Below are 57,671 nucleotides of genomic sequence, written 5' to 3'. Positions count from 1 at the left end.
ACGAGGTGGTCGAGGCGCTGGAGAAGCACCGGGCCTGGCTGGAGGAGCACGGCGAGCTCGCCGCGCGGCGCCGCCGCCGGGCCGCCGAGGAGATCGAGGCGATCGCCCTGGCCGAACTGCGCGCCCGGATCGGCGACCTGCGCGGGGACCGGCGCCTGGCGGTCCTGGCCGAACGGGTGGCGGAGGGCGCGCTGGACCCGTACGGCGCGGCCGACGAGCTGGTCGCCGGCCTGACCGCGAGCTGAGACGCAGTCCGCCCCGCCGCGACGGTGGTCGTGGCGGGGCGGAGTGGTGCGGGGGCGGCGCTACGGCTTGCCGCGCAGGCCGCGGAGGTGTTCGGCGATGGGGGCGAGGGCCTGGTACATGTCGTCGAGCTGCTCCGGGGTGAAGCGGTCGATGAAGTGGGCGCGGACGCTGCGCACGTGGTCCGGGGCGACCCGCTGCATGGTCTCCCAGCCGTGTTCGGTGAGGTGGGCGTAGAGGCCGCGGCGGTCGCCGGGGCACTCCTGGCGCAGGACCAGGCCGGCGTTCTCCATCCGGGTGATCTGGTGGGAGAGACGGCTCTTGGACTGGAGGGTGGCGGTCGCGAGGTCGGTCATCCGCATCCGGCGGTCCGGTGCCTCGGAGAGCACCACCAGGATCTCGTAGTCGTTGATCGCGAGGTTGTGCGGCTGGAGTTCGCGGCTGAGCTGGTAGTCCAGCAGCTTGGCGACCTCCAGATGGGCGCGCCACATCCGCTGCTCCCTGGCGGTCAGCCAGGGAGTCTCCTCCTCGGGCTGCGGCGGAGGGGTGTCCGCAGTGTCGATCGTGTGCGTATCCATGCTCTCAAGCATAGCCGATTTAGTTCAATCTTGTACAAGTTTACAGGCCGAAACGTCGGCCGAGGTCGCCCAGGTTACCGAGCCCGGGGATGTTGGGATTCCCGCCGCCGTGCCCGGCCGTGCCCGGCTGGGACGGCACGCCGCCCATCGGCACGCCCGCCTCGGCCCCGACCGCGCCGACCGACCGCTCGGCCAGGAGTTTTTCACTCGATTGCAGCAGCACCTGGCCGGCGCCGATGAACTCGAACTGGTGCTCCTCGCCGGAGGCCCCGCCGAAGCCGGTCAGCCGGCGCAGGCCGCCGATCAGCCCGTGCATGTAGTCGTGGTCGTAGTGGTGGCACGGCGCCGGGCAGTCCGCCCAGCCGACCAGCGCCTGCGGGTCGACCCGGATCGGCGGCTCGACGAAGTGCACCGGCCCGTTGGAGGCGGCGACGAAGCGGCCGGTGCCGATCAGGGTCAGGAAGCCCGGGATGATCGACTGCTTGAGCCGCAGTGTCGGGTCGAAGGCCAGCAGGTTGCCGGAGCGGACGGTCAGGTTGCCCTCGTCCAGGTCGTACGAGTTGAGGTCGAACGCCCGGTCGGCCAGCAGCAGCTTGCCCCGGCCTTCGGCGACCACCCAGTCCGCCGCGTGCATCGGCGAGTTGAAGTGCTGCCCGAGCATCCGGTCGACCGCCCCGGCGCCGACGCCCTTGAAGGTGATGTCGCCGTAGTAGGCGACCATCTTGCCCTTCTGGAGGAAGTACGAGCCGTTCAGGTCGACCGAGAAGGCGTACGGGTTGACGTTGTCGCCGGCCGGCAGGCTGTGGGCGTCCCACACCACCGGCCCGGTGCTGCCGTGGCCGGTCGGCAGCGGGGCCACCGGTCCGCCGAACTGCTCCTGGGCGTACGGCTGTTGCTGCTGGTACGGCTGCTGGTGCGGCGGCGGGGCCTGCTGGGCGTACGGCTGCTGCGGCGGCGGGGGGTAGCCGCCGGGCGGGGGCGGCGGGTAGCCCTGCGGCGGGCCGTAGTTCGGCGGGGGCGGCGGGACCGCGAAGCCGGGCTGGGTCGGCTGGTTGTGCGGGGAGCCGTACGGGGGCTGCGGCGGGTGGGACATCAGAGCTTCTCCTCGCTCGCCTGGACGTACACCGCGCCCTGCCCGGACAGTTCCAGCTGGAACGCCTCGCCCGAGCCGCGGCCGATCATGTCGCGCCAGCCCAGTGCTGTGGACAGCTTGTTGCGCACGTCGCCGCGGTGCGCCACGTACGCCTGGGGGTCGACGTGCACCGACTGGCCGGGGACGATCGGCAGCTCGAAGACGCCGCCGTGGGCCATCACCGCGACCGAGCCCTGGCCCTCCAGCTTGGTGGTGAACAGGCCCTGCCCGGTGACCTGGCCGCGGACCATGCCCATCACCCCGCCCTGCGAGCCCATGAACATGGTGGACTGCCGCAGCGTGCCCTCGAAGGCGAGCAGCCGGTCCGCCTCGACGTAGAGGGTGTCGCCGAACAGGTCGATCACGTGGACGTGGTGGCCGCCGTGGCCGAACATCACCCGGCCCTGGCCCTCGACGGTCATCAGCGGGGTGTCCTCGTTGGCCACCCGGCGGCCGATCATCGACATCACGCCGCCCTGCCCGCCGGTGATGTTCGGCGTGAAGCGGACGTCGCCGCTGTACGCGAGCATCGCGCCGCGCTGGCTGAACAGCCGCTGCCCGGGTAGGACCTGGGCCTCGACCATCTTGCCGTTGATCTTCGTGAAGCCCATCAGACGTCGCCCCCGATGGTGACCTTCTCGGAGGGCTGGACGTACACCAGGCCCTCGCCGGTGAACTCGATCTGGACGGCCTCGCCGCCGCCCTCGCCGATGATCGTCGTCCAGCCCGCGCCCGACTTCAGGCTGCGCTGCAGGGTGCCGGTGTGCGCGACGTACGCGCCCGGGTCCACCCGCAGCGGCATGCTCTTGTCGACCCGCAGGATGACGGCCGGCCCGTTGGAGGTGACGGCCGCCCAGCCGTGGCCCTCCACCTTGGTGGTGAACAGGCCGTTGCCGGAGGACATGCCGTTGAGCCCGGTGAAGCTGGTGCCGGTGTGCAGGGTCGACTCGGTGCAGAGCAGGTTGTCCGATTCGACGTACAGCGTCTCGCCGTTCAGCCGGACCAGATTGATCTCGGTGGCCTTGTCGGCGAAGTAGCAGGTGCCCTGTCCCTTCACCTCCATGACCGTCATCTTCTCGCCGGTCAGCCGGCGGGTGACCATGCCGCGCAGGCCGTCCCCGCCGCCGGTCAGTTTCTTGAAGGCCATCTGCCCGGTGTAGGCGACCATCGAACCGTTTCGCGCCTTGACGGCGTCCCCGCCCAATTCGACGGCGAGCACGCGCGATCCCTGGAGTCTGAACTGTGCCACGGCCGCAATCTAGCCGCTGCGGCCGTGGTCCGGGGAGGGTGCGCGGGCCAACTGGTACCGGCCTGCGACAAACGCGCCGGTCAGGCCGGGGCGCGCGCCCCGCTCAGGCTCGGGCGTGCGCCCCCTGTCCGGGGCGCGGAACGGTGCCGGCCGCCTGCTCGACCTCCAGCAGCGAGGCCGAGTGGCGCTCCGCCTCGAAGGCCACCACGCCGCCGCGCAGTCCGAACAGGCGCTTGGAGAGCATGATCCAGAGCACTGCCGCGATGTTCAGCACCAGGGTGCAGACCTTGAGCGCGCTGACGTGGTGGCTCAGCTCGTAGCCCTCCAGGGGGAGGAAGGCCGCGGTGGCGACCACCGTCAGGTACTCGGCCCAGCGCTTGTTCAGCCACAGGCCGACCGCTTCGACGATCTCGATCACCGCGTAGGCGATCAGGGCGCCCGCGACGATCAGCAGGGTGCTCTTCTTGAAGTCGAAGGTCTTGCGGATGGTCTCGACGATCGGGGCGTGTTCGAGGTCCCAGTGGAAGTGGTCGGTGACCGGCCTGAAGACCGTGAGGTTCTCGTCGAACACCCGGTGCACCGCGTCCTGGCTGTTGGAGAACTTCCACACGGCCCAGGCGACGACGATGATCAGCAGCCCGCGCAGCACCCGTTCGACGGCCAGGAAGCGCAGGATGAACAGGTCCCGCAGCGCCTTGCCGCGCGGCACCAGCGGCGCGTCCTCGGCCGGGCCGGAGCCGTGCGGGTCGCCCAGCGCGAAGTCGCCGCAGCGCAGGCAGCGCCAGGCGTCGCCGAGGGCGGTGGAGGCGTGCAGCCGGGAGGCCAGTTCGGGTTCCGTCGGCGCGTAGGTGGTGTGACCGCGCCTGGCGCAGGTCCTGCGGTCCCAGTCGAGCTTGAGCATGTGGCGACTACCCCCGTGTGCGATGCGTCGGCGCCCGGATCGGTGGGCGCGCGGGCAGCAGGATAGGGGTTCCCGGTGACGGGCGGTCGCGCTCGGAGGCGTTCCGGCACACAGCTGTGACAGGGCGGGCGGGCGCTGTGAGATCGGGCACGGTGGCCACCCCCGGCCGGGGGTCCGTCCGTGTGCTCGGCGATAATGGCCGGAATGCTTGTGAGTTGCTTCACAAGCGCGCCCGCGCCGCCGACCCCCGTATTGAGGTATCCATCGTGAACAGCAGCGCCGTCCACCGCCTGCGCCTGGTCTCCGGCCCCGAAGGGGTCTCCTTCATCCTGCTGCTGATCTGCTCGGTGCTGAAGCGGACCACCTCGTTCGACGCCGTCCCGGTGATGGGCATGGTCCACGGCGTCCTGTTCATCCTCTACGCGGTCTTCTGGATCCAGGCCTGGCAGGCGCAGAAGTGGGACGCCAAGCGCGGCGTCCTGATGTTCGTGCTCGCGGTGCTGCCCACCGGCGGCTTCTTCGCCGAGCGGATGCTCGCCCGCGAGGAGCGGGGCGAGCCGAAGCCCGCCACCGCCTGAGCCCCGGCGTCATCGTGGACGGTCGACAGGCTGCCGCGGCCTCCTCTCCCAAAGGGCCGCGGCAGCCTGTCGCCGTTTCTTACCGGGGGTGGCTCGGGCCGGTCCTGCCGGCGGCTCGCGCCGGGGCCGGTCGGGGCGTGCCGGGCACGCCCTAGTTGACGTTCACCGCGCTCCAGGCCGCGGCGACCGTGTTGTACTCGGTGCTGCTCGCGCCGTACAGGTCGGTGGCGGCCTTCAGGGTCGCGGTGCGGGCGGCCTTGTAGTTGGTGGTGGAGGTCATGTAGACGGTCAGGGCGCGGTACCAGATCGCGGCCGCCTTGGTCCGGCCGATGCCGGTCACCGTCGAGCCGTTGGAGGTCGGGCTGTTGTAGCTGACCCCGTTGATGACCTTCGCGCCGCTGCCCTCGGCGAGCAGGAAGAAGAAGTGGTTGGCGACGCCCGAGGAGTAGTGGACGTCCTTGTTGCCGACGGTGGAGGACCAGTTGTCGGCCGAGGCGCCGTCCTTGGAGGGCTTGTCCATGTAGCGCAGCGGGGTGCCGTTGCCGTTGATGTTGAGCTTCTCGCCGATGAGGTAGTCCGGCGGGTCGGCCGGGAGGTTGGCGGACCACTCGACCATGGTGCCGAAGATGTCCGAGGTGGCCTCGTTGAGGCCGCCGGACTCGCCGGAGTAGATCAGGCCGGCGGTGGCGGAGGTGACGCCGTGGCTCATCTCGTGGCCGGAGACGTCGATGGCGGTCAGCGGGTGGGTGTTGCTCGCGCCGTCGCCGTACGTCATGCAGAAGCAGGAGTCGTCCCAGAACGCGTTGACGTAGTTGGTGCTGTAGTGGACGCGGCTCGCGGCGCCGACGCCGTTGTTCTTGATGCCGTTGCGGCCGAAGGTGTTCTTGTAGTAGTCCCAGGTCGCCGCGGCGCCGTACTGGGCGTCGACCGCGGCGGACTCGCGGTTGGAGGGCGTGCCGTTGCCGAAGCTGTTGGTGGTGTTGCTGAAGAGCGTTCCGCTGCCCGAGGTGCCGCCCTTCAGGTCGGTGGTGGACTGGTTGCCCCGGGAGGCGTCCTTGAGCTGGTAGTTCGAACCGCTCTGGGTGGTGGTCAGCGTGACGGTGCCGACGTTGACGCCCTTGCCGGTGCCGGTGGCGGTCTGCACCTTCTCGTCGCTGGCGAGCACCTGGCCGGTGGCGGCGTCGGTGATCACTTCCTGGCGGCTCGGGGTGCCGTCCGAGCGCTGGCCCGAGACCACCGTGCGGTGGGCCAGTCGCGGGGTGCCGTCGGCGGCCCAGACGACCAGCTCGGGAGCGCCGGCGCCGTCGACCCGGCTGAGCGCCGCCCCGTCCGCGTCGGCGGTGATGCCGACGGTCGCCCGCACCGCGGCGGTGGCCGCCTCGGCGGCCTGCGGCGCGGCGAGGCCCGGGGTGAGGCTGGGAACCGACAACCGGCCGGCGAAGGCCTGGTCGACGGACTTCACCGAGCCGTCGGCCTTCTGGTGGACGACCAGGTCGCCGCCGATGACCGGCAGGCCCGCGTAGGTCCGGTCGTACCGCAGGTGGCGGGTGCCGTCCTTGTCCACCACGACGTCCTTGGGCACCAGCTTCTCCTGGCCGCCGAGGGCGAGGGCCTGGGCGACCGGGGCGCTCTGCCCGGAGGCCAGCGCCAGCAGCGCGGACTGCTGCTGGGCCGGCGAGGGGGCGGCGGCCTGGGCGGGGGCGGCGGCGATCTGGATGACGCCGGCCAGCAGGGCGGTGGCGGAGAGTACGGCTCCGACAGTCAGCTTTCGCTTCACGTGCGGGGGTTCCTTCCACGAGACCCGCGGGTGCGTGCGGGTGCGCCGCGTACCGGGGCGCCGGGGTTGGCGCCTTGGGGCGGTAGGGCGCGGACGTGCCGGTCCCGTGCGGTTCCTGACGCTCCGCCGGGTGTGGGTGGGGGCGGCGGAGGGTCGGACGGGACTTGGTCAGAAGCATGACAATCGTTGGCAGGGATGGACAGGGTGCCTCCGGGGATTGGCCAGGAACCGCCAATCCCGGTACGGATGGTTCGGTTGCCGCCCGCTGCCCGGTTTCGGTGGTTCGTCCCCCTGGCGGGACTCCGCCAGCCGCCCGGCCTTGACAGCCCTCCGCAACGGCCGGACGCCCGGGCCCTCCCGATGGAGGTCCCGGGCGTCCGGTGCGCCTGTGCGGTGCGTCAGTTGACGTTGACACCGCTCCAGGTGGCGGCGACGGCGCTGTACTCGGCGCTGCTCGCGCCGTACAGGTCGGCGGCGGCCTTGAGGGTGCCGGTGCGGGCGCCCGCGTAGTTGGTGGTGGAGGTGAAGTAGGTGGTCAGCGCGCGGTACCAGATCTGCGCGGCCTTGTCCCGGCCGATGCCGGCGAGGGTCGAGCCGTTGGAGGTCGGGCTGTTGTAGCTGACGCCGTTGATCGTCTTGGCGCCGCTGCCCTCGGACAGCAGGTAGAAGAAGTGGTTGGCGACGCCGGACGAGTAGTGGACGTCCTTGTTGCCGACGGTGGAGGACCAGTAGTCGGCCGAGGCACCGTCCTTGGACGGCTTGTCCATGTAGCGCAGCGGGGTGCCGTCGCCGTTGATGTTGATCAGCTCGCCGATGAGGTAGTCCGGGTTGTCGGCGGGCAGGTTGGCGTAGAACTCGACCATGGTGCCGAAGATGTCCGAGGTGGCCTCGTTGAGGCCGCCGGACTCGCCCGAGTAGTTGAGGTTGGCGGTGGCGGAGGTGACGCCGTGGCTCATCTCGTGGCCGGCCACGTCCAGCTCGGTCAGCGGGTGGGTGTTGCTCGTGCCGTCGCCGTAGGTCATGCAGAAGCAGGAGTCGTCCCAGAACGCGTTGACGTAGTTGGAGCCGTAGTGGACCCGGCTCGCGGCGCCGACGCCGTTGTTCTTGATGCCGTTGCGGCCGAAGGTGTTCTTGTAGAAGTCCCAGGTCGCCGCGGCGCCGTACTGGGCGTCGACCGCGGCGGACTCCGCGTTGGAGGCCAGGCCGTTGCCGAAGCTGTTGGTGGTCTTGGCGACCAGGGTGCCGGAGCCGGAGGTCTTGCCCTTCAGGGTGTAGGTGGCCTGCCCGCCGCGGCTCGCGTCCTTGAGCTGGTAGCTCGAACCGCTCTGGGTGGTGGTCAGCGGGACGGTGCCGACGAAGACGCCCTTGCCGGTGCCGGAGGCGGTCCGGACCTGCTCGTGGCTGGAGAGCACCTGGCCGCTCGCCGCGTCGGTGACCAGCAGCTGGCGGCTCGGGGTGCCGTCGGCGCGCAGGCCCTCGACCGTGGTGCGGTAGGCCAGGCGCGGGCTGCCGTCGGCGGCCCAGACGACCAGCTCGGCCTTGCCGGTCTGGTGGACCTCGGTCAGCGGGGACTCGTCCGCGTCGGCGGCGATGCCCACGGTGGACTGCACGGCGCCGGTCGCCTGGGCGGCGGCCTGGTCGGCGGGGATCTGCGGGGTGAGGCTCGGCAGCGCGAGGGTCGCGCCGGTCGCCTTGTCCACGGAGGTGGTCGAGCCGTCGGCCTTCTGGTGCACCACCAGGTCCCCGCCCAGGACCGGGAGGCCGGCCAGGGTGCGCTCGTAGCGCAGGTGGCGGGTGCCGTCGGCGTCCACCACGGCGTCCTTGGCCACCAGTTGCTCCTGGCCGCCCAGGGCCAGGGCGTGCGCCACCTTGCCGGCCTGGCCGTTCGCCAGGGCGATCAGGTCGGCACGCTGCTGCGCGCCCTGGGACTGCGGGGCGGGGTCCGCGACGGCCACGGCGCTCACCTGGACGACGCCGGTGAGCAGGGCGGTGGCGGAGAGTACGGCGACTGCGGCGAGCTTTCGCTTCACGAACGAGTCCTTCCGGGAAACCGCGAACGGACGCGGTCGCGCGGCGTTCCGGGGGGCCGGGCCGGCACCTGAGGGGCGGAACGAGCGCTGACGTGCAGGTCCCCGTGCGGTCGGAGCGGCTGTGCCACCGGTGGGTGGGGGTGGTGGCTACCGAACGGGTTGGCCGAAAGCATGACAATCGAGCAAATCAAATGACAGGTCTTGCTCATGAATTGGCCAAGTCCCGCCACGGCCGGGGAATGTGAACGGGCGGACGAAAGGGAGGAATCGCCCGGCCTTGCAGCGGGTTGCTGTCCGAACCGAGGCCTGGTGGCACGGCGCCGGGCCGATCGGAGGTCAACCCCGGTGCGCCGGGAGCCCGTTGTCGCGCGTTCACATCGACGCAATGTCCTGGTATGGACCTGGCCGTCCGATTGGCGGGTTCCCGCCACGTGTTGCGCTTGTCCACCATCAGGACGCCTGGTAACACGCGTCCCGTCCGCCGGTACGGTAAGGAGGTGGCCAAGCCCCTCGCTCTCGACTTCGACCCGATCGCCCGCGCCGACGAGCTGTGGACCCGCCGCTGGGGCGCGGTCCCCTCGATGGCGGCGATCACCTCGGTCATGCGCGCCCACCAGATCCTGCTCTCCCGGGTGGACGCGGTGCTCAAGCCGTACGGGCTGACCTTCGCCCGCTACGAGGCCCTGGTGCTGCTGACCTTCAGCCGGACCGGCGAGCTCTCGCTCTCCAAGATCGGCGAGCGGCTCATGGTCCACCCGACCAGCGTCACCAATACCGTCGACCGCCTGGAGCGGGCCGGCCTGGTCGCCCGCCGGCCCAACCCGCTGGACGGCCGCGGCGTGCTGGCCACGATCACCGGGCGCGGCCGCGAGGTGGTCGAGGAGGCGACCGGGCGGCTGATGGCGATGGAGTTCGGGCTGGAGGAGTACGGCGAGGAGCAGTGCCGCCAGGTCTTCGATCTGCTCAGGCCGCTGAGGGTGGCCGCCGGCGACTTCACCGATCCGGGCGAGGGGGCTGCGAAGGGGACGGCGTGAGGGCGGCTACCCTCGTTGGAGCGGTGCGCGGATCCGGGCGTACCGGCCGATACTGCCGAGCGACGCGAGGAAGATCATGAAGGCGACCCCCCTGCTGGGCTGGTACCGGGCCCTGGCCGTTGCGACCGGTGTGGCGCTGCTGGTGTTCTGCGGCTTCATGGTCGCGAAGTACGGCTTCGGCGCGGCCGAGGACGTGACCACGTACGTCGCGATGCTGCACGGCTACCTCTACATCGGGTACTTCGTGGTGACCTTCCTGCTCGGGCAGAAGCTGAAGTGGCCGATGGGCCGGCTGGTGCTGACCCTGGCGGCGGGCTGCATCCCCTTCCTCTCCTTCGTCTTCGAGCGCAAGGTGGCCCGCGAGGCCGCCGAGAAGCTCCCGGCGGGCGGCGCCGCCCGCCAGCCGGCCGGGGTCTGAGCCCCGCCGCCCGCGCCGCCGAGAGCGCCCCTCCCCGACCAAGGGGGAGGGGCGCTCTCGGCGTTTCGTGGGCCTTCGGAGTGGATTCCGGGCCGTGCGGGCGGTCGTCCATCGACAAGTGCTAGGACGTCCGAGTAAATTATTAGGACGTCCTACTAGTTGCGCCGCCCGTCGCCGTGGCGGCCGTACGGAGCGGAGTTCGGGGTCATGGACGCCGAGGAGATCGAGCGCGGCCGGCAGCGCTGGCAGCAGCGGTACGACAAGGCCCGCAAGCGGGACGCGGACTTCACCACCCTCTCCGGTGACGAGGTCGAGCCGGTCTACGGCCCGCCCGCCGGGCAGGCCCACGAGGGTTTCGAGCGGATCGGCTGGCCGGGCGAGTACCCGTACACCCGCGGCCTGCACCCGACCGGCTACCGGGGCCGCACCTGGACCATCCGCCAGTTCGCCGGCTTCGGCAACGCCCAGCAGACCAATGAGCGCTACCGGATGATCCTGGACGCCGGCGGCGGCGGCCTCTCGGTCGCCTTCGACATGCCCACCCTGATGGGCTACGACTCGGACGACCCGAAGTCGCTCGGCGAGGTCGGCCACTGCGGCGTGGCCATCGACTCGGCCGCCGACATGGAGGTGCTGTTCGACGGCATCCCGCTCGGCGAGGTCACCACCTCGATGACGATCAGCGGCCCGGCCGTGCCGGTCTTCTGCATGTACCTGGTTGCCGCCGAGCGCCAGGGCGTGGACCCGGCGGTGCTCAACGGCACCCTCCAGACGGACATCTTCAAGGAGTACATCGCGCAGAAGGAGTGGCTCTTCGCCCCCGAGCCGCACCTGCGCCTGATCGGCGACCTGATGGCCTACTGCGCCGAGGGCATCCCCGCGTACAAGCCGCTGTCGGTCTCCGGCTACCACATCCGCGAGGCCGGGGCGACGGCCGCGCAGGAGCTGGCGTACACCCTCGCGGACGGCTTCGGCTACGTCGAGCTGGGCCTGTCCCGCGGCCTGGACGTGGACGTCTTCGCGCCCGGCCTGTCCTTCTTCTTCGACGCGCACCTGGACTTCTTCGAGGAGATCGCCAAGTTCCGCGCCGCGCGCCGGATCTGGGCCCGCTGGATGCGCGACCGCTTCGGCGCCAAGACCGACAAGGCGCAGTGGCTGCGCTTCCACACCCAGACCGCCGGCGTCTCGCTGACCGCGCAGCAGCCGTACAACAACGTGGTCCGCACCGCCGTGGAGGCGCTGGCCGCGGTGCTCGGCGGCACCAACTCGCTGCACACCAACGCCCTGGACGAGACCCTGGCGCTGCCCTCCGAGCAGGCCGCCGAGATCGCCCTGCGCACCCAGCAGGTGCTGATGGAGGAGACCGGCGTCGCCAACGTGGCCGACCCGCTGGGCGGTTCCTGGTACGTCGAGGCGCTGACCGACCGGATCGAGCAGCAGGCCGAGGCGATCTTCCAGCGGATCCTCGACAAGGGTCGCGAGGACCATGAGATCGGCCCGATCACCTCCGGCATCCTGCGCGGCATCGAGGAGGGCTGGTTCACCGGGGAGATCGCCGAGGCGGCCTTCCAGTACCAGCAGTCGGTGGAGAAGGGCGACAAGCGCGTGGTCGGCGTCAACTGCCACCCGCGCAGCGTCACCCCCGAGCTGGAGATCCTGCGGGTCAGCCACGAGGTCGAGCGCGAGCAGGTCCGGGCGCTGGGCGCGCGCAAGGCGGCCCGGGACGAGGCGGCCGTCCGCGCCGGGCTGGACGCCATGCTGGCGGCGGCCCGCTCGGGCGCGTCGATGATCCCGCCGATGCTGGACGCGGTGCGCGCCGAGGCGACGCTGGGCGAGATCTGCAACGCGCTGCGGCAGGAGTGGGGGACGTACCAGGAGAACGCGATGTTCTGAGGCCGAGGCCGAGGCCGGAGCGGAGCCGCCGTACGGGACCGGGATCCCGTGCGGCGGCTCCGCCGTGCGCTCAGCCGGCGAGCAGCGGTCCGAGCAGCAGGTCGGTGAAGCGGCGGGTCCACTCCGGGGTGATCGGCTCGCCGCTGACCAGGACGCGGTGCTCGACGGTGCCGGCGATGGTGTCGAAGATGATGTCGACCTCCTCGCGGGCCGAGTCGGCGTCGCAGTCCGCTCCGAGTTCTCCGCGCGCCTGGGCGGCCGCCCGGCCCTGGCGGACCAGCCGCTTCTGCGGATCCACGATGGACTCGCGGATCCGGCGCCGCAGCTGGCGGTCGCGGGTCCCCTCGGCGAACAGCGCGAGCAGCGCGGCCTGGGTCTCCGGGCGGGCCAGCAGATCGGCGAACTGGGCCACCACGGCCTCGATGTCGGCCCGCAGGCTGCCGAGGTCGGGCATCACCAGGTCGTCGAAGAGGGTGGCGACGGCGTCCACCACGAGCTCGTTCTTGGACGGCCAGCGGCGGTAGAGGGTGGTCTTGGCGACCCCGGCGCGGCTCGCCACGTGGCCCATGGTCAGTCCGCCCCAGCCGAGTTCGGCCAGCGCCTCGCGGGTGGCGTCGAGGATCGCGCGGTCGGCGGCGGCGCTGCGGGGGCGGCCCTTGGCCCGGGCGGCGCCCGCGGGTTCCGGGGTGGCGGCGGCCCGGTGGGGGGCCGCGCCGGCCGGGTCGGGGCAGGTCCGGGCGGTGGGCTCGGCGGGCTCCACGCTGTCCGGGCTCGCTGGGGGCTGGGCGGCCGGCACCGGGCCTCCTCGCGCTTTACTGGTAAGTAACTTGGGTGGGGTTGGTAACGGTAGCGACTGTTCGCCCGTTCGGGCAGCGGGGCGGCCCGGGAAAGTGGGGCAGGTCACGTCCCCGAACCGCCGGTGGGGCTTGCGGGCGGGGCACCGGCTCCAGTTACGCTACGACTCGTAGCGAAAGCAGTGACAACCAGGCGCCGCGTCCCGTGGGACGGGAGCGGCGCGGGCGCGGGTGGGGATCCGCGCCGAACGGTCCAGGCTACCGGGGGAGGGGCACCGCGCCCGGAATTCCGTGCCGCGCGGTCCGCGCGGGGCGACTTTCCGGAGGATGGTGCCCGCGAGCAGCGCGGACGGGGGAGGATGGTGCCATGCAGCCACGGAATTCGCGTCTCAACAGCTCCGCCCTGCGCGGCGCGGTCGACCTCGCCGCAGTGAAGGCGGCCGGTGAAGCCGCCCAGAAGGCCGAGCAGGCCCGGGCCGAGCGGGCCCGGCAGGCGGCCGCCGCCGAATCGGCCGGAGCCGCCCCCGCCCAGTCCGCCCAGCAGCTCGTCATCGACGTCACCGAGGACACCTTCGAGACCGAGGTCGTCCAGCGTTCCACCGAGGTGCCGGTCGTCATCGACTTCTGGGCCGAGTGGTGCGGGCCCTGCAAGCAGCTGAGCCCGATCCTGGAGGACCTGGCCGAGGAGTACGCCGGCCGCTTCGTGCTCGCCAAGATCGACGTGGACGCCAACCAGCTGCTTGCCCAGCAGTTCGGCATCCAGGGCATCCCGGCCGTGATGGCCGTGGTGGCCGGCCAGCTGGTGCCGCTGTTCCAGGGCGCGGAGAGCGCCGCCAACATCCGCAAGATCCTGGACCAGCTGATCCTGGTCGCCGAGCAGCGCTTCGGCGTGGGCGGCGGCGCCGCCGCCCCTGGCGAGGCCGAGGCCGCCGCGCCGCAGCGTCCCGAGGACCCGGCGCTGTCCGCCGCGCACGACGCGCTGGACTCCGGCGACCTGGGCGGTGCCATCCGGGCGTACCAGAACGTGCTGCTCGAGCAGCCGGGCAACACCGAGGCCAAGCTGGGCCTGGCCCAGGCCGAGCTGCTGAAGCGGATCGAGGGCCTGGACCTCCAGGCCGTCCGGGCGGCGGCCGCCGCCGACCCGAAGGACGTCGAGGCCCAGCTCAAGGCGGCCGACCTGGACCTGGTCGGCGGTCACGTCGAGGACGCCTTCGGGCGTCTGGTGACCACCGTCGGGCGGACGGCCGGCGAGGACCGGGACGCCGCCCGGCTGCGCCTGCTGGAGCTGTTCGAGGTGATCGGCCCGGAGGACCCGCGGGTCGTCGCGGCCCGTACGGCGCTGGCGCGCGTGCTGTTCTGAGTCCGGATCAGGTCCGCCGTCTGGCACGGCGGATGACCTGCGGTGTCGCTGGGGATTTGGCGACAATCCGGTCAACCGAACAGAGGTTTACCAAATCTTGATTTCACCCGCGGGTGGTCACCATGTGTGACCACCCGCGGGTGTTTCGCTGGTGTTTCCGGCGGATTTCGCCATCACGATTCCTTCAAGACGTCACACAGGGTGCGGCTCGGGTCGATTTCATGATCAACGTCACCTGGTGTTGCATTACCCGTCAGTAAGGAACCTCTTGTGCTTCGCCCGGGATTCAAGCACGATCGGCCACGCCCGGTCCCAGACTCCACCTCCGCCGACCCCGGTCGGCCACGCGGAGCGCGGGATCCCCACCGGGTGATCCGCCGGCCCCGGCCGGCGGGAGGGAGGGCAGGGGGGTATCCGCGGTCCCACGGCGGTTCCTGTCCTTCGACCGGCCGCGCGGCCCTGCGCGGTCGCTGGTTGTCGCTCGGGGGTGATCGCCGATGTCGTCGGTCCTGCCCGCCGCCCCGCAAGGTCGGCCGGTGCTCGGACGGGACGCCCGCTGCACGCGGGTCGCTCCCGCGTCCGACGACGCCCAAGGCGCTCTCCGCTACCGAGGACGTAGCTCTCTCCCATCCCAGGCCCCCACCGGTGCGGGACGCACCGCCGGGGAGCCGGAGATGTACGTCCTAGAAGGAGGACTCGCATGTCCCAGACCTACGGCAAGACCCGCTGGAAGCGCTTCGCCCTGGTGATGGTGCCGAGCGTCGCGGCCACCGCGATGGTCGGCATCTCGATCGCCAACAACGCGCTGGCGGCTTCGTTCAGTGTGTCCGGCCAGAGCTTCAAGGTCACCACGCCGGAGCTGCACGGCAAGAACTTCGCCCAGTTCGGCTCGATCGACGCGGAGACGAACGGCACTCCGCACCCGGTCGCCGTCTCGGCCTTCGACGAGGCCACCATCAAGGGCCTCTGCCAGTCGGTGGTGACCGACCCCAACGTCATCCCCCACCTGCCGTGGAAGCTGCCCAAGATCGTCCTGCGCCTGGAGGCCGGCAACAGCGACGACGTCCAGAAGCAGGTCTACGCCAAGAACCTGCTGATCGACCTCGACCAGCTGAACGCCGACGCCGAGTTCACCAACATCAACATCGGCCAGGACGCCTCGACCCTCAAGGGCTCGGCCACCCAGGGCTGGCAGTCCAAGCTCGGCGGCCTGCCGTCCGGGCAGACCGGCTTCGCCCAGGCCGCCGAGAAGGCCGACCTGTACAACGTGCAGCAGACCGCCTGGGCCACCTCGGCCGGCACCTTCAAGCTCCAGGGCCTGAAGCTCGCGCTGCACACCGACGGTTCCGGCGAGTGCTACTAAGCCGCTGACGGCGGCGGACCGGGCCCGGTCCGCCCGCCCCGACGGCACCTGCGGGACCGGGGACGGTGCGTGCGCCGTCCCCGGATCCCGTGTCTCGTCCATCCCCTCGTTCACACCATCGAGGAGCTGCACCGTGTCCAGCGCCCTTGCCTCCTACCGGCCCGCCGAGCACGAGAACCCCGCCCAGTGGCTGCGCCGGGTGTTCCGTACGTTCCGCCGGACGCGGCCGTACTACGGCGGTCTGCTGGCCATGATCGCCGGCGTCCCGATCATGTACTTCCCGTACGCCAAGCTCTCGCTGGGCGGCATGACGGTGGCCATGGCCACCACGGCGGGTGCCGGGTCACTGATCATCGGCGTGCTGCTGGTGGTGCTCGGACTGACCGCGTGGTTCCAGCCGGCCGTACGCGTCTTCGCCGGTATCGCCACCACCCTGCTGACGCTGGTCTCGATCCCGGTCTCCAACCTGGGGGGCTTCGGGCTGGCCCTGCTGCCGGGCCTGATCGGCGGCGGGCTGATGGTCTCCTGGGCCCCGCTGCCGGAGCCCGAGGCCGGAAAGGCCGCCAAGGGCCGGCGCTGGCGCCGGACCGGGAGCGGCGCCGGGGACGCGGCGGCCGGGAGCGCCGTCGCGCAGAGCGTCGCCACCGAGCCGGACGCCGTCGCGCAGAGCGTCGCCACCCAGCCGGACGCCGAGCCGATCGCCGAGCCGAACGCCGAGACCCGGACCGCTGCCGCGGCTGTCCCCGCGACCGTTACCGCGGCCGCCGAACCCGTCGCCGGAACCGCCGTCCCGAAGCAGGCCGGTGCCGTGGACCAGGAGGAGGCGCGGTGACCGGGCCGGCCGAGCAAGCCGACAACGGTACGACCGTTCCCGCGCAGCGCTCCGGCCGGCACGCGGCCCCGCGCACGCCCGTACGGGTCCGGCTGAGAGGCCGGGCGCTGGCGATGGCGGCGGTGCCGACCGCGCTGCTGATGGCCGCGGCCTACACGCCCAGCCCGGCGGTCGCCGAGTCCGCGGCGGGCAAGCCCTGCGGCACCGCTCCGGCCACCGTGCCGGACGTCGCGCCGATCGAGACGCCGGTGCCCAAGAGCGAGCTGCCGGAGCCGCCGCCGGGCCCGTCCACCGCGCCGAGCCAGGCCCCGACCACGGCGCCCCCGGCCGGTCCCTCGACCGACCCCGGCTCGGTGCCGACCCAGGTGCCGACCACCGCGCCCGCCCAGCAGCCCACCTCGCCGGTCAAGCCGTCGGCCGCCACCACCCAGCCGTCCGTCGCCGGTTCCGCCGTCGCCGGTTCCGCCGACACCGGCACGGCGGTCCGGAGCGGTCTGATCGACGACCTGGTCGGCGGCATCGGCCACCTGCTGAACCCGAACGCCGCGCCGGGCCCGACGCCGGCCACCACACCGGCGGCCAGCACGGCGCCGACCGCGCCGACCGCTCCGACGGCCCCGACCGCACCCGCCCCGAGCACGGGCACCCCGGCCCAGCCCGCCCAGCCGCAGGCCCGGGCCGCCGCCCCGCAGGCCGCGCCGCCCGCGACCCGGCCGGCCGACGACGAGCCCTCGCCCACCGCCGCGCCCACCGCCGCGCCCACCGCCGCGCCGAGCGGCAAGGCGACCGGCAGGCCGAAGCCGTCGGCGGACGCCTCGGCGACGCCCTCCGCGGGCGCCTCCGGCAGCCCGTCCGCCACGCCCACCGAGAACCCCAACTGCGATGTGGACGCCCGGTCCCTGACCGCCGGCGCGCCCGCCCCCGGGCACGTCGTCCCGGAGCAGAACTGGACCCTGAAGACCAGCCGGCTCGCCCTGCACGGCGCGACCTTCCACGGCGTCTACGACGTGAAGACCCCGACCGGCAGCAAGCGGGTCCTGAAGTTCGTGGTCGACAGCGTGGACATCGACAACCTCGACATGTCCACCCTGGAGGGCAACGGCGTCACCTTCCACGTCCAGGGCGCCCCGGGGTCCACCTCGACGATGCGCAAGGGCCCGGTCACCATGTACGTGGAGCGGCTGTCCGGCCACCTCTCCAAGGTGCTCGGCCTGCCGATCCTGATCGACCTGGGCGAGATCACCCTCACCCCGGACACCCTGCCGCGCTGGCTGTACGACCTGATCGGCGCCATCCCGATCCCGCTGGACCTGGAGCTGACCGGCGTCACCGCCAAGCAGGCCGGTCAGTTCGGCGGCACCCTGCGAATCCCCGGGATGCGCATGTTCAACGACGACGCGCCCTACAGCGACAAGTAGCGGCGGCGACGGGCGGCGCGGCCGACGAGCGGCGTGCGCCGCAAGGCCCGTGGGGCGGCCCTCCGGAAGGAGGACCGCCCCACGGGCGTTCGGGCCGGGCGGGCAGTCACTCGCTCCGGGTGCCGAGGTGGTGCACCTGCACCATGTTGGTGGTGCCGGGGATGCCGACCGGGACACCGGCGGTGACGATGACGGTGTCGCCCTCGCCGAGCCGGCCCAGCTTCAGCAGCTCCCGGTCGACCTGCGCGACCATCGCGTCCGTGGTGGCCACCTGCTCCGTCACGTACGCCTCGACGCCCCAGCTCAGCGAGAGCTGGTTGCGGGTGGCGGTGTCCGGGGTGAAGGCGATCACCGGGATCGGCGAGCGGTAGCGGGACAGCCGGCGGGCGGTGTCACCGGACTTGGTGAAGGCGACCAGCGCCCTGCCGTCCAGGAAGTCGCCCAGCTCGCACGCGGCGCGGGCGACCGAACCGCCCTGGGTGCGCGGCTTGCGGCCCGGGTTGAGCGGCTGGAGGCCCTGGGAGAGCAGCTCCTCCTCGGCCTTCTCGCAGATCCGGCTCATGGTGCGGACGGTCTCGACCGGGTACTTGCCGACGCTCGACTCGGCGGACAGCATGACCGCGTCGGCGCCGTCCAGGATGGCGTTGGCGACGTCGGAGACCTCGGCGCGGGTCGGGCGCGAGGCGTGGATCATCGACTCCATCATCTGGGTGGCGACGATGACCGGCTTGGCGTTGCGGCGGGCCAGGGTGACCAGCTGCTTCTGGACCAGCGGCACCCGCTCCAGCGGGTACTCCACGGCCAGGTCGCCGCGGGCGACCATGATGGCGTCGAAGGCGAGGACGATCTCCTCCATGGCCTCGACGGCCTGCGGCTTCTCGATCTTGGCGATGACCGGCACGCGGATGCCGACCTCGTCCATGACCTCGTGGACGTCCTTGACGTCGTCCGCGTTGCGGACGAAGGACAGGGCGATCATGTCGACGCCCAGGCGCAGCGCGAAGCGCAGGTCGTCCTTGTCCTTCTCGGACAGGGCGGGCACGTTCACGGCCGCGCCGGGCAGGTTGATGCCCTTGTTGTTCGAGAGCACGCCGCCCTCGACCACCACGGTCCTCACCCGCGGGCCGTCGACGCTGACGACCTCCAGGGCGATGACGCCGTCGTTGATCAGGATCGGGTCGCCGGGCTTCACGTCGCCGGGCAGGCCCTTGTAGGTGGTGCCGCAGATGTGCTGGTCACCGGGGACGTCCTCGGTGGTGATGGTGAACTCGTCGCCGTTGTCGACGGTCACCGGGCCGTTGGCGAAGGTCGCCAGACGGATCTTCGGACCCTGGAGGTCGGCCAGGACGCCGATGGCCTTGCCGGTGTCCTCCGAGACCTGGCGGACCTTGCGGTACCGCTCCTCGTGGTCCGCGTGGTTGCCGTGGCTCATGTTCAGTCGGGCGACGTTCATGCCCGCCTCGACGATGGCCTTCAGCTGTTCGTAGGAGTCCGTCGCCGGACCCAGGGTGCAGACAATTTTCGCTCGGCGCATATGGATCAGTCTATCCGTTCGTGTTATAGGTGCATTCGGCACGCACCGGGAGGAATCGCCGACGAAAAGTTCCGAGGAGTGAGACGGTTCCGTGTCAGTCCTCGGACTCCCGGCGTTCCCGGTGCACCAGGGCGAAGGCCTGTCGGGCGATCTCCAGCTCCTCGTCGGTGGGCACCACGGCGACCGCCACCCGGCCGTACTCGGGCGAGATGATCCGGGCCTCGCCGGACCGCACCGAGTTCAGCTCCGGGTCGACGGCGATGCCCAGTTCCTCCAGTCCCGCGGTGGCCGCCGCGCGCACCGGCGCCGCGTTCTCCCCGACGCCGGCGGTGAACGCGATCGCGTCCACCCGGCCGAGCACCGCGTAGTAGCCGCCGATGTACTTGCGCAGCCGGTGGACGTACGAGTCGAAGGCCAGCTTCGCGTCCGCGTCCCCCTCGTCGGCCCGGCGCATGATCTCGCGCATGTCGTTCTCGCCGCACAGCCCGCGCAGGCCGCTGCGGCGGTTGAGCAGGTCGTCGATCTCGTCCACGGAGAGGCCGCCGACCCGGTGCAGGTGGAACACCACGCCGGCGTCGATGTCGCCCGAGCGGGTGCCCATGACCAGGCCCTCCAGCGGGGTCAGGCCCATCGAGGTGTCCACGCAGCGGCCGCCGGCGACCGCCGAGGCGGAGGCGCCGTTGCCCAGGTGCAGCACGATCACGTTGACCTCGGCCGGGTCCTTGCCGAGCAGCCGTGCGGTGGCCCGCGAGACGTACTGGTGCGAGGTGCCGTGGAAGCCGTAGCGGCGCACCCGGTGCCGGTCGGCGACGGCCTTGTCGATCGCGTACCGGGCCGAGTACTCGGGCATCGAGGCGTGGAAGGCGGTGTCGAAGACGGCCACCTGGGGGAGGTCGGGGCGCAGCGCGCGGGCCACCTCGATGCCGGTGATGTTGGCCGGGTTGTGCAGCGGGGCGACCGGGATCAGCCGGCGGATCTCCCGGAGCACGTCGTCGGTGATCACGGTCGGCTCGGTGAACCGCAGGCCGCCGTGTACCACCCGGTGGCCGATCGCGGCCAGCTCGGGGGAGTCCAGCCCGAGGCCGTCGGCGGCCAGCTCCTCGGCGACGGCCTTGAGCGCGCCGGCGTGGTCCGGGAAGACCTGGACGGTCTCGCGCGCCTTGCCGCCGCGCGGGGTGTGCACCAGCCGCCCGCCGGTCTCACCGATCCGCTCGACCAGTCCGGCGGCCAGCTTGGCCCCGTCCAGCATGTCGATCAGCTGGTACTTCACCGACGAGGAGCCGGCGTTCAGCACGAGAACGCGGGTGCCTCCACTCATGCCTGCGGCTCCTTGCTGTCCGGTGTGCGGTCCTGGGACTGGATGGCGGTGATCGCGACGGTGTTGACGATGTCCTGCACCAGCGCCCCGCGGGAGAGGTCGTTGACGGGCTTGCGCAGCCCCTGGAGCACCGGCCCGACCGCGACCGCGCCGGCCGAACGCTGGACCGCCTTGTAGGTGTTGTTGCCCGTGTTGAGGTCCGGGAAGATCAGCACGGTGGCCCGCCCGGCGACCGGGGAGCCCGGCAGCTTGGTGGCCGCGACGTGGGCGTCCACCGCCGCGTCGTACTGGATCGGGCCCTCGACCAGGATGTCCGGCCGCAGCTCGCGGACCAGCTCGGTGGCCTTGCGGACCTTGTCGACGTCGGCGCCGGAGCCGGAGGTGCCGGTCGAGTACGAGAGCATCGCGACCCGCGGCTCCACCCCGAACTGGGCGGCGGTGGCGGCCGATTGGATGGCGATGTCGGCCAGCTGCTGGGCGTCCGGGTCCGGGTTGACGGCGCAGTCGCCGTACACCAGCACCCGGTCGGCCAGGCACATGAAGAAGACCGAGGAGACGATCGAGGCGCCCGGCGAGGTCTTGATCACCTCGAAGGCGGGCCGGATGGTGGCGGCGGTGGAGTGCGCGGCGCCGGAGACCATGCCGTCCGCGATGCCCTCCTGGACCATCAGGGTGCCGAAGTACGAGACGTCGGTGACCACGTCCAGGGCCAGTTCGACGGTCATCCCCTTGTGGGCGCGCAGCTTCGCGTACAGCTCGGCGAACTGGCGGCGCAGCGGGCTGGTGGCCGGGTCGACGATCCGCACCTGGGCCCGGTCGGCGGCCGGGTTCCCCCCGGCCTGGTGGCCGGGGGCCGTGCCCGCGTCCGGGAGGGCGATGCTCAGGGCCGAGGCCTTGCGGCGGACGGCGTCCACCTCGCCGAGCAGGGTGAGGTCGCAGATGTTGCGGCGCAGCAGGATCTCGGCGGCGCGCAGCACCCGCTCCTCGGTGCCCTCGGGCAGGACGACGTGCCGGCGGGCGCCCCGGGCGCGCTCCAGCAGCTCGTGCTCGAACATCATCGGGGTGACCCGATCGGATCGGCCGACCTCGATCAGGTTGGTCAACTCGGCGGTGTCGACGTGCAGTTCGAAGAGGCCGAGGGCGATCTCGGCCTTCCGGGGGCTGGCCGGGGTGAGCTTGCCCTCCAGGTGGGTCAGATGGGCGGCGGTGGGCCAGCTGCCCTCGGGGACGACGGCGACCGGGGTGCCGGGGGCGAGCCGGGCGGCCAGTGCCATCACGTTGGGGCCGGGGTGCTGGCCGAGCGTCAGCAGCACGCCGGCGATCGGCGGGGCGCCGGCGGCGTGCGCGGCCAGTGAGCCGATCACCAGGTCGGCGCGGTCCCCGGGGGTGACCACCAGCGCGCCTTCGGTCAGCGCGTCCAGGAAGGTCGGCAGCATGGCGCCGCCGAAGACGTAGCCGCGCACGTCCCGGGCGAGGCCGGCGGCGTCCCCGATCAGCACCTCGGCGCCGGTCGCCTCGACCAGCTGGGCGACGGTGGGCGCGGCCAGGGCCGGCTCCTCCGGGATGACGTAGGCGGGGACCGGCAGCTTCTCGGTGAGGGTGTGCCGGATCCGCTGCTCGGCGCCGGGGGAGACCCGGTTGGCGATCATCGCGAGGGTCTGGCAGCCGAGGTCGGTGTACGCCCGGTGGGCGTTGCGGACCTCGGCGATGACCGTCTCGGCGTCCGCGCCGTGCCCGCCGACCACGGGCAGCACGGCGGCGCCGAACTCGTTGGCCAGGCGGGCGTTGAAGGCCAGTTCGTCCGGGATGCTGGTGTCGGAGAAGTCGGTGCCGAGTACCAGCACGGCCTGGCAGCGCCGCTCCAGCGCGTGGAAGCGGTCGACCAGGACGGAGACCAGCTCGTCCTGTCCCATGGCGGCCTGGAGCGTGGCCGCCTCCTCGTAGGTGAGGCCGTACAGCTCGGTGCTCGGCAGGTCGATCCGGTAGCGGCCGTGCAGCAGCTCGACCACGTGGTCGGAGCCCGGCCGCCCGGGCGCGGCGGCGTGCACCAGTGGGCGGAACACCCCGACCCGGTCCACCTGGCGGGTGAGCAGTTCCATGACCCCGAGTTCGACCGCCTGGCGGCCGTCCCCCCGGTCGATACCGGTCACGTACACGCTGCGCGCCACGTGGGTGTCTCCGTCCCGTCGTCTCGGAAAGTGGTCATATCGACCATACCTTCGCACCCCGAACGGCCGTCCGCGAGCAGAGCGGCGGGGTTCGGGCAAGGGGCGGAGGTCCCTCCCGGGTGCCCGCCCGGTGGGGCGGGCAACCGGGGCCTCGTCGTGCGCGGCCCCAGGCCGCGCGGCGCTCAGCGGGCGGGGCGGAGCCAGACGGTGGAGAGCGGGGGGAGGACCAGTTCGGCGGAGCGGGGCTGGCCGTCCCACTCCACCGGCTCGGCCTTGACCGGGTGGGAGTTGCCGACGCCGCTGCCGCCGTACTCCTCGGCGTCGGTGTTCAGTGCCTCCTCCCAGAGCTGCTCGCGGCCCGCCAGCCGGGGCAGGCCGACCCGGTGTCCGTGCCGGACGACCGGCGAGAAGTTGCAGACCGCGACCAGCGGCGAGCCGTCGGCCGCGTACCGGACGAAGGAGAGCAGGTTGTCCTCGGCGGCGCCGCCGTCGAGCCAGCGGAAGCCGTCCGGGACGGTGTCCAGCTCCCACAGCGCCGGGGTGTCGAGGTAGCACCGGTTGAGGTCGCCGACCAGCCGGCGCACCCCGAGGTGGTCCCGGTGGGCCGGCCACTGCTCGTCGAGCACCCACCACTGCGGGCCCTGCTCGTGGTCCCACTCCGCGCCCTGGGCGAACTCCTGCCCCATGAAGAGCAGTTGCTTGCCCGGGTGGGACCACATGAAGCCGAGGTAGGCGCGGTGGTTGGCGCGCTGCTGCCACCAGTCGCCGGGCATCTTGGAGACCAGCGCCTGCTTGCCGTGCACCACCTCGTCGTGGGAGATCGGCAGGACGTAGTTCTCCGAGTAGGCGTACACCATCGAGAAGGTGATCTCGTTGTGGTGGTACTTGCGGTGCACCGGCTCCTTGGAGATGTAGACCAGCGAGTCGTGCATCCAGCCCATGTTCCACTTCAGCCCGAAGCCGAGGCCGCCGGCGTCGGTGGGCCGGGTGACCCCGTCCCAGGCGGTGGACTCCTCGGCGATGGTGATCACGCCCGGGCAGCGGCGGTAGACGGTGGCGTTCATCTCCTGGAGGAAGGAGGCCGCGTCGAGGTTCTCCCGGCCGCCGTACTGGTTGGGCGTCCAGTCGCCGCCCTCGCGGGAGTAGTCGAGGTAGAGCATCGAGGCGACGGCGTCCACCCGCAGGCCGTCGATGTGGAACTCCTCGCACCAGTACACCGCGTTGGCGACCAGGAAGTTGCGCACCTCCTTGCGGCCGTAGTCGAACTCCAGCGTCCCCCAGTCCGGGTGCTCGGCGCGCAGCGGGTCGGCCGGCTCGTACAGCGGCTCGCCGTCGAAGCGGGCGAGCGCGAAGTCGTCCTTGGGGAAGTGCGCGGGCACCCAGTCGACGATCACGCCGATGCCGTGCCGGTGCAGGGTGTCCACCAGGTGGCGGAAGTCGTCGGGGCCGCCGAGCCGGGCGGTGGGGGCGTAGTAGCCGGACACCTGGTAGCCCCAGGAGCCGCCGAAGGGGTGCTCCATCACCGGCATGAACTCCACGTGGGTGAAGTTCAACTCCTGGAGGTAGCGCGGCAGTTCCTCGGCGATGGCGCGGTAGGTGGTGAGGTCCGGGCGCCAGGACGGCAGGTGCAGCTCGTACACCGACATCGGTGCCCGGTGGTGCGCGGAGCGGGCCCGGCGGGCCATCCACTCGCCGTCCTGCCACGTGTGGTCGGAGGAGGTGACCACCGAGGCGGTGCCGGGCGGGCACTGGGCGGCCCGGGCGAGCGGGTCGGCCTTGTCCAGCACCCAGCCCTGCCGGGTGTGCACCTCGTACTTGTAGGTGGCGCCCTCGGCGAGGCCGGGGACGAACAGCTCCCAGATCCCGGACGAGCCGAGCGAGCGCATCGGGTGCCCGGTGCCGTTCCAGTGGTTGAAGTCGCCGATCAGCCGTACCCCGGCGGCGTTCGGCGCCCAGACCGCGAAGGCGGTGCCGGCCACCCCGTCGACGGTGCGCAGGTGCGAGCCGAGCGCCCGCCACAGCTGTTCGTGCCGGCCCTCGGAGATCAGGTGCAGGTCGAGTTCGCCGAGGGTGGGCGCGGTGCGGTAGCCGTCGTGCTGGCGCAGCGGCTCGCCGTCGGGGTAGGTCACCAGCAGGGTGTAGTCCGGCGGGTCGCCGCCGGCCACCAGGCCGGTGAACAGTCCGCCCTGCTGGTGGGTGAGTTCGGCCGGGCCCTGGGTGGTCTCCACGACCACCCGTTCGGCGAACGGGCGCAGCACCCGGATCGCGGTGCCGCCGAGCACCGGGTGTGCGCCGAGCAGGGCGTGCGGGTCGTGGTGCTGCCCGCCGACCAGCCGGTCCACCTCGGACGGCGGCAGCGGTGCCTCGGGCAGCCGCAGCGCCCCGGAGGGGGCCGGGCGTCCGGCCTCCCGGGGTTCTCCGGCGGCGGACCGGGGGGCGGGCCGGGGGGTGGGCGGAGGCTCGGAGGCGGTCCCGGCGTCCTTCTCCTCGGTCGCCCGGCGCGCTTCGCGGTCGTGGCCGGCGCGCCCTTCGGCCGCCCGCCCTTCGGCTGGGAGCGGTCCGGCCAGGAAGGTGGCCGGTACGGTGCGGGTGGGGCGGCCGGTCGGGTCGATCGGCGTCACGGCGGGGTCCTCCTGCGACGGGGGTGGGCGAACTCCTGCGGGCGGTACAGGAAGCGGGGGGTCAGACGGACAGGGCCAGCCGGTTGATCGCGGCCAGCGGGATCGGCAGCCAGCTCGGCCGGTGCCGGGCCTCGTACACCACCTCGTACACCGCCTTGTCGATCTCCAGCGCGCGCATCAGCTCCGGCGAGGCGGCCGGGTCGGCGCCGCCGCCGGCGGTGTAGCCGGCGCAGTAGGCGGTGCGGTTGCGCTGGGCCCAGGCGGCGGCCAGGTGGGCCAGCTCCGGGTCGACCGGGCCGCCGGCCAGCAGGTGGGCGGCCGCGTAGTCGAAGGAGCGCAGCATCGCGGCGACGTCGCGCAGGGCGGGCTGCGGTTCGCGGCGCTCGTTGACGGACTTGGCCGGCTCGCCCTCGAAGTCCAGCAGCACCCAGCCGTGCGGGGTGCGCATCGCCTGTCCGAGGTGCAGGTCGCCGTGGATGCGCTGGACCGGCAGACCGTCCGGGTGGGCGTCGGCGAGCTGCTGGAAGGCGGCGCGCAGTGCGGCCCGGAAGCGCAGCAGCCCGGGGACGGCGGCCACGGCGCTGTCCAGCCGGTCGGCCATCGCGCCGGCGAGGCGTCCGGTCTGGGTGCGGTCGAGCCGGGCGACCGGCATCGAGCGGGCCAGCACCCGGTGCACCTCGGCGGTGGCCCGGCCGAGCCGGTGCGCCTCGATGGCGAAGTTGCCCGGGGACCGGTCGCCCTTGAGCCGGCCGACCTGGTCGAGGGCCAGTTCCCAGCCGTCCTCGGCGTCCGGCAGGTAGCGCTGCAGCAGCCCGAGGGTGGCGGGCTCGGCGCGCTCCATCCGGCTCTCGAACCAGGCGGCGACCCGGGGGATGCGGGTGGACCCGGCCCGGGAGAGTGCGAGCGAGAGTTCGAGGTCGGGGTTGGTGCCGGGGTGGATGCGGCGGAACAGTTTGAGGATGTACGAGGTGCCGTAGATGACCGAGCTGTTGGACTGCTCGGCGGTGGAGGCGCGGCCGGGGAGGTTGGCGGGCAGCCCCGAGCCGGGGGTGCGGCGGAAGGACAGCGCGCCGAAGCGGTCGCCGGTGGCCAGGTGTTCCAGCAGTCTCCCGGTGAGTTCCGGGTCGTGCACCGCGTCGTAGAGGGTCGCGCCGTCGTACGGGCCCTGGCTGAGCCGGCCGAGTACGGCGCCGGGCTCGATGTCCCCGAGCCCGCCGGAGCGGATGCCGAGCAGCAGCTGGTAGATGTCGCCGTGCGGGGCGCCGGCCGTGGTGGCGTGCTCGACCCGTAGCAACAGGTGGAGCAGGGCCGGGTCGCCGACCTGCAGCGGGGTGCCGACCACCGGGGTGAGGCCGGTGATGGGCCGCCCCTTGCCGGCGTACCAGCGCTGGGTGGGCAGCCACGCCGCGATCAGCGGCAGGGCCGCCTGGACGAGTTCGCTGACGCCCAGGGCGGTTCTCCGGACCCCGGCGCCCCGGGTGCCCGCCGCGGCGGCGGAACCGGCGGGGGCGCCGTCCTGGAGGTGGGCTTGAGAACGGGAGGTTTCGGACATGGCTCCCTTTCCCCGGAAGCACGCGGACTGCCCGACGGGTCGTGGCCGGGTCCGTCAGTCTTCCGGATTGCGGCGGCGCGGCGGTCGCGGCACGCGAGCACGGCTCGGGTGTCACGCCTTCGTGTGGGTGGCCGTTGGGCTGTTCTCCGTACGCGGTGGTGCAGAGAACTCCGGGGGCGCGGGGTTCAACTCGCGCCCCCGGAGGGTCTGATGGTGCTGTTCACGCTGGTGTGCGGCGTGCGGCGGATCGTTACTTCGATCGCCTGGTCCCGCTCAGGCGCGGGGGCTGCCGGAGCTGGAACCAGTAGAAGCCGTGCCCGGCCAGGGTGAGCAGGTAGGGCCACTCGCCGATCGACGGGAAGCGCACCCCACCGATCAGCTCGACCGGATACCGCCCGCCGTACTGCCGCAGGTCCAGCTCGGTCGGCTGCGCGAACCGCGAGAAGTTGTTCACGCACATGACCAGGTCCCCCTCGTGCTCGCGCACGAAGGCCAGTACGGCGGGGTTGCTGGAGGGCAGTTCGGCGTAGCCGCCGAGGCCGAACGCCGGATTGAGCTTGCGGATCTCGATCATGCGACGCGTCCAGTGCAGCAGCGAACTCGAACTGCTCTGCTGCGCCTCGACGTTGGTCACCTGGTAGCCGTACACCGGGTCCATGATGGGCGGCAGACTGAGCCTGCCCGGGTCGGCGGAGGAGAAACCCGCGTTGCGGTCCGGGGTCCACTGCATCGGGGTGCGCACGCCGTCCCGGTCGCCGAGCCAGATGTTGTCGCCCATGCCGATCTCGTCCCCGTAGTAGAGCACCGGGGAGCCGGGCAGGGAGAGCAGCAGGGCGGTGAACAGCTCGATCTGGTTGCGGTCGTTCTCCAGCAGCGGGGCGAGCCGGCGGCGGATGCCCACGTTGGCGCGCATCCGCGGGTCCTTGGCGTACTCCGCGTACATGTAGTCGCGCTCCTCGTCGGTGACCATCTCCAGGGTCAGCTCGTCGTGGTTGCGCAGGAAGATGCCCCACTGGCAGCCGCCGGGGATCTGCGGGGTCTTGGCGAGGATCTCCGACACCGGGTAGCGGGACTCCCGGCGCACCGCCATGAAGATCCGCGGCATCACCGGGAAGTGGAACGCCATGTGGCACTCGTCGCCGCCGGAGGCGAAGTCGCCGAAGTAGTCGACGACGTCCTCCGGCCACTGGTTCGCCTCGGCGAGCAGCACGGTGTCCGGGTAGTTGGCGTCGATCTCCTTGCGGACCCGTTGGAGGAACTCGTGGGTCTCCGGCAGGTTCTCGCAGTTGGTGCCCTCGCGGGCGAACAGGTACGGCACGGCGTCCAGCCGGAAGCCGTCGATGCCGAGGTCGAGCCAGAACCGCAGCCCGGCGATCATCTCGTCCTGGACCCGGGGGTTGTCGTAGTTGAGATCCGGCTGGTGCGAGAAGAAGCGGTGCCAGAAGTACTGCTTGCGGACGGGGTCGTAGGTCCAGTTGGACGTCTCGGTGTCGACGAAGATGATCCGGGCGTCCGGGTACTGCTTGTCGTCGTCGGCCCACATGTAGAAGTCGCCGTACGGCCCGTCCGGGTCCGTCCGGGAGGCCTGGAACCACGGGTGCTGGTCGCTGGTGTGGTTCATGACGAAGTCGATGACGATGCGCATGCCGCGGGCGTGGGCGGCGTCGACGAACTCCATGAAGTCGGCGAGGTCGCCGAACTCCGGCAGTACCGAGGTGTAGTCGGACACGTCGTACCCGCCGTCGCGCAGGGGCGAGGCGAAGAACGGGGGGAGCCAGAGGCAGTCGATCCCGAGCCACTGGAGGTAGTCGAGCTTGGCCGTGAGCCCCTTGAGGTCCCCGACCCCGTCGCCGTTGCTGTCCTGGAAGGACCGCACCAGCACCTCGTAGAAGACCGCACGCTTGAACCAGTCGGGGTCGAGCGTCTTCTTCGAGGTCTCGGGGAAGGTGTCGGGGACGGGCTCGTTCACTGTCACGCTGGGTTCCTCCGAACCGTGAGGAGGTGAGCCGGCTCGGCTGAGGGATCGAGCCGGACGTAGTTGTGCCGGCCCCAGGTGAAGACGGCGCCGGTGAGCTCGTCGTGCACCGCGTACGGGCCGTCGCCGTCCAGCGTGACGGTGGCCTCCTGGACGTGGTGCGGGTCGAGGTTCACCACGGTGATGACCTGGTCGGTGAGCCCCTCGGGGGTGGTCGCGGTCTTGGAGTAGGCGAGCACCTGGTCGTTGTCGGTGGGGTGGAAGCGCAGGTCGCGCAGCTGCTGGAGGGCGGGGTGGCGGCGGCGCAGCCGGTTCAGCACGGTCAGCAGCGGGGCCAGGGTGTCGGTGCGGCTCCAGTCGCGCGGGCGCAGTTCGTACTTCTCCGAGTGGAGGTACTCCTCGGAGCCCGGGTGGGCCGGCTCGTCCTCGTACAGCTCGTAGCCGGCGTAGACGCCGTAGCTGGGGGCGAGGGTGGCGGCGAGCACCGCGCGGATCGCGAAGGCGGCCCGGCCGCCGTGCTGGAGGTACGCGTGCAGGATGTCCGGGGTGTTGGCGAAGAAGTTGGGCCGCATGTAGGCGGCGGCGTCACCGGTGAGTTCGGTGAGGTACTCGGTGAGTTCCGGTTTGGTGGTGCGCCAGGTGAAGTACGTGTACGACTGGTGGAATCCGATCTTCGCCAGGGTGTGCATCATCGCCGGGCGGGTGAAGGCCTCCGCCAGGAACACGACGTCGGGGTCGGTCCGGGCGACGTCGGCGAGCACCTTCTCCCAGAACGCCACCGGTTTGGTGTGCGGGTTGTCGACCCGGAAGATCCGGATGCCGTGGGACATCCAGAACCGGAGGATCCGGATGGTTTCCTTGACGATTCCGTCCATGTCCTGGTCGAAGTTGACCGGAAAGATGTCCTGGTACTTCTTCGGCGGATTCTCGGCGTACGCGATGGTGCCGTCCGCGCGGTGGCTGAACCATTCCGGGTGCTTGTTCACCCAGGGGTGGTCGGGGGAGCACTGGAGGGCGAAGTCCAGCGCCACTTCCAGGTGCAGCGCCCGGGCCTCGGCGACGAAGTGGTCGAAGTCCTCGATGGTGCCGAGGTCCGGGTGGACCGCGTCGTGGCCGCCCTCGGGGGAGCCGATCGCCCAGGGCGAGCCGACGTCGTGCGGACCGGCCGTCAGGGTGTTGTCCGGGCCCTTGCGGAAGGCTCGGCCGATCGGGTGGACCGGCGGCAGGTAGACCACGTCGAAGCCCATCGCGGCGACGGCCGGCAGCCGCTCGGCGGCGGTGCGCAGGTTGCCCGGGCGCGGCGGCTCGACGCCGGCCGGGTCCACCACGGCGCCCTCCGAGCGGGGGAAGAACTCGTACCAGGAGCCGAACAGCGCGCGCTCGCGGTCCACCTGGAGCGGCAGCGGGCGGGAGGCGCTGAGCAGCTCGCGCAGCGGATAACGGACCAGCACGTCGAGCACCTCGGGGGCGAGCGCGGCGGCCAGCCGGGACAGCGGCGGCATGGTCGGGTCGCGCAGCGCGTCGGCGGCGGCCAGCAGGTCGGCGCGGCCCTCCTTCTTGGGCACCCCGGCCGCGGCCCGTTCCAGCAGCCGGGCGCCCTCCTCCAGGACCAGCGCGGTGTCGATCCCGGCGGGCAGCTTCACCGCGGCGGCCTTGCGCCAGGTGGCGACCGGGTCGCTCCACGCCTCCACCAGGTACGACCAGCGCCCGGGTGCGGTCGGGGTGACGTACGCGCCCCAGCGGTCGGTGCCCTCGGCCAGTTCGCGCATCGGCGTCCACGGGCCGCTGCGGCCGCGCGGGTCGCGCAGCACCACGTTGGCGTTGACGGCGTCGTGGCCCTCGCGGAAGACGGTCGCGGTGACCGGGAAGGTCTCGCCGACGACGGCCTTGGCCGGGCGGCGGCCGGCGTCGACGAGGGGACTGACGTCCAGGACGGGGATGCGGCCGATCACGGTGTCGCTCTCTGTCGTCTTGCGGGCGGAGGGCTTGGTGGAGGGCTTGGCGGCGGCCTTGCCGACGGTCCTCCCGGCGGGTTCGGCCGCGGTCCGGCGGGCGGTCGCCGGTTCTGCGGGCGCCTCGGCCGCGGCCGTCCGGCGGCGCGGCGCGGGATCGGCCCCGGTGCCGGCCTTCGGGGTGGTGGCCGACGCGGTGGCGGTGGTGCGGCGCGTGGTGGTGCGCCGGCGGGGCGCCGCGGTCCGGTCCTCCTCGCTCCCGGGGTGTCGGGTCGCGGAGGGCTGTGCCGCGGGGGGCTGGGCTTCGGAGGATCCGCCACCGACCGCCCCGGACGCCCTCGGCGCCGGCATCGCCGGATCTGTCCGAGTGTCAGAATCCATCCGTCCGGCGGATTCCGCGACCGCTGCGTCGAGGCCTTCGGCCATCGGTGTGGACTGGTCCCGCGTGTCGCCGTGCATGCCAAGCTCCTGCCCGAGATCGGCGGCAGCTCCCCGCGGGCCGGGGTCGGGCCGGGGGAGTACCGGAGGACTGCTGGGTGGGGAGGACGTGCCACCGGAGCCTGCCCGCGCCGCTGTTCCCGGCAACCTGCCCGGCGCCCGCCGAGCCGGTGGTGGGACGCCCCGGAGCCCGTGTGCGTCCCGGCGCACGCCTGCGCGGGCCGCGCCCCGGCCGACCCGGTCCACCCGTGAACGAGCGGGCCGGGCGTCAGGACACGCGTCCGTGCGCGGTGAGCGCCGAATGGGCTAAGAAGGACGGGAACGGCCAACACGAAAAGGATTCGGACGTGCTGCTTCGCGGGGGACGCCACCCGTCGTCGCTCTCCCCACAGCACCAACGACCTTCGGTCATCCTCGCACCGGCGACAAGGTTTTTGCAGCGGTACGACAGTAGTTTCGGGCCTTCTCCCGGGTGGACGGGCCCCCGGAAATGGAGTCGTACCGAAGAGTTCACGTATTGGTAGCGCGGGCCCCCGAAATGTGCGCCTCGCGCGCCCCTCGTGCAGACCAATGCGCCGAATGCGATCTCATCAATAGCCCGAACGGATGCCCAATAGCCCACTTGACGCACTGTCGGGCCGACCGCCGAGGCTACGCTTCACGCCGTGAAGGCAATCCGCAGATTCACCGTCCGCACCGTCCTGCCCGAACAACTCCAGCCGTTGCACGAGCTGGCCCTCAACCTGCGCTGGTCCTGGCACCCCGAGACCAGGGACCTCTTCCGGTCCGTGGACCCGGAGGTCTGGGCCGCGACCGGCGAGGACCCGGTACGGCTGCTCGGGGAGGTCCCGGCCGCCCGACTGGCCGCACTCGCCACGGACCGGCGCTTCCTGCGCAGACTCGGCGACCTCGCCGACGACCTGCGCGAGTACCTCACCGGCCCCCGCTGGTACCAGAACCGGCAGCAGTCCGACGCCGCCCCGCTGCCCGCCGCGATCGCCTACTTCTCGCCCGAGTACGGCATCGCCGCCGCGCTGCCCCAGTACTCCGGCGGACTCGGCATCCTGGCCGGCGACCACCTCAAGGCCGCCAGCGACCTCGGCGTGCCGGTCATCGGCGTCGGCCTGTTCTACCGGCACGGCTACTTCCGGCAGTCCCTGAGCCGGGACGGCTGGCAGCAGGAGCGCTATCCGCTGCTCGATCCGGACGAACTCGCGGTCAGCCTGCTGCGCGAGGCCGACGGCACCCCCGGCCGGGTCGACCTCGCCCTGCCCGGCGGCCGCACCCTGGCCGCCCACATCTGGAAGGCCCAGGTCGGGCGGGTCCCGCTGCTGCTGCTCGACTCCGACATCGAGGCCAACTCGCCCGCCGAGCGGGACGTCACCGACCGGCTGTACGGCGGCGGCAGCGAGCACCGGCTGCTCCAGGAGATGCTGCTCGGCATCGGCGGCGTCCGGGCGGTGCGCACCTACTGCCGGCTCACCGGGCACCCCGCCCCCGACGTCTTCCACACCAACGAGGGCCACGCCGGTTTCCTCGGCGTCGAACGCATCCGCGAACTGATCGCCGACGGCCGGGCCGGCCTCGACTTCGCCGCCGCCCTGGAGGCCGTCCGGGCCGGCACCCTCTTCACCACCCACACGCCTGTCCCGGCCGGCATCGACCGCTTCGACCGCGAGCTGGTCGCCCGCCACTTCGGCGGCGACGCCACACTGCCGGGCGTACCGGTCGACCAGGTGCTCGCGCTCGGCGCCGAGAGCTGGCCCGACGGGGACCCGAAGCTCTTCAACATGGCCGCCATGGGCCTGCGGCTCGCCCAGCGCGCCAACGGGGTCTCCACCCTGCACGGCGAGGTCAGCCGCTCGATGTTCAACGGCCTGTGGCCCGGCTTCGACCCCGCGGAGGTGCCGATCACCTCGGTCACCAACGGCGTGCACGCCGCCACCTGGATCGACCCGGCGGTGGTCCGGCTCGGCGCCGCCGAACTCGGCGCCGAGCGCGCCGAGGAGGCGATGACCACCGGCGAGACCCGGCGCTGGAGCGGACTGGAACGCATCGGCAATACCGAGGTCTGGGAGCTGCGGCGCACCCTGCGGGCCCAGCTGGTGGAGGAGGCCCGCCGCCGGCTGCACGCCTCCTGGCGCCGGCGCGGGGCCGGCGCGGCCGAGCTCGGCTGGGTCTCCTCGGTGCTCGACCCCGACGTGCTCACCATCGGCTTCGCCCGCCGGGTGCCCTCGTACAAGCGGCTCACCCTGATGCTGCGCGACCCGGAGCGGCTGCGCGGACTGCTGCTGCACCCCACCCGGCCGGTGCAGATCGTGGTCGCCGGCAAGGCCCACCCGGCCGACGACGGCGGCAAGCGGCTGATCCAGCAGTTGGTCGCCTTCGCCGACGACCCGGCGGTGCGGCACCGGATCGTCTTCCTGCCGGACTACGACATGGCGATGGCCCAGCGCCTCTACCCGGGCTGCGACGTCTGGCTGAACAACCCGCTGCGCCCGCTGGAGGCCTGCGGCACGTCCGGGATGAAGGCCGCGCTCAACGGCTGCCTCAACCTGTCCGTCCTGGACGGCTGGTGGGACGAGTGGTTCGACGGCCGCAACGGCTGGGCGATCCCCACCGCCGACGAGAGCGGCGGGGCGCTCGACCCGGACAGCGGCGAGGCCGAGCGGCGCGACGACATCGAGGCGGCCGCGCTCTACGACCTGATCGAGAACCAGGTCGCCGCCCGGTTCTACGACCGGGACGCCGACGGGCTGCCGCAGCAGTGGATCGCCATGGTCCGGCACACCCTGGTCACTCTCGGGCCCAAGGTGCTGGCCGGGCGGATGGTCCGGGAGTACGTCGAACGGCTGTACGCCCCGGCGGCGCAGGCCCAGCGGGAGCTGGCGGGGCAGCCCGCGGCCGGGCGGTTCACGGGCGCCCGCGAGCTGGCGGTCTGGAAGGCGAAGGTCCGGGAGGCGTGGCCGGCCGTCCGGGTCGAGCACGTCGAGGCGGACTGCCCGGCCGAGGCGCAGGAGCTGGGCAGCTCGCTGGCGCTGCGGGTGCAGGTCGCGCTCGGGACGCTGGAACCGGGCGACGTCGAGGTGCAGGCGGTCTCCGGCCGGGTGGACGAACGGGACCGCATCTCGGACGCCTGCCTGCTCGCCCTCAAGCCGGTCGGCGGGCCGGACCTGGACGGCCGCACCCGCTACGAGGGCTCGTTGGAGCTGTGCCGGACCGGCCCGTTCGGCTACACCGTCCGGGTGCTGCCCGCGCACCCCCGGCTGGCCTCGCCGGCCGAGCTGGGGCTGGTCGCCCTGCCGGCCGAGTCGGCCGGGATGGACGCCGGACTGCTGCGCTGACCTCGCGGGCGGCCGCCGTGCGTCCCGGCGAGGACGGCGGCGGCCCGCGGGGCGGCCGTGAACCGCGGCCGCGGCCGGGCCCGTAGGTCCGGTCGGGAAGTGGGGAGGCCCGGCCGGGTGCGTGACGGCGCACCCGGGCGGGCACATTCATGGGGGCCCGGAGCCGGACCCTAGACCAGGCTGTCCCGCCAGGCCCGGTGGAGGGCGGCGAAACGGCCGGAGCCGTCGATCAGCTCCTGTGGGGAGCCATCTTCCACGATCCGGCCCTGATCCATCACCAGGACACGGTCGGCGATCTCCACGGTGGAGAGCCGGTGGGCGATGATCACCGCCGTCCGGCCGGCCAGCACGGTGCGCATCGCCCGCTGCACGGCCTGTTCGCCGGGGACGTCCAGCGAGCTGGTCGCCTCGTCCAGGATCAGTACCGCCGGGTCGGCCAGCAGGGCGCGGGCGAAGGCCACCAGCTGGCGCTGGCCGGCCGAAATCCGGCCGCCGCGCTTGCGCACGTCGGTGTCGAAGCCGTCCGGGAGGGCGGCGATGAACTCGTACGCGCCGATGTCGCGGGCGGCCTGCTCGACCTCCGCGCGGGTGGCGCCGGGTCGGCCGATCGCGATGTTCTCGGCGACGGTGCCGGAGAACAGGAAGGACTCCTGGGTGACCATCACCACCCCGCGCCGCAGCTCGGGGGTGGCCAGGTCGCGCAGCTCCACGCCGTCCAGCCGGATCCGGCCGTCGGTCGGGTCGTAGAAGCGGGCCAGCAGCTTGGCGACCGTCGACTTGCCCGCGCCGGTCGCGCCGACCACCGCCACCGTCTGCCCGGCCGGGATCGACAGGTCGAAGGGCGGCAGCACCTCCTTGCCGGTCCGGTAGGCGAAGCGGGTGCCCTCGAAGGCCACCGCCCGGCCCTTGCCGTCGGCCCGGGGCAGCTCGACGGGCTCGGCCGGCTCGGCGACGGTCGGCTCGTGGGCGAGCAGGCCGGAGATCTTCTCCAGGGCGGCGGCGGCCGACTGGTAGCTGTTCAGGAACATCGCCAGCTGGTCGATCGGGTCGAAGAGCCGGCGCAGGTAGAGCGCGAAGGCGGTGAGCACGCCCAGCTCCAGGGCGTCGTCCACGACCAGGTAGGCGCCGAGCAGCACCACGCCGGTGGTCCACAGGTTGGCGGTGGCGCGGGAGAGGCCGACGTAGCGGGCGATCTCCAGCAGGCCGTCCGCCGTCGCGGTGGCGGACTGCTGGTTGACCACGGCGAAGGCGGCGTCGTTGGCCTTCTCGCGGCGGAAGGCCTGCACCGGACGGATGCCGTTCATGGTCTCGGTGAAGCGGACGATCAGCGAGGCCGCCGCGGTGCGCGAGCGCCGGTAGACCCGGCGCGAGCGGTGGCGGAAGGAGCGGGCGATCAGGGCCAGCGGCAGGAAGGCCGCCAGCGAGACCAGGCCGAGCCGCCAGTCCAGCACCAGCAGCAGCACCGAGATGTAGCAGACCGACAGGAAGACCGTCAGCAGCTCCTGCAGGCCCTCGGAGAGCAGCTCGCGCAGCGCGTCGATGTCGCTGGTGGCGCGGGAGATGATCCGGCCCGAGGTGTAGCGCTCGTGGAAGTCCAGGCTGAGCCGCTGGGCGTGCCGGAAGATCCGGCCGCGCAGCTCCAGCACGATGTCCTGGTTGACCCGGGCGCTGATCTTGATGAACGCCCACTGCAGCACCGGGCTGAGCAGCGCGCAGAACAGGTAGGCCGCGACCACCGCGATCAGCGGGCCGGAGTCGTGCTCGCGCAGCGCCGGGATGCCGCGGTCCATCGCCACCGCGACCAGCAGCGGCCCGGACTGGAGCGCGGCCTGCTGGACCAGGATGATCACCATCGCGATGGTGATCCGGGCCCGGTGCGGGCCGAGCAGCGAGCGCAGCAGCGCCCGGGGCGCACCCGGCGGGACGGGGATGTCCTCCTCGTCGGCGGGAGGCGCGGGCAGCTCCTCCTCGGCCGGCTCGGCGGGCCCGGTCCGGACGGGTTCGGCGGTGGTGGTCATGCGTGCCCTCCATTCGACGCGAGGGAGCCCTCGGGCACCGGGGCGGCCTCGCCCGACATCAGTTCTCGGTAGTGCGCGCAGTCGCGCAGCAGCTCCTGGTGGGTGCCGACGGCCGCGATCCGGCCGTCGGCCAGCACCGCGACCCGGTCGGCGAGCAGCACGGTGCTGGGGCGGTGGGCGACCACCAGGGCGGTGGTGGTGCCGAGGACCTCGCGCAGCGCCCGTTCGACCAGGGCCTCGGTGTGCACGTCCAGGGCGGAGAGCGGGTCGTCCAGCACCAGGAAGGCCGGGTCGCCGACCACCGCGCGGGCCAGCGCGAGGCGCTGGCGCTGGCCGCCGGACAGGCTCAGCCCCTGCTCGCCGACCTCGGTGTCCGGGCCCTGCGGGAGCTTCTCGACGAAGCCGGCCTGGGCGGTGGCGAGGGCGGTGCGCAGCTGCTCCTCGCCGGCGCCCGGGGCGCCCATCAGGACGTTCTCCCGGACGGTGGCGGAGAACAGGGTGGGTTCCTCGAAGGCGACCGCGACGAGTTCGCGCAGCCGCTGCCGGGGCAGCTCGCGGACGTCCCGGCCGTCCAGCGTGATGGTGCCGGCGGTGGCGTCGTACAGCCGGGGGAGCAGGGCGGTGAGCGTGGTCTTGCCGCTGCCGGTGGCGCCGACCAGGGCCATCGTCTCGCCGCTGCGGACGTGCAGGTCGATGCCGGCCAGCAGGTCGGGGCTGTCCCCGGGGGCGTCGGGGTAGCGGAAGCGGACGCCGGTGAAGCGGATGCCGTCCGCGGTGGCGAGTTCGGCGGCGGTGCCCGGGTCCGGGGTCTCCGGCTCGTCCATCACTTCGAAGAAACGGTCGGTGGCGGTGGCCGCGTCGTTGCCGTAGGCGAGCAGCCAGCCGAGCGACTCGACGGGCCAGCGCAGCGCGAGCGCGGTGGAGAGGAAGGCGACCAGGGTGCCGGCGCTCAGGCCGTCGTTCGCCACCAGGTAGGCGCCGACGGCGAGGGCGCAGCCCAGCGCGATCTCCGGCAGGCCGACGGTGACCGCCCACAGGTTGGCGAGCAGGTGCGCCTTGCGCAGCTCGGTGCGGCGCAGCTCCTGGGACTGGGCGCGGAAGCGCTCGGCCATGGAGCGGTGGCGGCCGAAGGCCTTGAGGATGCGGATGCCGAGGACGGACTCCTCGACCACGGTGGCGAGGTCGCCGTTCTGGTCCTGGGCGCGCCGGGTGGCGCCGGAGTAGCCGGTCTCGAACCGCCGGGTGACCACGAACAGCGGGACGACCGGGATCAGGGCGATCAGGGCGAGCCGCCAGTCCTGGGTGAACATCAGCACCGTGCCGGCCAGGAACATCACCGAGTTGACGATCAGGAAGACCAGCGGGAAGGCCAGGAACAGCCGCATGGTGTACATGTCGGCGGTGGCCCGGGAGAGCAACTGGCCGGAGCCCCAGCGGTCGTGGAAGGAGACCGGCAGCCGCTGGAGCTTGGCGAAGAGGTCCCCGCGCATCGCCGTCTCCAGCCCGGCCAGCGGGCGGGCCAGCACCACCCGGCGGGTGTAGAACAGTGCCGACTCGACCAGGCCGAGGAGCACCAGCAGGCCGACCAGGGGCCAGAGGCCGGCGAGGTCGCGCTCGGCGAGCGGGCCGTCCACGATCCGGCCGAGGATCACCGGGACGGCGAGGGTGCTCAGCATGGCGAGCGTCGCGGCCGTCACCGAGACGGCCAGCCGGCCGCGGACGGCACGGGCGTACGGCCACAGGCGCAGCAGGGAGCGGACCGCGGAGTGCCGCGGCCCGGGTCCGGTCCGGCCGGTTCCGTCGGGTTCGTCGGTTCTGTCCGGCTCCCCGGGGCCGTCGGTTCGGGGGCTTCCCTGGGGCGCGTTGTCGTGGTCCTGCCTGTTCTCGGCCATCGCGGTGAGGGTAGGCACAGAGCCCGTCACTTCTCATCCGGTTTTTCGCCCCTGTCGGTGCGGCCCGCCGAGAACCGGCCACCCGAACGGCCGGGGCGCGCGCGAAAGGGAGGGGCGCGTGCGGCCGTTCGTGCGGGGAGGAGTGCGCCGCGCGCCTCTTGCGAGCGCCCTGCTGATCGGCCGATGACACCTCCTGACGGATGCCTTTTGATGCGCGAGTGACAGGAGTGCACACATGACGGTCGAAACCGAACCCACGCCAGGGCCCGGCTCCGCAATCGTGCAGGTACGGGCCCAGCTCAGCCTCAGCACGACCGCGGCGCGGAACCTGGCGACGACGACCAAGTCGAAGCCGCAGATGCAGGAGATCACCTCCCGCTGGCTGCTGAGGATGCTGCCGTGGGTGCAGGTCAGCGCGGGCACCTACCGGGTCAACCGGCGGCTGAGCTTCGCCCCCGGGCAGGGCCGGGTGAGCTTCGCGAAGACCGGCTCCGCGGTGACGGTGATCGCCCCCTCGCTGGCCGAGGTTCCGGCGCTGCGCGGTTTCGAGGACGAGGAGGTGCTGGCCGAGATGGCCCGCCGGTTCGTGCAGCGGGACTTCGCGCAGGGCGACGTGCTGGCGCAGGAGGGGGCGCCGATCGAGGAGGTGTTCCTGATCGCGCACGGCAAGGTGGACCGGATCGGCACCGGCAAGTACGGCGAGCAGACCGTGCTCGGCTCGCTCGCGGACGGCGACCACCTCGGCGACGAGGCGATCACCGAGGGCGGCGGCACCTGGCCGTACACCGTGCGGGCGAACACCTCCGGGGTCGCGATGACGCTGTCCTGGCCGGTGCTCCAGGAGCTGATCGGCCGCTCCGAGCCGCTGCGCGAGCAGCTGCTGGGCTTCGCCGCGGACGTCGCGCAGGCGCAGAACGAGCACGGCGAGGCGAGGATCGACCTCTCGGCCGGCCACCGGGGCGAGTACGAGCTGCCCGGAGCCTTCGTGGACTACGAGCTGAAGCCGCGCGAGTACGAGCTGAGCGTCGCGCAGACCGTGCTCAAGGTGCACACCCGGGTCGCGGACCTCTACAACCAGCCGATGAACCAGACCGAGGAGCAGCTGCGGCTGACCGTCGAGGCCCTGCGGGAGCGGCAGGAGCACGAGATCATCAACAACCCGGAGTTCGGCCTGCTCGGCAACGCCGACTTCGACCAGCGGATCCAGACCCGCGCCGGGGCGCCCACCCCGGACGACCTGGACGAGCTGCTGAGCATGCGCCGTGACACCGACTACCTGTTCGCCCACCCGCGGGCGATCGCGGCCTTCGAGCGGGAGTGCAACCGGGCCGGCGTCTACCCGTCCACCGTCGACGTCCTCGGCAAGCAGCGGCCGACCTGGCGCGGGGTGCCGATCTTCCCGTGCAACAAGATCCCGGTGTCCGGCCAGCAGACCACCGCGTTCATCGCGATGCGCGTCGGCGAGGACAACCAGGGCGTGGTCGGCCTCACCCAGGTCGGTATCCCGGACGAGGTGGAGCCGGGCCTGAACGTGCGGTTCATGGGCATCGACGAGAAGGCGATCGCCTCCTACCTGGTCAGCACCTACTACTCGGCGGCGGTGCTGGTGCCGGACGCGATCGGGGTGCTGGAGAACGTCGAGCTCGGGCACGCCCGCGGCTGAGCCCGGGCCCTCAGACGGCGGGTGCGCGCAGCAGTCGCAGCGAGCGCCCGCCCAGCACGACGGCGCCGCGCGGGCACGGTCCGTCCGGGCCCGCGGCGGTGTCGATCACCGTCTCCCAGCCGGCCGCCGCCTCCCGCCCGGCCGCGGTCTCCCGCCCGGCCGCTGCCTCCTGCCCGGGGGCCGGCGCCGCCCGGGGCTCGCCGGGCAGGGTGAACACCACCGGTTCGTGGCCCGCGTTGAGCAGCAGCAGGAAGCTGTCGTCGCTGAGCGGCAGCCCGGCCTCGTCCCGTTCGGACAGCGCGGTCCCGCAGAGCAGCATGCCGAGGCAGGCGGTCGGCGCGAACCAGTCGGCCTCGGTCATCTCGGTGCCCCGCGGGGTGAACCAGACGAGGTCGGGCCGGCCGCCGGGGGCGGTGGCGCGGCCGGAGAAGAACGCCCGGCGGCGCAGCACCGGGTGGGCCCGGCGCAGCCGGACCAGCCGGGCGGTGAGTTCGCACAGTTCCTGCCAGCCGGGCTGCTCCAGCAGTGACCAGTCCAGCCAGCCGACCTCGTTGTCCTGGCAGTAGGCGTTGTTGTTGCCGCCCTGGGTGCGGCCCAGCTCGTCGCCGGCGGTGATCATCGGGACGCCGGCGGAGAGCAGCAGGGTGGCCGTCAGGTTGCGCAGCTGGCGCAGGCGCAGGGAGTTGACCGCCGGGTCGGCGGTCTCGCCCTCGGCGCCGTGGTTCCAGGAGCGGTTGTCCTCGGTGCCGTCCCGGTTGTCCTCGCCGTTGGCCTCGTTGTGCTTGCGGTCGTAGGAGACCAGGTCGCGCAGGGTGAAACCGTCGTGCGCCGTCACGTAGTTGACCGAGGCGCCCGGGCGGCGGCCGGCCCGCTGGTAGAGGTCGGAGGAGCCGGAGAGGCGATAGCCGAGCTCGCGCACGTCCGGGCGGGCGCCGCGCCAGAAGTCCCGTACGGTGTCGCGGTACTTGTCGTTCCACTCGGCCCACAGCGGGGGGAAGCCGCCGACCTGGTAGCCGCCCGGGCCCACGTCCCAGGGCTCGGCGATCAGCTTCACCCGGCTGAGCAGGGGGTCCTGGGCGACGGCGGCGAGGAAGGGGTGGTCCATGTCGACGGCGTCGCCGCCGTTCGGGCCGCCGCGGGCCAGCGCGGCGGCCAGGTCGAAGCGGAAGCCGTCCACGCCCATCTCGGCGACCCAGTAGCGCAGCGAGTCGGTGATCAGCCGGATCACCTGCGGGCGGCGGGTGTCCAGGGTGTTGCCGCAGCCGGTGTAGTCGGCGTAGCCGCGGGGGCGGTTGGGCGGGAGGCGGTAGTAGGCGGCGTTGTCGATGCCGCGCAGCGAGAGCGCCGGGCCGAGTGCGCCGCCCTCGGCGGTGTGGTTGAACACCACGTCCAGGATCACCTCGATCCCGGCGGCGTGCAGGGCGCGGACCATCCGTTTGAACTCGCCGACCTGGCCGCCGCGGGAGCCGGAGGCGGAGTAGCCGGCGTGCGGGGCGAAGTAGCCGATCGTGTTGTAGCCCCAGTAGTTGACCAGTCCGCGGGCCTGCAGGTGGTCCTCGCTGGCGTGCTGGTGCACCGGCAGCAGCTCGACGGCGGTCACCCCGAGGCGGGTGAGGTGGGCGACGGCGGCGGGGTGGGCGAGGCCGGCGTAGGTGCCGCGCAGCTGCGGCGGGACCTCGGGGTGGCGCATGGTGAAGCCGCGCACGTGCAGTTCGTAGAGCACCGTCTCGGCCCACGGGGTCCTCGGGCGGTGGTCGTCGGACCAGTCGTCGTCGTCGTGGACGACCACGGATCTGGGCACGTACGGCGCGGAGTCGCGGTTGTCCCGGACGGTGTCGGCGACGTCCGCCTCGGGCCAGTTGCGGACGGCGGAGCAGACGGCGTCGTGCGAGGTGTAACAGCCGTCCACGGCACGGGCGTACGGGTCGAGCAGCAGCTTGGCCGGGTTCCAGCGGGCGCCGGTCCACGGGTCCCAGCGGCCGTGCACGCGGAAGCCGTAGCGGGTGCCGGGGCGCACGCCGGGGAGGAAGCCGTGCCAGATCTGGACGTCCTGCTCGGTGAGGTGGTGCCGGCTCTCCCGGCCGTCCTCGTCGAACAGGCACAGCTCGACGGCCTCGGCGCCGGCCGCCCAGAGCGCGAAGTTGGTGCCCCGGCGGCCGCGCCGGTCGGTGCGGCAGCGGGCGCCGAGCGGCTGCCAGCTGCCGGGCCAGGGCGGTTCGGCGGTGCGGTGCGGACCGCCGACCGGCCGTACCCCGGCTTCCAGCTCCTGCCCTGACGCCATGGCCGCACCCTCCCTGGGCGGGGTGTCCCGGACCCCGTTCACCTTCTCCTTCCCGGATTGCGCAGATCGGAAGCCGTTGAACGGGGGCTTACCGGCGGATGGCGGCCAGGGTGGCGGGTTGACGGGACGGGGGGATTCCGGGGCGATCGGCGTGTCCCCGCGTCGATGCGCCTCGTTGTTCCCGGCGTCGGACGCGAACAGTGGGAGGGCCCCGGGATGCGGCGCCGAGGACGGGTGTGGGCGCGGGGCGCGGCGGCGGTGGCCTGCTGCCTGGCGGTCCTGACGGGTTGCGGCGGCGGTGGCTCCACGGCCCTGCCGGACGGGGACGCGGCCGCGGCCGGTGGGCGCACCGCGCCGGCGGCGCCGTCCCGGGCGGTGCTCACCACGACGCCGGCCGACGGCGCGCAGGACGTGCAGCCGGAGGGCGCCGTGCGGGTGAACGCCGCGCAGGGCCGGCTGGTCTCCGTCCGGCTGGCCGACGCCAAGGGCACCGAGGTGCCCGGCACGATCGCCCCGGACGGCACCGGCTGGGCGCCGGACGGCCCGCTGCCGCTCGGCACCGCGTTCACCCTGGACTCCGTCGCCGAGGACGACCAGGGCCAGAAGGCGGCCCAGCACTCGGCGTTCACGACCGTCGCCCGGGCGCACACCTTCGTGGCCTTCTTCACCCCGGAGGACGGCTCCACGGTCGGTGTCGGCATGCCGGTCTCGCTGCGCTTCAGCCGTCCGATCACCGACCGGGCGGCGGTGGAGAAGGCCGTTCAGGTCGCCGCCGACCCGCCGGTGCCGGTGGCCGCGCACTGGTTCGGCGGCCAGCGGCTGGACTTCCGCCCGCAGCAGTACTGGGCGGCCGGCACCAGGGTCACGGTGGCGCTGCGGCTCAAGGACGTGCAGGGCGCGCCGGGGGAGTTCGGCACCCAGAGCCGGGACCTGCACTTCACCGTCGGCCGGGCGCAGGTCTCCACCGTCGACCTGGACGCCCACACCCTGACCGTCCGGGCCGGCCAGGGCGGCACGGTCGTCCGGGTGCTCAAGGTCTCCGGCGGCAGCCCGGACCACTCCACCTACCGGGGCGTGATGGTGGTGTCGGAGAAGTACAGGGTGACCCGGATGGATTCGCAGACCGTCGGCATGGGCGACGAGTACGACATCAAGGACGTCCCGCACGCCATGCGGCTCACCACCTCCGGCACCTTCGTGCACGGCAACTACTGGGCGGACCAGCGGGTGTTCGGCGCCGCCAACACGAGCCACGGCTGCATCGGGCTGGCAGACGCCAAGGGCGGGGCGAGCAAGGACTCCCCGGCGGGCTGGCTGTTCGAGCACACCATCCCGGGGGACGTGCTGGAGGTGAGGGCCTCGTCCGGGGACTTCGTGCCGCCGCAGAACGGGCTCAACGGCTGGAACGTGCCGTGGGAGCAGTGGGTGGCGGGGAGCGCGCTGCCGCAGGCGGCGTCGGCGGGGGCGTCCGAGTCCGGGGTTCCGTCGGCCGGGCTTCCGTCGGCCGGGGTGTCCGGGCCGGCCGGGCCGTCGGCCGTGGTTTCCGTGCCCGCTGTGCCGCCCGCGCCGACCGTGACGGCCGTGACGGCCGTGACGCCCGTGCCGTAAGGGGTTTCCGTCCCGTTCCGTCCCGACTTCACGGCTGCTTCACATGCCGTCAACCCGACTCCCCTCAGCTTTCACTCGGATGGCTTAGTTATCCTGCTCCGGCGCGTCCGGGGTCCGGCCGGAAAGATCGGCCGGACAGTGCAACTCATGGGGGCACTCAGCGCGTCAAGTGAGTGAATACCGGGAGGGGAGAAACCGTGAAGACGGGTAAGACGGCCGAGGCAGCGATACGCACCACCAACCGCTACGGGCGCAGGAGTGCGATGGCGCTGGTCATGGGTGGGGTGCTGCTGCTCACTGCCGCCTGCAATGACGACAAGGGCAGCGGTTCGGGGGGTTCGGGCGGTTCGGCGGCCGGCGGTGGCGCCTCGGCGTCGGCCGCGGCGGACGGGGGCGGGTCGGCCACGCCGAAGCCCTCGGCCGCGGTGCTCGCCGTCGAGCCGAAGGACGGTGCCCAGGACGTCCCGCCGAACGGGCTCCAGGTGTCCGTCTCCAACGGCAAGCTCACCACGGTCGAGGTGACCGACAAGGACGGCAAGCCGGTCGACGGGGCGATCACCCCGGACGGCGCCGGCTGGAAGCCCGCGGGGGCGCTCGCGGTCGGCATGGCGTACAAGGTGAACGCGCAGGCCAAGGACGGCGAGGGCCTGGTGGCCGCGTCCACCACCTCGTTCACCACCCTGACGCCGGACAAGAAGATCGCCACCAACGACAACATCAGCGACGGCGCCACCTACGGCGTCGGCATGATCGTCTCGGTGAACTTCAACAAGGACGTCAAGAACAAGGACGCCGTCGTCAAGGGCATCAGCATCGAGGCCAGCAACGGCACCGTGGTCAAGGGCCACTGGTTCGGCGACCGCCGGGTGGACTTCCGCCCGGAGCAGTACTGGGCGCCGGGCACCAAGGTGACCGTCAAGTACCGGCTGAAGAACGTCGAGGTCGCGCCCGGCATCTACGGCGACGTGGACAAGGACGAGCCGTTCACCATCGGCCGGTCGATGATCTCCACCGCGGACGCCAAGTCGCACCAGATGACCGTGGAGCGGGACGGCCAGAGCGCCACCCTGCCGGTCACCCTGGGCGCGGACGCCACGCCGTCCTGGGGCGGGACGATGGTGGTCATGTCCAAGGAGAAGGTCACCCGGATGAACTCGCAGACCGTCGGTCTCGGCGGCGAGTACGACATCCAGGACGTGCCGCACGCGATGCGGCTGACCACCTCCGGCACCTTCGTGCACGGCAACTACTGGGCCAGCCCGTTCGGCAAGACCAACGCCAGCCACGGCTGCGTGTCGATGCAGGACGTGAAGGGCGGCAGCGACAGCTCGGTCGCGGGCAAGTTCTTCAACGACTCGATGATCGGCGACCCGATCAAGGTCGTGAACACCAAGGAGAAGACCGTCGCGCCCTCGAACGGGCTGGGCGGCTGGAACGTGGACTGGGCCAACTGGTAGGCCCTACCCGCCGGAGGGCCCGGATACCCGGGCCCTCCGGCGAGTCCTTCGCAGCGCGGCCCGATCCTCACCCGTTGGGGTCGGGCCGCCGCGGTTTCCGGGGCGATCAGCCCCACGCGTGACGCAACCTTTCCGGTGGCCGGGTGCGTGCAGCCGGTCGGGTCCGTCGGGTCCACGGGGAGTTTCTCGGATCTTCTGAGGGAGGGAATCGACGTTGAGGTCGATACGCAGAGTGGTGGCGGTCGGTCTGGTCGGCGGGGCGATGACGCTGACGGCGGCCTGCGGCGGGGGCGGCGGGGGTGCGGGGGGCAGCGCGGCCAAGGCCGATCTGGGGGCCGGCGCGGCCGCTGCCACGCCCACGGCGCCCGCGGCGGCGCCCACCAGCGCGGTGCCGAAGGTCTCCACGGCCGCCGTGAGCATCGAGCCCAAGGCCGGCTCGGTGGACGTGGCGCCGAACGCGCTCAGGATCGGCGCGACCGGGGGCAGGCTCACCACCGTCAAGGTGAGCGACAAGGCCGGAAAGGAGGTCCCCGGCACCATCTCCGCCGACGGCGCCTCCTGGACGCCCACGGCCGGCCTGGAGGTGGGCACCGCCTACCAGGTCAGCGCGATGGCCGCGGACGCGAACGGCGCGGTCGCCACGGCGGACAGCAGCTTCACCACGCTGACGCCGACGGCGCTCGTCAAGGCCTCCGACAACGTGGACAACGACGCCACGTACGGCGTCGGCATGATCGTCTCGGTGAACTTCGGCAAGGACGTCAAGAACAAGGACGAGGTCCTGCGGGGCATCACCTTCCAGACCGACAACGGCACCGTGGTCAAGGGCCACTGGTTCGACGACCGCCGGCTGGACTTCCGCCCGGAGCAGTACTGGACGCCCGGGACCAAGGTGGTCGTGCACTACCGGCTCAAGAGCGTCGAGATCGCCACGGGGGTGTACGGCGCGGACCGGGACGAGCCCTTCACGATCGGGCGGTCCCAGGTTTCGACGGTTGACGCCGCGGCACACAAGATGACGGTCGTACGGGATGGTGTGTCGAGCGACATCGACATCAGCGCCGGCGCGCCCGAACACCCCACCTGGAACGGCACGATGGTGGTCATGTCCAAGGAGGGCGTGGTGCGGATGCAGTCCAGCACCCTGCCCGGGATGACCGGCGCGCCGTACGACCTCCAGGTCCCGCACTCGATGCGGCTGACCACCTCCGGCACGTACGTGCACGGCAACTACTGGAGCAGCAGCAGCACCTTCGGCGAGGACAACGTCAGCCACGGCTGCGTGGGCCTCAAGGACGTCGAGGGCGGCGGCGCCAACACCTCCATGGGCAAGTTCTACGACGGCTCGCTGGTCGGCGACGTGATGGTCGTGAAGAACTCGATCCGGAAGGAGACGCTCGACCCGGCGAACGGGCTGAGCGGCTGGAACATGCCGTGGAGCACCTGGTGACCGGCTGCTGAGGCGTGCGAGGGGTCAACCCGGGATTGACGGAAGTCGGCCCGGGTGACCCCTTCTTGCTTCCGGCATATGCCGACTCGCGGAGATCGTTTGCTCATTGTCCGTACGCGGCTGCTTGCGTTCCGCAATGATGGTCCGCATGGCGGGTTGGGGCGAAGCAGATCAGTCATCGGTTCCCGGGGTCGGCGCGGTGGCCGAGGTTTCCTGGATCGACGTCCAGGGCGGCGGGCTCTCGGCGCTGGAGCGGCTCACCTCCGAGGAACTGGAGGAGCTGTACTCCGGCAGACTGTGCGACCAGTCGGCGCCCAACGAGGTGCGGCTGCCGTCCCGGCCGGAGTCCGGCCCGGTGGCCCGCAGACTGGTGCTCTCCGTCCTGGAGTCCTGGGATCTCCACCAGTGCCTGGAGGCCGGGGAGTTGCTCACCAGCGAGCTGGTGGCCAACGCGGTGCGGCACGCCGCCGGGCGCACCATCGGCCTGCACGTCAGCCGCAAGCCCGGCTGGCTCCGGATCGAGGTCCGGGACTCCTCCCGGGCGCTGCCCTGCATGATCCTCGCCGAGGCCAGGCCGGTGAACGAGCGGGGTCGGGGGCTGAAGATCGTCGACGACCTCGCCGACCGCTGGGGCGCGGACCTGCTGCCGCGGGGCAAGGGTGTCTGGTTCGAGCTGAAGGTGCGCGAGCGGTCCTGAAGGTGCGCGAGCGGCCCTGAAGGTGCGCGAGCGGCCCTGAGGGGTCCGGGCGGGGCCGACGGTTTCCCCGGAAAACACGCAAGGCCCCCGGATTCGCCGTGGTCCGGCGGGCGGGGGCCCTTGCAGGTCATCGCGCCGGCCAAGGGGGTGCGTGCCGCGCGATGGGCGTCGGCAGTGCCAGGTCGGGCCCGCCGAAGTCATCGGCCCAGGGCGGCGTGCGGTGTCGCCCGCCGTTGGGCTGCTTCGACTATCGCACGGATCTCAGCATGCGGGCAAACCAGGCGTCTTGGAATGCAAGGCTTGTTACCTAGTTCACCTTTGGATTTTGCATAGGTTAACGCCATTGCCTGTGAATATTCACGAACGCGGCGATGTGACCATGGCTTGACGGGCTCGCGCGGCGTGCGCCCGGACCGCGGTCGGGGAGAGGCCGCCGGAGCGGGGCGGTCGGGTCGGGGGAGCGCCGTGGCAGGCGCGGCAGAGGCCGCCCAGTAGGGCGTGCGGGCGGCAGGGAGTGCGGCAGGCGGTGCACTCGGGGATGCGGGCGGCTGCCGGATCCGGGCGGGGGCGCTCCGGAGGCAGCTTGTCGATCAGACGGCGGCGGGTGAGGGCCGCCGCACTGTGGACCGGGGTGGGCAGGCCCGAGGTGAGGGCGTTCACGAAGAGGGCCAGGGTGGCGCCCCGGGCGAACCACTCGGCGGCGAGCGGTTCGAGCGCTTCGCAGTCGGTGGCGGAGAGGGAGAGGCGGGCGTCCGCGAGGCCTAGGCCCGCGAGGGCGGCGTAGGCGGCCGAGGCGGGGGAGGTGTGGTCGCGCGGTCGCTCCTCCGGGGGATCGGGCGCCGAATCCGTTGACGCCTCCCCGGTGTCCCGGGCGTCCCCGGTGGCGAGGAAGTGGTTCCACCAGGCGTCGGGGCGGGGCGTCCGGGAGAAGTAGGTGCGGAACACCCACTGGGGCCGTTCGGCGTTCACGCGCTCCCGGACGCGCCGCAGGTGACCTGCGGCGGAGAGCCTGTTGAGGGCCGTGCGGCAGGCCATCTGCCCGAACAGGGGCTGGTGTGCGGCGAGCGTCTTCACGTCCATCGCGGCGCCGTCGGGGAGCTGGTTGATCAGGCTGGCGAGGTACGCCTCGCGGGCCGGGAGGTGGGTGAAGTCATCGGCGGCCGGGGGAAGTTGCCCGGGGGCGGACTGCTTGCCGTATCCGGGGGAGGCCATGACGGTAGAGTCGTGGGTAGCCACAGGATCGAGTCCTTGTCGATCGTGCCGGTCAGACCCCCGTTCGGTGTTGGTAGCACCGGCGGGGGTTGTTTCGTTGGTGCGCACGCTACATGGAGAAACCGATTGTGGCGAAGTGATGACGATAAGTCATATCTGCTGCGTACTGGGGTGGTTGGAAGGTGGTTACCCACCCGTTCCATTAAGGGGTCACTCGGGCTCGGTGGCTTGAGCTTCGGCCGCGAAGGCAACGAAGGCCGACCAGGCGGCGGGGGAGAAGGCGAGGGTCGGACCGGCTTTGTCCTTGGAGTCGCGGACGTGGATGGTGGTGGGGGAGGGGGCGACTTCGACGCAGTTGCCAGCGTCGTGGTCGCTGTAGCTAGAGCGGAACCACGGCATGGTGGCGTTCATAGTTGCTCCAGTGTCTTTCGGATGAGCTGTGCTGATTCCTGCGAGTTCAGGGCTTGTGAGCGGATCATCGCGTGGCGTCGGCTGAGCTGGCCTACGAGTCGTGGTTCGGAGTGAAGAGCGTTCGTCAGATGCGTCTCAACATACGCATACTGCTCATTGTTGATCGTTTCCAAGATGGTGAGCGATCCCGAGAGTCCGGAAGGGGGCATCTGCTTGGTAGGTACGATCTGGATTTGGATGTTGCGTGAGTCCTCGAACTCAAGCAGCCGATGGAGCTGCTCCTTCATGACCTCCTTGCCACCGATGGAAGTGTGGAGGGCCGCTTCATAGATGGTGAAACTGAACAGCACCTCGGGCTCCATGAGCCTCTCTTGTCGCTTGAGGCGAGACGCCACACGTTCTTCAATGGTGGCGCTGTCCACAGGGGGCATGTGGCGGCTGAGGATCGCCCTGGCATAGTCCTCGGTCTGCATCAAGCCCGGGATATAGAGAGCCTCAAAGAAGTAGCAGGCAGCTGCCTCCTTCTCGGCGTCGAAGAAAACATCACTGCGCGCCGGCTTGGTCTCCGGAAGAAGATACGGCTCGGCCGCCACCAGCATCCCCTTCGCGTCGCACAACTCATCCGCCACCTGAAGCAGCTTGAGAGACGGCTTCCGCCTCCCCGCCTCCATCGACCGCACGCTCTCGATGTCGTAGCAGGCCTCCTTGCTCAGCTGCTCCCGGGTCACGCCCGCCTTCGCACGCCACCGCTTGAGCTGATCGCCGCAGTACTTCCACGACATCGGGTTCTCCTTCGGCGCGCTCATCGCCGGTGCCCCTCCCTGCCCTGGTCACAGGGCGGTCAAGCTCTCGCTGTACATATCGCGTTACTGCTGAGGCTATGCCCGGCTGCCGACGCTTGAAGGGTGAAATGGCCGAACTCAGCTCTCCCGAGTGAAGCCGTCCGTACGCCCCCCCAAGGACTCTGATGCTCACTCACCCCGTCGATGTCGTCGAGTGGATGTTCCCCCGCCTCCCTCGCAGCGCCGGCCGTGCCCGGATCCGTTTCATCCGGCAGGCCTTCGAGTGGGAGGTGCCCGTCGACTCCGCCGAGACCGGGCTCGTCCTCCTCAGCGAACTCGTCACCAACGCCTGCCGTCACGCCCGTTCCCAGCGTGACCGGATGATCGGCGTCCGCGTCCTCCTCCCCACCGACTCCCTCCTCCGCATCGAGGTCTCCGATGCGAACGCCAGCCTCCCGACCCTGCGCCACGCCACCCTCGACGACGAGTCGGGCCGTGGCCTCGGACTCGTCGCCTCCCTCTCCACCTCCTGGGGCGCCCACCTGCGCGGTGAGGGCTACATCGGCAAGACCGTCTGGTGCGAACTGGCCCTCCCCACCCCGGCCAACCCGCACGGCTGAGCCCGTCCTCCGGGCGCACGCAACTGACGTCGCGCCGGAGCGCGTCCTGATCTTCGACGGCGCCGGAAAGTCGCCGCCCGAGAGGATCAGGAGACCACCGTGCGCCCCCTTCCCTGGCCGCCGTCCGCCCCGATCAGGACCGAGCGGCTCGTGCTCCGCGAGCCCGAGGCCCGGGACCGTGCGGCGTTCATCGAGCTGCTGGCCTCGCCGGAGGTGAACACCTACCTCGGTGGGGCCCGGCCGCGGGACGAGATCGAGCGCGAGATGCCGGGGGCGCCCAGCCGCAGCCCCGGCGTCCTCGCGGTCGATCTCGACGGGGAGACGATCGGCCAGGTCCTGCTCCGCAAGGAGGCGGGGCGCGTCGGCCGGGTCGGCGAGAGGGCCGAGCTCGGCTACCTGTTCCTGCCGCGGGCGTGGGGGCGCGGCTACGCCGCCGAGGCGTGTGCGGCGGCACTCGACTGGTTCGCGGGCGTGCTCCCCGGCGAGCCGGTGGTGCTCGCCACCCAGACCGCGAACCTCCCCTCGATGCGCCTCGCGGCGAAGCTGGGCTTCACCGAGGTGGAGCGCTTCGAGGCCTTCGGCGCCGACCAGTGGCTCGGCCTGTGGTCCCCGCCACCGGCCCGCGACTGACCACAAGGTTCGCCGCCCGCACAGGAAGTCGGCCCGCCCGACTTCCTGTGCTCACCCCCCCGGGGGGTCAGTTCCACGGTTCCCCGTCGGGGTCTTCGCCCAGCACCTTCGCGGCGGCCACGCAGAGGTCCCTGCCGTAGATCTGGTTGCTGCCGTACTCGGAGCCCCACAGGTCGGTCGCGGCCCGGGCCACGGCGCGCCAGCTGAACTCCTCGTCGACTCGCCACGTGCGAATCTGCAGGGCCATCTCCGTGGTGACCGTTGCCGGGTCCACAAGGTTGGGTTTCATTCCGCCGACCCTAAGGCGTGTCCGACAGTTCCGGCCGGGCCTTCGGTCAGTCCTTCGCCTCGACCTCGACGGCGGCCCGGATGTCCAGCGTGCGCCGGGCCAGTTCCTCGGGCTCGCCGGCGCCCGTCGCGTCGATGACGATGCCGACGGTGTTGCCGTCAGCCCAGGCGCAGGTGGTCAGGGACACGGCCGGGTAGTCGAGCACCGCGCAGTCCAGCGCGCCGCCGAGGGGGCCGGCCGGGTAGTCCTGGCGGTCGACCACCGGGTTGTCCGACGGGTCGATCGTCGTCTGCGTGCCGAAGTACTTGTCCAGCTCCCACCGGACGTCCGAGAAGCTGCCGGTCAGCCCGATCACGGTCAGCGTGGTTTCGGTCGACCCGGCGGCGCCGTAGCCGGCCACCGTCAGCTCCCGGTACGGCTGCAGGGCCGTCATCTGCCGGTCGTAGTCGGCGCGCAGGGCCAGAGTGCTGTCCGCGTCCGGGAGCCGCACTTGGTCGCCGATCCGGTCCGCGAGCACGATCCGGTGCCGCGTCGGGGCGCCGGCCCCGGTCACCGCCGCGACGGTCACCGCGGCGAACAGGGCGACGACCACGACCGCCGCGATCACAACATTGCGGGGCACCCGCCGGTACCAGGGCAGCGGAGCCACCGGCTCCAGGGTGTTCGCCCAGATCGCCCGGAGGCCGCTGGGCCTCTCGGCCCCCTGGGCACTCTCGGAAGCGGTCGTATCGTCATTCTGCACGGGGCCGGATCCTACGGCAGCGCCCGGAAGGCCCGCCGGGGGTTTTCCGGGCGCCGACGCCTCCGGTGGCAGCCGCATCCCCAGTGGGGCGTCGGCAACCAAGCCTGTATTCGGGGCGAACCATGATGACGCCCTCCGAACAGGGCGAAGGCCTCCTGATGGCCGGCTGCGCAGGAAGTCGGCCCCGTCGACTTCCTGCGCGGCCCGGGTGTTCCCCGCGGCGTCCGGCGGGACACACACGCGCACGCGCCCCCGGCCGCTCCCGCACGCCACTACCGGCTCGTGCGGTGCCGCGCCAGATTGGTCACCGACCGTTGGACCCGACCGAAGGGACGCTGCGATGGGTGAGCACGAGAAGCAGCCGCCGGACCCCGGGCAGGGAACGCCGCCGCCCAACAACAGCGACAGCAAGGTCGAAGTTCCGCCGCCGGGCAACGGGAAGCACAAGAAGTGACGGCGAGCGACGGCGGCGGCTTGACCGGACACCGGGCAGGCCTGCACACCGAGATGGAGCGGTGCGGGGCGTGGCCGGCCGGCTCGCCGTGGCTGCGCGAGGCCTTCGCCGCGCTGCCCCGGGACGGGTTCGCGCCGGACCGGCTGTGGCGGTGGGACGGTCGGTCCTACGTGTCGCTCGACCGCGCGGTGGATCCGGACGGCTGGGCGGACGAGCTGTACTCCGGGGTCCACTCCCCGGCGGTCACCCAGCTCACCGGCGGCCGGCCGTCCTCGTCGCTGTCCGCCCCCTCCGTGGTGGCGGACATGCTGGACAGCCTCCGGGTGGAGCCGGGGCACCGGGTGTGGGACGTCGGCACGGGGCAGGGCTGGACGGCGGCGCTGTCCGCCTGGCGGGCCGGGCCGGGCCGGGTGGTCACCACCGAGGTCGACGAGCACCTGGCCGCGTTCGCCCGGGCCAGGCTCGCGGACGCCGGGCTCGACGTCGAGGCGGCGGCCGGGGACGGTACCGGTGGCGGGGTGCCGGGCGGCGGCCCGGTCGACCGCCTCCACGCCGCCTACGCCGTCGAGACCGTCCCCTGGTCCTGGGTGGCGGCGGTCCGGCCGGGCGGACGGATCGTCTACCCCTGGGGACGGCTCGGACACGTCGCGCTCACCGTCGCCGACGACGGTGCCAGTGCTTGGGGATGGGTCCAGGGCCTGGCCCAGTTCATGGGCGACCGGCACGCTCCGGCCCAGGCCGGCACCGGCAGCGCCGCCTATGCCGCAGTGCGTGGCGACGCCGAACCCGAAACCCGACGGACAGTTGACCGCGACCTGGCCCCACTGGAGGACTGGCACCTCCGGTTCGCGCTGCGCGTCGCCGTCCCGGACGCCGTGCTGCTCACCGCCCGGGACGCCGACGGCATCAACGCCTGGGTCCACGACGGCCACCGGTCATGGGCCACGCTCGTGGCCCGGGGCGATGGCGAGCCGCCGCTGCTGTCGCAGGGCGGGCCGCGCCGCATCGGTGACGAACTGCTGGCCGCCTGGTCCCAGTGGGAGGACCTGGGGCGTCCCGACCTGTACGACTACGGCGTCACCATCACCCCCGACTCCCAGTGGGCCTGGCAGGGCGACCCGGACACCGGCCCGCGCTGGCCCATCGGATCCCCGCACCCGGCCGCGCGGTGACCATGAGCAGTGCCGATCGAGGAGCCTCGGTGTTCACGCCCGGTGTTCACGCCCGGGGCTCCTCGACCGTTTCCGTCGCCTTCGAGCCCGGCCCCTCCACCTGAGGTCCGCCGCGCAGGAAGTCGGCCCGGCCGACTTCTCACGCAGCGCGGCCCACCGACGACCGCCCGGGGTCAGGAGATCGAGAAGCCCATCCGGTTCACCACCGGGGTCATCGGCACGTACATCACCTGCGCGTAGCAGGTCGTCGGGTGCGCCGTGGACCCGGCCGGGCAGCCGACCTCCGACCGGGCGGCCACGATCACGCCGCGGGCCTCCATGTCGCCGTTCGGGCCGGACGGGTTCGCCAGTGCCGGGCCGCCGCTGTCGCCCTTCGCGGCGATCGCCCGGCGGTCGCCGCCCTTCGACTCCGCGACGTCCACCGGCTTGATCCTCGTGCCCTCGTCGTTCGTCGTCTCCACGTCGACCCGCTTGATCTGCACGTCGCACTTCCACCCCGACTGGGCACCACTGAGGCAGATCAGGTCCCCGACGTTGTTCCGCCCGGCGCCGTACGTGTGCCGGGACGAACCGCCCCTGTCCGACCAGGCGCCGTCGTAGAACCGGCCGCCGCCGCTCCCGCTGATCGCGATCATGCCGACGTCCAGGCCGTCCCCGACCGAGGACAGGTCGCCGATGTAGCTCCCGGTGCCGTTGTAGTACCGGCCGCCGCCGCAGTGCGCGGCGGTCAGTACCACCTTCGTCCCGCCCTTCCAGCCGCTGAACGCCGTCGAGCAGAACGACGCCTTTCCGGTGCTCACCTCGGCACCCGCGTAGTGCGGCGCGCTGTCGGAGTGCCGGCTGCCGGACAGTGCGACCGGGGTCTCCTCGACGCCGGCCGTCACCGGCATCCCGGCGATCCCGGCGGCCTGCCGGGAGTACGCCTGTACGGCCGTGTCACCGCCGGTCAGCTGCTTCGCCTTCGCCCGCGCGTACGTGATCGCGATGGCGGTGCCGTCCTCCTGCGGGCCGATCGACGTCCACGCGTCGGGCGCCACGGCGGCGGTGAACCGGTCGATCGCGGCGCGCATCTCGGCGCGGGAGTACGGGCTCCGGTGGACGTCGACGGTGTACCCGGGGCCGGCGCTCGCGGCGTTCGCGTCGAGTAGGGAGCGGACCTCGGCCGGGGCCTCGCCCTTCCAGTAGATGTCGGCGTGCTGGTTCGCCGGGTCGATCACCGTCCCGGCATAGCCGACGGCCGCCGGATCCCCGGACTCCACCCAGTCCTGCACCGGGTCCGTCATGCGGTGGAGCAGCTGCTGGGCCTGCGGTTCGCGGAGCACCGGCAGGCTGACGGACAGGTACGGCTCGTCCTGAACGGTGTCGACGGCGACCAGGCCGGAGGCGACCACGGTGGTCAGGACCAGGGACAACGCGAGGCGGGAGCGGCGCACGGGCGGGTCCTTCCGGCATGTGTCGACGGGTCGGTACTCAGCGTAGGGGTGGATGAACGGTCCGCTACGTCCGGACGTCGCGGCCCGGGCCGGCAGTCGGTGCACGCGTGGGGCAACGCGCCCCCGGGAGGGGCGGGGCGGCGTCCCGGGGGCGGGTGGGGCGCCTGCGGCCCGGGCTCGGTCCGTTCCGGCCCGGTCCGGTGGCGGCCGCGCAGGAAGTCGGGCCCGTCGACTTCCTGCGCGGGCGGATAGCATCGGGCCCGTGAACCTGTACTGGCACGTCGTGCTGCCACCGCTCAGCGCCTGATCGGGCGCGCGCTTCGGTGGCTTGACCCCTGCGACCCCGGCCCGGCCCGATGGCGGCCGCCGTGGGCCGACGGCGTGCGCCCGTTCTCGGAACCAGTTCCCCCGACGGTTTTCGACGACGGAAGTCCACGACTGTGCCGAATCGTTTGTCCTCGCCCGCCCGTTCCCTTCCCACGGCTCCCCGCCGCACCCGCCCGCGCGGTGGCGCGGGGCCGATCCTGATCGCCGCCGTCCTCTGGGGCACCACCGGGACGGCCAGTTCGCTGGCGCCCGACGGGGCCCCGGCGGCGGGGATCGGGGCCGCCGGGCTGGTGCTCGGCGGGCTCCTGCTGCTCCTCACCGACCGCGCCGCCCGCGTGCTGCCCCGGAAGTGCGGGCCGCGCGAACGGTGGCTGCTCGCCGCCGGCGCGGTCGCGGTGGCCGGGTATCCGGTCACCTTCTACCCGGCGGTCGGCCGTACGGGCGTGGCGGTGGCCACCGTGATCGCGCTCGGCAGCGCGCCGGTGTTCACCGGGCTGCTCGGCTGGCTCACCCGGCAGGGGCGGCCGGGCGGGCGGTGGGCCGGGGCCACGGCGCTGGCCGTGCTCGGCTGCGCGCTCCTGGTGCTGGGCCCCGAACTCGCCGGGGGCGGTGGGGTGGTGGACCCGCTGGGGGTGCTGCTGGCGGCGCTCTCGGGGCTCTCGTACGCCGGGTACTCGCTGATCGGCGGGCGGCTGATCACGGCCGGGCACCCCTCGGGCGGAGTGATGGGCGCGATGTTCGGCGGCGGCGCACTGATCGTGCTGCCGGTGCTGCTCGCGGGTGACCCGGAGTGGCTCGCCTCGGCGCGCGGGGCGGGCGTGGTGCTGCACCTCGCGGTGGTCACCACCTTCCTCGCGTACTGGCTGTTCGGCCGCGGCCTGCGGCACACCACCGCCCAGACCGCCACCACCCTGACCCTCGCCGAACCGGCCGTCGCGGCGGTACTCGGCGTGGCCGCCCTGGGCGAGCGCCTGCCGGCGCTCTCCTGGTGCGGCCTCGCCGTCCTCGCCGCCGGCCTGGCCGTCCTGGCGCTCCCGGGGCGGCGGTAGCGGCACGCCTCGCGCAGGAAGTCGGCCCGGCCGACTTCCTGTGCGGCAGTGGCGAGTTCGCGGAAGCCGGTTGCCGTCGGTGGTCCCGTCCTGTTGGGCTTGCGGGCGGCGGGCCCGACCGGGGCCGCCGACTTCCTTGCCGTACGAGGGGATTCCCGTCATGCCCGACAGCGCCACCGGCCCGCTCGACCTGCTCGCCCGCTACCGGCGGGCGATGCTCGACCTGGACGCGGACGCCCTGGCCGACCTCTACGCGGAGGACGGGGTGCACGAGTTCCCGTTCCTGTTCCCCGGGGTGCCCGAGCGATACCGGGGACGGGAGGAGATCCGGGCCGGGTACCGCGCGATCTGGGGCCCGAGTGCGGCGCGGCCGCGGGAGATCCGGGAGGTGGCCGTCCACCCGGGGGCCGATCCGGAGGTGCTCACCGTCGAGCAGCAGGTGGTCGGGACGCACGCCGGCACCGGCGAGCCGTTCACCGTGCCGGGCCTGCTGGTGATGCGGGCCCGGGGCGGGCAGCTGGTGCACGTCCGGGACTACATGGACGGCCTGGGCGTGGCCCGTGCGATGGGGCGGCTGGGTGCCGTCGCCGCGCGGCTGGAGGCCGGGGAGTAGGGCGCCGGCCCGGCCGGCCTCCGGCGCGGGCCGGTCAGAGGGCGAAGTGGGCGGCGATGCCGTCGAGGACGCAGTCGAGGCCGGTCTCGAACTGCCAGTCGGGGTCGTCCTTGCGGGTGGCGGTGTGGAGGTAGCGCCGGTAGTTGGGGTAGCGGCCGGTGTCCATCAGCCAGGTCATCCGGGGGGCGAGGCCGGCCCGGGTCTGGTCGCCGTCGGACCAGCCGCGCTCGCGGCGCAGGGTGTTCAGGGTGACCTCGGTGGTGACCGAGCCGTGGACGTAGCCGGTGACGGTGCGGAACACCGCCATGGTGGTGTCGGCGTCCAGGCCGTGTTCGGCCAGGGCGGCGAACGCGTGCTCGGGGACGGCGA

The 57,671-nt window shown here is 72.4% G+C and carries 45 protein-coding genes (2 of these 45 cut by a window edge); 20 read left to right on the top strand and 25 right to left on the bottom strand.

Going from position 1 to position 57,671, the window contains the following annotated elements; translation table 11 throughout:
- A protein-coding gene (gene meaB / locus ACFVVA_RS18890) for a methylmalonyl Co-A mutase-associated GTPase MeaB (RefSeq protein WP_359899919.1) crosses the window boundary here: on the top strand, positions 1–245 show its final stretch. 712 nt of this gene lie to the left of the window's left edge; the window shows 245 of its 957 coding nt (coding positions 713–957); its start codon lies off the left edge, out of view; the stop codon is at positions 243–245.
- A gap of 60 nt (positions 246–305) precedes the next feature.
- Here meaB and ACFVVA_RS18885 read toward each other — a convergent pair whose 3' ends face one another.
- The 5 genes from ACFVVA_RS18885 to ACFVVA_RS18865 form a co-directional block, all read right to left on the bottom strand.
- Positions 306–821, bottom strand: coding sequence for a MarR family transcriptional regulator (locus ACFVVA_RS18885; RefSeq protein WP_359899917.1), 516 nt, complete (start codon positions 819–821; stop codon positions 306–308).
- Positions 822–861: 40 nt separating this feature from the next.
- The gene (locus tag ACFVVA_RS18880) at positions 862–1,671 is read right to left on the bottom strand and encodes an AIM24 family protein (protein WP_387690938.1); all 810 of its coding nucleotides are present in this window, start codon (positions 1,669–1,671) and stop codon (positions 862–864) included.
- A gap of 242 nt (positions 1,672–1,913) precedes the next feature.
- The gene (locus ACFVVA_RS18875; RefSeq protein ID WP_387690867.1) at positions 1,914–2,564 is read right to left on the bottom strand and encodes an AIM24 family protein; all 651 of its coding nucleotides are present in this window, start codon (positions 2,562–2,564) and stop codon (positions 1,914–1,916) included.
- A complete protein-coding gene (locus ACFVVA_RS18870) occupies positions 2,564–3,202 on the bottom strand; it encodes an AIM24 family protein (protein ID WP_359899913.1) in 639 nt (212 codons plus the stop codon). The genes ACFVVA_RS18875 and ACFVVA_RS18870 overlap by 1 nt, the downstream gene beginning before the upstream one ends.
- Positions 3,203–3,305: 103 nt before the next feature.
- Positions 3,306–4,103: a DUF2127 domain-containing protein gene (locus ACFVVA_RS18865; RefSeq protein WP_359899911.1), complete on the bottom strand. Its 798-nt coding sequence runs from the start codon at positions 4,101–4,103 to the stop codon at positions 3,306–3,308.
- A gap of 266 nt (positions 4,104–4,369) precedes the next feature.
- Here ACFVVA_RS18865 and ACFVVA_RS18860 point away from each other — a divergent pair, with 266 nt between their 5' ends.
- Positions 4,370–4,681 carry a DUF3817 domain-containing protein gene (locus ACFVVA_RS18860; RefSeq protein ID WP_380348672.1) on the top strand — a complete coding sequence of 104 codons (312 nt, stop codon included), beginning with the start codon at positions 4,370–4,372 and terminating at the stop codon, positions 4,679–4,681.
- A gap of 151 nt (positions 4,682–4,832) precedes the next feature.
- Here the strand turns inward: ACFVVA_RS18860 and ACFVVA_RS18855 are convergent, their stop codons facing one another.
- Together ACFVVA_RS18855 and ACFVVA_RS18850 are read right to left on the bottom strand one after the other, a co-directional pair.
- Entirely contained in the window at positions 4,833–6,458 is a 1,626-nt protein-coding gene (locus ACFVVA_RS18855) for a M4 family metallopeptidase (RefSeq protein WP_387690865.1), read from the bottom strand.
- A gap of 398 nt (positions 6,459–6,856) precedes the next feature.
- Positions 6,857–8,488, bottom strand: coding sequence for a M4 family metallopeptidase (locus tag ACFVVA_RS18850; RefSeq protein ID WP_387690863.1), 1,632 nt, complete (start codon positions 8,486–8,488; stop codon positions 6,857–6,859).
- A 497-nt stretch (positions 8,489–8,985) separates the two neighbouring features.
- Here ACFVVA_RS18850 and ACFVVA_RS18845 point away from each other — a divergent pair, with 497 nt between their 5' ends.
- The 3 genes from ACFVVA_RS18845 to ACFVVA_RS18835 all read left to right on the top strand — a co-directional run bounded on the left by ACFVVA_RS18845 (position 8,986) and on the right by ACFVVA_RS18835 (position 11,833).
- Positions 8,986–9,522, top strand: coding sequence for a MarR family transcriptional regulator (locus ACFVVA_RS18845; RefSeq protein WP_359899905.1), 537 nt, complete (start codon positions 8,986–8,988; stop codon positions 9,520–9,522).
- Between the two features lie 76 nt (positions 9,523–9,598).
- Positions 9,599–9,940: a DUF3817 domain-containing protein gene (locus tag ACFVVA_RS18840; RefSeq protein ID WP_359899903.1), complete on the top strand. Its 342-nt coding sequence runs from the start codon at positions 9,599–9,601 to the stop codon at positions 9,938–9,940.
- A 207-nt stretch (positions 9,941–10,147) separates the two neighbouring features.
- The gene (locus ACFVVA_RS18835) at positions 10,148–11,833 is read left to right on the top strand and encodes a methylmalonyl-CoA mutase (RefSeq protein WP_387690860.1); all 1,686 of its coding nucleotides are present in this window, start codon (positions 10,148–10,150) and stop codon (positions 11,831–11,833) included.
- A 70-nt stretch (positions 11,834–11,903) separates the two neighbouring features.
- Here ACFVVA_RS18835 and ACFVVA_RS18830 read toward each other — a convergent pair whose 3' ends face one another.
- Positions 11,904–12,455 (bottom strand): TetR/AcrR family transcriptional regulator, encoded by a 552-nt coding sequence (locus tag ACFVVA_RS18830; protein WP_359900018.1) that lies wholly within the window; start codon positions 12,453–12,455, stop codon positions 11,904–11,906.
- A gap of 539 nt (positions 12,456–12,994) precedes the next feature.
- Between ACFVVA_RS18830 and ACFVVA_RS18825 the strand changes: the two genes are divergently transcribed.
- The 4 genes from ACFVVA_RS18825 to ACFVVA_RS18810 all read left to right on the top strand — a co-directional run bounded on the left by ACFVVA_RS18825 (position 12,995) and on the right by ACFVVA_RS18810 (position 17,600).
- Positions 12,995–13,987 carry a tetratricopeptide repeat protein gene (locus tag ACFVVA_RS18825; RefSeq protein ID WP_387690858.1) on the top strand — a complete coding sequence of 331 codons (993 nt, stop codon included), beginning with the start codon at positions 12,995–12,997 and terminating at the stop codon, positions 13,985–13,987.
- 700 nt (positions 13,988–14,687) lie between these two features.
- Positions 14,688–15,350 carry a DUF6230 family protein gene (locus tag ACFVVA_RS18820; protein WP_387690856.1) on the top strand — a complete coding sequence of 221 codons (663 nt, stop codon included), beginning with the start codon at positions 14,688–14,690 and terminating at the stop codon, positions 15,348–15,350.
- Between the two features lie 133 nt (positions 15,351–15,483).
- Positions 15,484–16,182 carry a DUF6114 domain-containing protein gene (locus ACFVVA_RS18815; RefSeq protein WP_387690854.1) on the top strand — a complete coding sequence of 233 codons (699 nt, stop codon included), beginning with the start codon at positions 15,484–15,486 and terminating at the stop codon, positions 16,180–16,182.
- Positions 16,179–17,600 carry a hypothetical protein gene (locus ACFVVA_RS18810; protein WP_387690852.1) on the top strand — a complete coding sequence of 474 codons (1,422 nt, stop codon included), beginning with the start codon at positions 16,179–16,181 and terminating at the stop codon, positions 17,598–17,600. Before ACFVVA_RS18815 ends, ACFVVA_RS18810 begins: the two co-directional genes overlap by 4 nt.
- A 106-nt stretch (positions 17,601–17,706) precedes the next feature.
- Here ACFVVA_RS18810 and pyk read toward each other — a convergent pair whose 3' ends face one another.
- From pyk to ACFVVA_RS18775, 7 genes are all read right to left on the bottom strand, one after another.
- A complete protein-coding gene (gene pyk, locus ACFVVA_RS18805; RefSeq protein ID WP_359899892.1) occupies positions 17,707–19,134 on the bottom strand; it encodes a pyruvate kinase in 1,428 nt (475 codons plus the stop codon).
- Positions 19,135–19,228: 94 nt separating this feature from the next.
- Positions 19,229–20,452, bottom strand: coding sequence for an acetate kinase (locus ACFVVA_RS18800; protein ID WP_387690850.1), 1,224 nt, complete (start codon positions 20,450–20,452; stop codon positions 19,229–19,231).
- A complete protein-coding gene (gene pta / locus ACFVVA_RS18795; protein WP_387690849.1) occupies positions 20,449–22,620 on the bottom strand; it encodes a phosphate acetyltransferase in 2,172 nt (723 codons plus the stop codon). The genes ACFVVA_RS18800 and pta overlap by 4 nt, the downstream gene beginning before the upstream one ends.
- A gap of 182 nt (positions 22,621–22,802) precedes the next feature.
- Positions 22,803–25,241: a 1,4-alpha-glucan branching protein GlgB gene (gene glgB / locus ACFVVA_RS18790; RefSeq protein ID WP_387690847.1), complete on the bottom strand. Its 2,439-nt coding sequence runs from the start codon at positions 25,239–25,241 to the stop codon at positions 22,803–22,805.
- A 61-nt stretch (positions 25,242–25,302) separates the two neighbouring features.
- On the bottom strand, positions 25,303–26,793 hold the full coding sequence (locus ACFVVA_RS18785) for a maltokinase (protein WP_387690846.1): 1,491 nt from the start codon (positions 26,791–26,793) through the stop codon (positions 25,303–25,305).
- A gap of 250 nt (positions 26,794–27,043) precedes the next feature.
- Entirely contained in the window at positions 27,044–28,768 is a 1,725-nt protein-coding gene (gene treS, locus ACFVVA_RS18780) for a maltose alpha-D-glucosyltransferase (RefSeq protein WP_380348689.1), read from the bottom strand.
- Complete coding sequence (locus tag ACFVVA_RS18775; RefSeq protein ID WP_387690936.1) at positions 28,765–30,720, bottom strand: alpha-1,4-glucan--maltose-1-phosphate maltosyltransferase; 1,956 nt, start codon at positions 30,718–30,720, stop codon at positions 28,765–28,767. Before ACFVVA_RS18775 ends, treS begins: the two co-directional genes overlap by 4 nt.
- 1,103 nt (positions 30,721–31,823) lie before the next feature.
- Here ACFVVA_RS18775 and glgP point away from each other — a divergent pair.
- The gene (gene glgP / locus ACFVVA_RS18770) at positions 31,824–34,502 is read left to right on the top strand and encodes an alpha-glucan family phosphorylase (RefSeq protein WP_387690844.1); all 2,679 of its coding nucleotides are present in this window, start codon (positions 31,824–31,826) and stop codon (positions 34,500–34,502) included.
- Positions 34,503–34,672: 170 nt separating this feature from the next.
- Here glgP and ACFVVA_RS18765 read toward each other — a convergent pair whose 3' ends face one another.
- Together ACFVVA_RS18765 and ACFVVA_RS18760 are read right to left on the bottom strand one after the other, a co-directional pair.
- Positions 34,673–36,520 carry an ABC transporter ATP-binding protein gene (locus tag ACFVVA_RS18765; RefSeq protein WP_387690843.1) on the bottom strand — a complete coding sequence of 616 codons (1,848 nt, stop codon included), beginning with the start codon at positions 36,518–36,520 and terminating at the stop codon, positions 34,673–34,675.
- On the bottom strand, positions 36,517–38,412 hold the full coding sequence (locus tag ACFVVA_RS18760; protein WP_387690841.1) for an ABC transporter ATP-binding protein: 1,896 nt from the start codon (positions 38,410–38,412) through the stop codon (positions 36,517–36,519). Before ACFVVA_RS18760 ends, ACFVVA_RS18765 begins: the two co-directional genes overlap by 4 nt.
- 235 nt (positions 38,413–38,647) lie before the next feature.
- On the opposite strand from ACFVVA_RS18760, the gene ACFVVA_RS18755 reads away from it, so the two are divergent.
- Positions 38,648–40,075: a family 2B encapsulin nanocompartment shell protein gene (locus ACFVVA_RS18755; protein WP_387690840.1), complete on the top strand. Its 1,428-nt coding sequence runs from the start codon at positions 38,648–38,650 to the stop codon at positions 40,073–40,075.
- A gap of 10 nt (positions 40,076–40,085) precedes the next feature.
- Here the strand turns inward: ACFVVA_RS18755 and glgX are convergent, their stop codons facing one another.
- The gene (glgX, locus tag ACFVVA_RS18750; RefSeq protein ID WP_387690838.1) at positions 40,086–42,356 is read right to left on the bottom strand and encodes a glycogen debranching protein GlgX; all 2,271 of its coding nucleotides are present in this window, start codon (positions 42,354–42,356) and stop codon (positions 40,086–40,088) included.
- Positions 42,357–42,572: 216 nt separating this feature from the next.
- On the opposite strand from glgX, the gene ACFVVA_RS18745 reads away from it, so the two are divergent.
- The 4 genes from ACFVVA_RS18745 to ACFVVA_RS18730 all read left to right on the top strand — a co-directional run bounded on the left by ACFVVA_RS18745 (position 42,573) and on the right by ACFVVA_RS18730 (position 47,568).
- On the top strand, positions 42,573–43,964 hold the full coding sequence (locus ACFVVA_RS18745; RefSeq protein ID WP_387690836.1) for an Ig-like domain-containing protein: 1,392 nt from the start codon (positions 42,573–42,575) through the stop codon (positions 43,962–43,964).
- Between the two features lie 197 nt (positions 43,965–44,161).
- Positions 44,162–45,421, top strand: a complete 1,260-nt coding sequence (locus ACFVVA_RS18740; RefSeq protein ID WP_387690834.1) for an Ig-like domain-containing protein — start codon at positions 44,162–44,164, stop codon at positions 45,419–45,421.
- 214 nt (positions 45,422–45,635) lie between these two features.
- On the top strand, positions 45,636–46,871 hold the full coding sequence (locus ACFVVA_RS18735) for an Ig-like domain-containing protein (protein ID WP_387690832.1): 1,236 nt from the start codon (positions 45,636–45,638) through the stop codon (positions 46,869–46,871).
- Positions 46,872–47,070: 199 nt separating this feature from the next.
- On the top strand, positions 47,071–47,568 hold the full coding sequence (locus ACFVVA_RS18730) for an ATP-binding protein (protein ID WP_387690830.1): 498 nt from the start codon (positions 47,071–47,073) through the stop codon (positions 47,566–47,568).
- Positions 47,569–47,925: 357 nt separating this feature from the next.
- On the opposite strand, the gene ACFVVA_RS18725 is transcribed toward ACFVVA_RS18730, so the two are convergent.
- The 3 genes from ACFVVA_RS18725 to ACFVVA_RS18715 all read right to left on the bottom strand — a co-directional run bounded on the left by ACFVVA_RS18725 (position 47,926) and on the right by ACFVVA_RS18715 (position 49,997).
- Positions 47,926–48,780: a hypothetical protein gene (locus tag ACFVVA_RS18725; RefSeq protein WP_387690828.1), complete on the bottom strand. Its 855-nt coding sequence runs from the start codon at positions 48,778–48,780 to the stop codon at positions 47,926–47,928.
- A gap of 210 nt (positions 48,781–48,990) precedes the next feature.
- On the bottom strand, positions 48,991–49,191 hold the full coding sequence (locus ACFVVA_RS18720) for a DUF397 domain-containing protein (protein ID WP_387690826.1): 201 nt from the start codon (positions 49,189–49,191) through the stop codon (positions 48,991–48,993).
- Complete coding sequence (locus ACFVVA_RS18715; protein WP_387690824.1) at positions 49,188–49,997, bottom strand: helix-turn-helix domain-containing protein; 810 nt, start codon at positions 49,995–49,997, stop codon at positions 49,188–49,190. Before ACFVVA_RS18715 ends, ACFVVA_RS18720 begins: the two co-directional genes overlap by 4 nt.
- Before the next feature lie 161 nt (positions 49,998–50,158).
- Between ACFVVA_RS18715 and ACFVVA_RS18710 the strand changes: the two genes are divergently transcribed.
- Positions 50,159–50,593: an ATP-binding protein gene (locus ACFVVA_RS18710; RefSeq protein ID WP_387690822.1), complete on the top strand. Its 435-nt coding sequence runs from the start codon at positions 50,159–50,161 to the stop codon at positions 50,591–50,593.
- Between the two features lie 99 nt (positions 50,594–50,692).
- Complete coding sequence (locus tag ACFVVA_RS18705; protein ID WP_387690820.1) at positions 50,693–51,223, top strand: GNAT family N-acetyltransferase; 531 nt, start codon at positions 50,693–50,695, stop codon at positions 51,221–51,223.
- Positions 51,224–51,290: 67 nt separating this feature from the next.
- On the opposite strand, the gene ACFVVA_RS18700 is transcribed toward ACFVVA_RS18705, so the two are convergent.
- Together ACFVVA_RS18700 and ACFVVA_RS18695 are read right to left on the bottom strand one after the other, a co-directional pair.
- Positions 51,291–51,512 carry a hypothetical protein gene (locus ACFVVA_RS18700; RefSeq protein WP_387690818.1) on the bottom strand — a complete coding sequence of 74 codons (222 nt, stop codon included), beginning with the start codon at positions 51,510–51,512 and terminating at the stop codon, positions 51,291–51,293.
- A 46-nt stretch (positions 51,513–51,558) separates the two neighbouring features.
- Positions 51,559–52,254 carry a hypothetical protein gene (locus ACFVVA_RS18695; protein WP_387690817.1) on the bottom strand — a complete coding sequence of 232 codons (696 nt, stop codon included), beginning with the start codon at positions 52,252–52,254 and terminating at the stop codon, positions 51,559–51,561.
- A gap of 474 nt (positions 52,255–52,728) precedes the next feature.
- Between ACFVVA_RS18695 and ACFVVA_RS18690 the strand changes: the two genes are divergently transcribed.
- Positions 52,729–53,880, top strand: coding sequence for a protein-L-isoaspartate O-methyltransferase (locus ACFVVA_RS18690; protein ID WP_387690815.1), 1,152 nt, complete (start codon positions 52,729–52,731; stop codon positions 53,878–53,880).
- Between the two features lie 173 nt (positions 53,881–54,053).
- Here ACFVVA_RS18690 and ACFVVA_RS18685 read toward each other — a convergent pair whose 3' ends face one another.
- Entirely contained in the window at positions 54,054–55,313 is a 1,260-nt protein-coding gene (locus tag ACFVVA_RS18685) for a hypothetical protein (RefSeq protein ID WP_387690813.1), read from the bottom strand.
- Positions 55,314–55,753: 440 nt separating this feature from the next.
- On the opposite strand from ACFVVA_RS18685, the gene ACFVVA_RS18680 reads away from it, so the two are divergent.
- Complete coding sequence (locus tag ACFVVA_RS18680) at positions 55,754–56,689, top strand: EamA family transporter (protein ID WP_387690811.1); 936 nt, start codon at positions 55,754–55,756, stop codon at positions 56,687–56,689.
- A gap of 160 nt (positions 56,690–56,849) precedes the next feature.
- Positions 56,850–57,302 carry a nuclear transport factor 2 family protein gene (locus ACFVVA_RS18675; RefSeq protein ID WP_387690810.1) on the top strand — a complete coding sequence of 151 codons (453 nt, stop codon included), beginning with the start codon at positions 56,850–56,852 and terminating at the stop codon, positions 57,300–57,302.
- A gap of 34 nt (positions 57,303–57,336) precedes the next feature.
- Here ACFVVA_RS18675 and ACFVVA_RS18670 read toward each other — a convergent pair whose 3' ends face one another.
- Positions 57,337–57,671: the 3' portion of a TetR/AcrR family transcriptional regulator gene (locus ACFVVA_RS18670; RefSeq protein WP_387690808.1), read on the bottom strand. The gene runs 418 nt beyond the window's last position; only the last 335 of its 753 coding nucleotides appear in the window; its start codon lies off the right edge, out of view; its stop codon occupies positions 57,337–57,339.

Origin of the sequence: Kitasatospora sp. NPDC058048 (assembly GCF_042885555.1) — a bacterium.
Classification (GTDB): Bacteria; Actinomycetota; Actinomycetes; order Streptomycetales; family Streptomycetaceae; genus Kitasatospora; species Kitasatospora lactacystinica.
The sequence above is the reverse complement of the archived record's forward strand: the minus strand, read 5'-3'. Positions and strand labels throughout refer to the sequence as shown.

Bases quoted from the DNA above. Each gene is read 5' to 3' on its own strand.
- ACFVVA_RS18840 (WP_359899903.1), top strand. From the start codon at position 9,599: ATGAAGGCGACCCCCCTGCTGGGCTGGTACCGGGCCCTGGCCGTTGCG.
- ACFVVA_RS18725 (WP_387690828.1), bottom strand. From the start codon at position 48,780: ATGGCCTCCCCCGGATACGGCAAGCAGTCCGCCCCCGGGCAACTTCCC.
- ACFVVA_RS18785 (WP_387690846.1), bottom strand. From the start codon at position 26,793: ATGTCCGAAACCTCCCGTTCTCAAGCCCACCTCCAGGACGGCGCCCCC.
- ACFVVA_RS18745 (WP_387690836.1), top strand. From the start codon at position 42,573: ATGCGGCGCCGAGGACGGGTGTGGGCGCGGGGCGCGGCGGCGGTGGCC.
- ACFVVA_RS18875 (WP_387690867.1), bottom strand. From the start codon at position 2,564: ATGGGCTTCACGAAGATCAACGGCAAGATGGTCGAGGCCCAGGTCCTA.
- ACFVVA_RS18755 (WP_387690840.1), top strand. From the start codon at position 38,648: ATGACGGTCGAAACCGAACCCACGCCAGGGCCCGGCTCCGCAATCGTG.
- glgX (WP_387690838.1), bottom strand. From the start codon at position 42,356: ATGGCGTCAGGGCAGGAGCTGGAAGCCGGGGTACGGCCGGTCGGCGGT.
- ACFVVA_RS18820 (WP_387690856.1), top strand. From the start codon at position 14,688: ATGTCCCAGACCTACGGCAAGACCCGCTGGAAGCGCTTCGCCCTGGTG.
- ACFVVA_RS18865 (WP_359899911.1), bottom strand. From the start codon at position 4,103: ATGCTCAAGCTCGACTGGGACCGCAGGACCTGCGCCAGGCGCGGTCAC.
- ACFVVA_RS18765 (WP_387690843.1), bottom strand. From the start codon at position 36,520: ATGACCACCACCGCCGAACCCGTCCGGACCGGGCCCGCCGAGCCGGCC.
- ACFVVA_RS18715 (WP_387690824.1), bottom strand. From the start codon at position 49,997: ATGAGCGCGCCGAAGGAGAACCCGATGTCGTGGAAGTACTGCGGCGAT.
- ACFVVA_RS18700 (WP_387690818.1), bottom strand. From the start codon at position 51,512: ATGAAACCCAACCTTGTGGACCCGGCAACGGTCACCACGGAGATGGCC.
- ACFVVA_RS18720 (WP_387690826.1), bottom strand. From the start codon at position 49,191: ATGAACGCCACCATGCCGTGGTTCCGCTCTAGCTACAGCGACCACGAC.
- ACFVVA_RS18835 (WP_387690860.1), top strand. From the start codon at position 10,148: ATGGACGCCGAGGAGATCGAGCGCGGCCGGCAGCGCTGGCAGCAGCGG.
- ACFVVA_RS18675 (WP_387690810.1), top strand. From the start codon at position 56,850: ATGCCCGACAGCGCCACCGGCCCGCTCGACCTGCTCGCCCGCTACCGG.
- ACFVVA_RS18800 (WP_387690850.1), bottom strand. From the start codon at position 20,452: ATGAGTGGAGGCACCCGCGTTCTCGTGCTGAACGCCGGCTCCTCGTCG.
- pyk (WP_359899892.1), bottom strand. From the start codon at position 19,134: ATGCGCCGAGCGAAAATTGTCTGCACCCTGGGTCCGGCGACGGACTCC.
- ACFVVA_RS18760 (WP_387690841.1), bottom strand. From the start codon at position 38,412: ATGGCCGAGAACAGGCAGGACCACGACAACGCGCCCCAGGGAAGCCCC.
- ACFVVA_RS18885 (WP_359899917.1), bottom strand. From the start codon at position 821: ATGGATACGCACACGATCGACACTGCGGACACCCCTCCGCCGCAGCCC.
- ACFVVA_RS18710 (WP_387690822.1), top strand. From the start codon at position 50,159: ATGCTCACTCACCCCGTCGATGTCGTCGAGTGGATGTTCCCCCGCCTC.
- ACFVVA_RS18825 (WP_387690858.1), top strand. From the start codon at position 12,995: ATGCAGCCACGGAATTCGCGTCTCAACAGCTCCGCCCTGCGCGGCGCG.